The sequence below is a fragment of the Bacillus sp. TE9106W genome, assembly GCF_054062215.1.
Window position 1 is genome coordinate 115,344 of record NZ_JBSSFA010000009.1, and the last position, 57,671, is coordinate 173,014.

58 protein-coding genes, 1 pseudogene and 1 other annotated feature (2 of these 60 cut by a window edge) are annotated in these 57,671 nt (G+C 35.4%); of the genes and pseudogenes, 43 read left to right on the forward strand and 16 right to left on the reverse strand.

The features are described 5' to 3' along the window. The 3 genes in view from ACVWY7_RS17410 to ACVWY7_RS17420 are tightly spaced (at most 56 nt apart) and all read left to right on the forward strand, a layout consistent with a single transcriptional unit that may run on beyond the window. Positions 1 to 761, forward strand: the 3' portion of a protein-coding gene (locus ACVWY7_RS17410; RefSeq protein WP_000992560.1) for an MFS transporter. It extends 472 nt beyond the left edge of the window; only the last 761 of its 1,233 coding nucleotides appear in the window; its start codon lies off the left edge, out of view; its stop codon occupies positions 759 to 761. A 56-nt stretch (positions 762 to 817) separates the two neighbouring features. After that, positions 818 to 1,069 (forward strand): helix-turn-helix transcriptional regulator, encoded by a 252-nt coding sequence (locus tag ACVWY7_RS17415; protein WP_000081044.1) that lies wholly within the window; start codon positions 818 to 820, stop codon positions 1,067 to 1,069. A 12-nt stretch (positions 1,070 to 1,081) separates the two neighbouring features. Next, positions 1,082 to 1,474, forward strand: coding sequence for a hypothetical protein (locus ACVWY7_RS17420; RefSeq protein WP_000514012.1), 393 nt, complete (start codon positions 1,082 to 1,084; stop codon positions 1,472 to 1,474). Between the two features lie 36 nt (positions 1,475 to 1,510). Here the strand turns inward: ACVWY7_RS17420 and ACVWY7_RS17425 are convergent, their stop codons facing one another. Further along, the gene (locus tag ACVWY7_RS17425; protein ID WP_000738818.1) at positions 1,511 to 2,794 is read right to left on the reverse strand and encodes an MFS transporter; all 1,284 of its coding nucleotides are present in this window, start codon (positions 2,792 to 2,794) and stop codon (positions 1,511 to 1,513) included. Between the two features lie 108 nt (positions 2,795 to 2,902). After that, entirely contained in the window at positions 2,903 to 4,216 is a 1,314-nt protein-coding gene (locus ACVWY7_RS17430; protein WP_000356450.1) for an alkaline phosphatase family protein, read from the reverse strand. A gap of 154 nt (positions 4,217 to 4,370) precedes the next feature. On the opposite strand from ACVWY7_RS17430, the gene ACVWY7_RS17435 reads away from it, so the two are divergent. Beyond that, a complete protein-coding gene (locus ACVWY7_RS17435; RefSeq protein ID WP_000383856.1) occupies positions 4,371 to 4,664 on the forward strand; it encodes a YesK-like family protein in 294 nt (97 codons plus the stop codon). 93 nt (positions 4,665 to 4,757) lie between these two features. Beyond that, positions 4,758 to 4,964, forward strand: a binding site (T-box leader). A gap of 47 nt (positions 4,965 to 5,011) precedes the next feature. Further along, positions 5,012 to 6,442 (forward strand): proline--tRNA ligase, encoded by a 1,431-nt coding sequence (proS, locus tag ACVWY7_RS17440; protein ID WP_001040961.1) that lies wholly within the window; start codon positions 5,012 to 5,014, stop codon positions 6,440 to 6,442. A 117-nt stretch (positions 6,443 to 6,559) separates the two neighbouring features. On the opposite strand, the gene ACVWY7_RS17445 is transcribed toward proS, so the two are convergent. Beyond that, the gene (locus ACVWY7_RS17445; RefSeq protein WP_456523877.1) at positions 6,560 to 7,597 is read right to left on the reverse strand and encodes an LPXTG cell wall anchor domain-containing protein; all 1,038 of its coding nucleotides are present in this window, start codon (positions 7,595 to 7,597) and stop codon (positions 6,560 to 6,562) included. 336 nt (positions 7,598 to 7,933) lie between these two features. Between ACVWY7_RS17445 and ACVWY7_RS17450 the strand changes: the two are divergent. Both ACVWY7_RS17450 and ACVWY7_RS17455 read left to right on the forward strand, forming a co-directional pair. Then, positions 7,934 to 8,289 (forward strand): annotated as a pseudogene (locus ACVWY7_RS17450) (hypothetical protein). A gap of 68 nt (positions 8,290 to 8,357) precedes the next feature. Then, positions 8,358 to 8,486, forward strand: coding sequence for a hypothetical protein (locus ACVWY7_RS17455; RefSeq protein ID WP_260857897.1), 129 nt, complete (start codon positions 8,358 to 8,360; stop codon positions 8,484 to 8,486). A gap of 266 nt (positions 8,487 to 8,752) precedes the next feature. Here ACVWY7_RS17455 and ACVWY7_RS17460 read toward each other — a convergent pair whose 3' ends face one another. Further along, complete coding sequence (locus ACVWY7_RS17460) at positions 8,753 to 9,007, reverse strand: hypothetical protein (protein ID WP_001009643.1); 255 nt, start codon at positions 9,005 to 9,007, stop codon at positions 8,753 to 8,755. A 104-nt stretch (positions 9,008 to 9,111) separates the two neighbouring features. Between ACVWY7_RS17460 and ACVWY7_RS17465 the strand changes: the two genes are divergently transcribed. From ACVWY7_RS17465 to ACVWY7_RS17500, 8 genes are all read left to right on the forward strand, one after another. Beyond that, entirely contained in the window at positions 9,112 to 9,765 is a 654-nt protein-coding gene (locus ACVWY7_RS17465; protein ID WP_000517240.1) for a hypothetical protein, read from the forward strand. A gap of 517 nt (positions 9,766 to 10,282) precedes the next feature. Continuing rightward, the gene (locus ACVWY7_RS17470; protein WP_000666132.1) at positions 10,283 to 11,161 is read left to right on the forward strand and encodes an ROK family protein; all 879 of its coding nucleotides are present in this window, start codon (positions 10,283 to 10,285) and stop codon (positions 11,159 to 11,161) included. A 128-nt stretch (positions 11,162 to 11,289) separates the two neighbouring features. Beyond that, positions 11,290 to 11,886, forward strand: coding sequence for a TerD family protein (locus ACVWY7_RS17475; RefSeq protein WP_001121586.1), 597 nt, complete (start codon positions 11,290 to 11,292; stop codon positions 11,884 to 11,886). 23 nt (positions 11,887 to 11,909) lie between these two features. Continuing rightward, positions 11,910 to 12,494, forward strand: a complete 585-nt coding sequence (locus tag ACVWY7_RS17480) for a TerD family protein (RefSeq protein WP_000146731.1) — start codon at positions 11,910 to 11,912, stop codon at positions 12,492 to 12,494. 80 nt (positions 12,495 to 12,574) lie between these two features. Continuing rightward, positions 12,575 to 13,153: a TerD family protein gene (locus ACVWY7_RS17485; protein WP_000236649.1), complete on the forward strand. Its 579-nt coding sequence runs from the start codon at positions 12,575 to 12,577 to the stop codon at positions 13,151 to 13,153. Positions 13,154 to 13,226: 73 nt separating this feature from the next. After that, positions 13,227 to 14,018 carry a TerC family protein gene (locus ACVWY7_RS17490; RefSeq protein WP_000025690.1) on the forward strand — a complete coding sequence of 264 codons (792 nt, stop codon included), beginning with the start codon at positions 13,227 to 13,229 and terminating at the stop codon, positions 14,016 to 14,018. Between the two features lie 109 nt (positions 14,019 to 14,127). Further along, positions 14,128 to 15,759 carry a YceG family protein gene (locus ACVWY7_RS17495; protein ID WP_000492838.1) on the forward strand — a complete coding sequence of 544 codons (1,632 nt, stop codon included), beginning with the start codon at positions 14,128 to 14,130 and terminating at the stop codon, positions 15,757 to 15,759. 18 nt (positions 15,760 to 15,777) lie between these two features. Then, positions 15,778 to 16,860 carry a toxic anion resistance protein gene (locus ACVWY7_RS17500; protein WP_001064413.1) on the forward strand — a complete coding sequence of 361 codons (1,083 nt, stop codon included), beginning with the start codon at positions 15,778 to 15,780 and terminating at the stop codon, positions 16,858 to 16,860. Positions 16,861 to 16,895: 35 nt separating this feature from the next. On the opposite strand, the gene ACVWY7_RS17505 is transcribed toward ACVWY7_RS17500, so the two are convergent. Next, entirely contained in the window at positions 16,896 to 19,562 is a 2,667-nt protein-coding gene (locus tag ACVWY7_RS17505; RefSeq protein WP_000073735.1) for a cation-translocating P-type ATPase, read from the reverse strand. Between the two features lie 193 nt (positions 19,563 to 19,755). Further along, positions 19,756 to 19,980, reverse strand: a complete 225-nt coding sequence (locus tag ACVWY7_RS17510; protein ID WP_000366197.1) for a DUF1128 domain-containing protein — start codon at positions 19,978 to 19,980, stop codon at positions 19,756 to 19,758. A 174-nt stretch (positions 19,981 to 20,154) separates the two neighbouring features. On the opposite strand from ACVWY7_RS17510, the gene ACVWY7_RS17515 reads away from it, so the two are divergent. Genes ACVWY7_RS17515 through ACVWY7_RS17525 form a run of 3 tightly spaced genes read left to right on the forward strand, consistent with a single transcriptional unit; the run spans position 20,155 to position 22,064 of the window. Beyond that, complete coding sequence (locus ACVWY7_RS17515) at positions 20,155 to 20,619, forward strand: low molecular weight protein-tyrosine-phosphatase (protein WP_000250908.1); 465 nt, start codon at positions 20,155 to 20,157, stop codon at positions 20,617 to 20,619. A 53-nt stretch (positions 20,620 to 20,672) separates the two neighbouring features. After that, positions 20,673 to 21,188, forward strand: a complete 516-nt coding sequence (locus tag ACVWY7_RS17520; RefSeq protein ID WP_001085396.1) for a DUF4075 domain-containing protein — start codon at positions 20,673 to 20,675, stop codon at positions 21,186 to 21,188. Positions 21,189 to 21,194: 6 nt separating this feature from the next. After that, positions 21,195 to 22,064: a YihY/virulence factor BrkB family protein gene (locus ACVWY7_RS17525; RefSeq protein WP_001226530.1), complete on the forward strand. Its 870-nt coding sequence runs from the start codon at positions 21,195 to 21,197 to the stop codon at positions 22,062 to 22,064. A gap of 186 nt (positions 22,065 to 22,250) precedes the next feature. On the opposite strand, the gene ACVWY7_RS17530 is transcribed toward ACVWY7_RS17525, so the two are convergent. Continuing rightward, positions 22,251 to 24,176, reverse strand: coding sequence for a heavy metal translocating P-type ATPase (locus tag ACVWY7_RS17530; protein WP_456523878.1), 1,926 nt, complete (start codon positions 24,174 to 24,176; stop codon positions 22,251 to 22,253). A gap of 270 nt (positions 24,177 to 24,446) precedes the next feature. Here ACVWY7_RS17530 and ACVWY7_RS17535 point away from each other — a divergent pair, with 270 nt between their 5' ends. The 3 genes from ACVWY7_RS17535 to lepB all read left to right on the forward strand — a co-directional run bounded on the left by ACVWY7_RS17535 (position 24,447) and on the right by lepB (position 26,980). Then, complete coding sequence (locus ACVWY7_RS17535; RefSeq protein ID WP_000845723.1) at positions 24,447 to 25,397, forward strand: DMT family transporter; 951 nt, start codon at positions 24,447 to 24,449, stop codon at positions 25,395 to 25,397. A 123-nt stretch (positions 25,398 to 25,520) separates the two neighbouring features. Then, positions 25,521 to 26,201, forward strand: coding sequence for a lysoplasmalogenase (locus ACVWY7_RS17540; protein WP_001051042.1), 681 nt, complete (start codon positions 25,521 to 25,523; stop codon positions 26,199 to 26,201). A gap of 242 nt (positions 26,202 to 26,443) precedes the next feature. Beyond that, a complete protein-coding gene (gene lepB / locus ACVWY7_RS17545) occupies positions 26,444 to 26,980 on the forward strand; it encodes a signal peptidase I (RefSeq protein ID WP_456523879.1) in 537 nt (178 codons plus the stop codon). Between the two features lie 43 nt (positions 26,981 to 27,023). Here lepB and ACVWY7_RS17550 read toward each other — a convergent pair whose 3' ends face one another. Then, the gene (locus ACVWY7_RS17550) at positions 27,024 to 29,786 is read right to left on the reverse strand and encodes a tetratricopeptide repeat protein (protein ID WP_105989383.1); all 2,763 of its coding nucleotides are present in this window, start codon (positions 29,784 to 29,786) and stop codon (positions 27,024 to 27,026) included. A gap of 474 nt (positions 29,787 to 30,260) precedes the next feature. Between ACVWY7_RS17550 and ACVWY7_RS17555 the strand changes: the two genes are divergently transcribed. Beyond that, entirely contained in the window at positions 30,261 to 30,857 is a 597-nt protein-coding gene (locus tag ACVWY7_RS17555; protein ID WP_000434861.1) for a DedA family protein, read from the forward strand. A gap of 8 nt (positions 30,858 to 30,865) precedes the next feature. Here ACVWY7_RS17555 and ACVWY7_RS17560 read toward each other — a convergent pair whose 3' ends face one another. From ACVWY7_RS17560 to ACVWY7_RS17570, 3 genes are all read right to left on the reverse strand, one after another. Next, on the reverse strand, positions 30,866 to 31,294 hold the full coding sequence (locus ACVWY7_RS17560) for an EamA family transporter (RefSeq protein WP_000100299.1): 429 nt from the start codon (positions 31,292 to 31,294) through the stop codon (positions 30,866 to 30,868). A gap of 106 nt (positions 31,295 to 31,400) precedes the next feature. Beyond that, positions 31,401 to 31,547 (reverse strand): BH0509 family protein, encoded by a 147-nt coding sequence (locus tag ACVWY7_RS17565; RefSeq protein ID WP_000817786.1) that lies wholly within the window; start codon positions 31,545 to 31,547, stop codon positions 31,401 to 31,403. A gap of 154 nt (positions 31,548 to 31,701) precedes the next feature. After that, a complete protein-coding gene (locus tag ACVWY7_RS17570; protein ID WP_000550210.1) occupies positions 31,702 to 32,118 on the reverse strand; it encodes a pyridoxamine 5'-phosphate oxidase family protein in 417 nt (138 codons plus the stop codon). Between the two features lie 179 nt (positions 32,119 to 32,297). Between ACVWY7_RS17570 and cax the strand changes: the two genes are divergently transcribed. Then, positions 32,298 to 33,353: a calcium/proton exchanger gene (gene cax, locus ACVWY7_RS17575; RefSeq protein WP_000482146.1), complete on the forward strand. Its 1,056-nt coding sequence runs from the start codon at positions 32,298 to 32,300 to the stop codon at positions 33,351 to 33,353. A gap of 81 nt (positions 33,354 to 33,434) precedes the next feature. Beyond that, positions 33,435 to 34,232: a YfkD famly protein gene (locus ACVWY7_RS17580; RefSeq protein WP_002080269.1), complete on the forward strand. Its 798-nt coding sequence runs from the start codon at positions 33,435 to 33,437 to the stop codon at positions 34,230 to 34,232. A gap of 34 nt (positions 34,233 to 34,266) precedes the next feature. Here the strand turns inward: ACVWY7_RS17580 and yfkAB are convergent, their stop codons facing one another. After that, positions 34,267 to 35,394, reverse strand: coding sequence for a radical SAM/CxCxxxxC motif protein YfkAB (gene yfkAB, locus ACVWY7_RS17585; RefSeq protein WP_000156009.1), 1,128 nt, complete (start codon positions 35,392 to 35,394; stop codon positions 34,267 to 34,269). A gap of 213 nt (positions 35,395 to 35,607) precedes the next feature. Between yfkAB and ACVWY7_RS17590 the strand changes: the two genes are divergently transcribed. The 6 genes from ACVWY7_RS17590 to truA all read left to right on the forward strand — a co-directional run bounded on the left by ACVWY7_RS17590 (position 35,608) and on the right by truA (position 41,533). Beyond that, positions 35,608 to 35,790 (forward strand): SE1561 family protein, encoded by a 183-nt coding sequence (locus ACVWY7_RS17590; protein ID WP_000513558.1) that lies wholly within the window; start codon positions 35,608 to 35,610, stop codon positions 35,788 to 35,790. A 206-nt stretch (positions 35,791 to 35,996) separates the two neighbouring features. Beyond that, positions 35,997 to 37,517 (forward strand): class I fumarate hydratase, encoded by a 1,521-nt coding sequence (gene fumA / locus ACVWY7_RS17595; RefSeq protein ID WP_000413509.1) that lies wholly within the window; start codon positions 35,997 to 35,999, stop codon positions 37,515 to 37,517. Positions 37,518 to 37,643: 126 nt separating this feature from the next. After that, on the forward strand, positions 37,644 to 38,426 hold the full coding sequence (pdaA, locus tag ACVWY7_RS17600) for a delta-lactam-biosynthetic de-N-acetylase (RefSeq protein ID WP_456523880.1): 783 nt from the start codon (positions 37,644 to 37,646) through the stop codon (positions 38,424 to 38,426). Positions 38,427 to 38,485: 59 nt separating this feature from the next. Next, positions 38,486 to 39,349 carry a DNA-3-methyladenine glycosylase family protein gene (locus ACVWY7_RS17605; protein WP_000269437.1) on the forward strand — a complete coding sequence of 288 codons (864 nt, stop codon included), beginning with the start codon at positions 38,486 to 38,488 and terminating at the stop codon, positions 39,347 to 39,349. Positions 39,350 to 39,359: 10 nt separating this feature from the next. After that, positions 39,360 to 40,739: a 23S rRNA (uracil(1939)-C(5))-methyltransferase RlmD gene (gene rlmD / locus ACVWY7_RS17610; protein WP_000615206.1), complete on the forward strand. Its 1,380-nt coding sequence runs from the start codon at positions 39,360 to 39,362 to the stop codon at positions 40,737 to 40,739. Positions 40,740 to 40,795: 56 nt separating this feature from the next. After that, positions 40,796 to 41,533: a tRNA pseudouridine(38-40) synthase TruA gene (truA, locus tag ACVWY7_RS17615; RefSeq protein ID WP_105989384.1), complete on the forward strand. Its 738-nt coding sequence runs from the start codon at positions 40,796 to 40,798 to the stop codon at positions 41,531 to 41,533. A 53-nt stretch (positions 41,534 to 41,586) separates the two neighbouring features. Here truA and ACVWY7_RS17620 read toward each other — a convergent pair whose 3' ends face one another. After that, positions 41,587 to 41,790: a hypothetical protein gene (locus tag ACVWY7_RS17620; protein ID WP_000063924.1), complete on the reverse strand. Its 204-nt coding sequence runs from the start codon at positions 41,788 to 41,790 to the stop codon at positions 41,587 to 41,589. 199 nt (positions 41,791 to 41,989) lie between these two features. Here ACVWY7_RS17620 and ACVWY7_RS17625 point away from each other — a divergent pair, with 199 nt between their 5' ends. Next, a complete protein-coding gene (locus ACVWY7_RS17625) occupies positions 41,990 to 43,264 on the forward strand; it encodes an acetylornithine deacetylase (protein WP_078985495.1) in 1,275 nt (424 codons plus the stop codon). A gap of 99 nt (positions 43,265 to 43,363) precedes the next feature. On the opposite strand, the gene ACVWY7_RS17630 is transcribed toward ACVWY7_RS17625, so the two are convergent. Then, positions 43,364 to 44,017 carry a helix-turn-helix domain-containing protein gene (locus ACVWY7_RS17630; RefSeq protein ID WP_001123717.1) on the reverse strand — a complete coding sequence of 218 codons (654 nt, stop codon included), beginning with the start codon at positions 44,015 to 44,017 and terminating at the stop codon, positions 43,364 to 43,366. A gap of 129 nt (positions 44,018 to 44,146) precedes the next feature. Here ACVWY7_RS17630 and ytaF point away from each other — a divergent pair, with 129 nt between their 5' ends. Both ytaF and ACVWY7_RS17640 read left to right on the forward strand, forming a co-directional pair. Then, on the forward strand, positions 44,147 to 44,758 hold the full coding sequence (gene ytaF / locus ACVWY7_RS17635) for a sporulation membrane protein YtaF (protein ID WP_000100719.1): 612 nt from the start codon (positions 44,147 to 44,149) through the stop codon (positions 44,756 to 44,758). A 114-nt stretch (positions 44,759 to 44,872) separates the two neighbouring features. Next, positions 44,873 to 45,031: a hypothetical protein gene (locus tag ACVWY7_RS17640; RefSeq protein WP_000532409.1), complete on the forward strand. Its 159-nt coding sequence runs from the start codon at positions 44,873 to 44,875 to the stop codon at positions 45,029 to 45,031. Between the two features lie 22 nt (positions 45,032 to 45,053). Here ACVWY7_RS17640 and ACVWY7_RS17645 read toward each other — a convergent pair whose 3' ends face one another. Together ACVWY7_RS17645 and glsA are read right to left on the reverse strand one after the other, a co-directional pair. Continuing rightward, positions 45,054 to 45,395, reverse strand: coding sequence for a DUF3969 family protein (locus tag ACVWY7_RS17645; protein ID WP_000766603.1), 342 nt, complete (start codon positions 45,393 to 45,395; stop codon positions 45,054 to 45,056). Between the two features lie 175 nt (positions 45,396 to 45,570). After that, positions 45,571 to 46,500, reverse strand: coding sequence for a glutaminase A (gene glsA / locus ACVWY7_RS17650; protein ID WP_001149853.1), 930 nt, complete (start codon positions 46,498 to 46,500; stop codon positions 45,571 to 45,573). 69 nt (positions 46,501 to 46,569) lie between these two features. Here glsA and ACVWY7_RS17655 point away from each other — a divergent pair, with 69 nt between their 5' ends. The 10 genes from ACVWY7_RS17655 to pflB form a co-directional block, all read left to right on the forward strand. Beyond that, on the forward strand, positions 46,570 to 46,683 hold the full coding sequence (locus tag ACVWY7_RS17655; RefSeq protein WP_001990608.1) for a hypothetical protein: 114 nt from the start codon (positions 46,570 to 46,572) through the stop codon (positions 46,681 to 46,683). A 141-nt stretch (positions 46,684 to 46,824) separates the two neighbouring features. Continuing rightward, positions 46,825 to 48,318, forward strand: coding sequence for an N-acetylglucosamine-specific PTS transporter subunit IIBC (nagE, locus tag ACVWY7_RS17660; RefSeq protein WP_000938883.1), 1,494 nt, complete (start codon positions 46,825 to 46,827; stop codon positions 48,316 to 48,318). Positions 48,319 to 48,572: 254 nt separating this feature from the next. Next, complete coding sequence (locus ACVWY7_RS17665; protein WP_456523881.1) at positions 48,573 to 49,811, forward strand: serine hydrolase domain-containing protein; 1,239 nt, start codon at positions 48,573 to 48,575, stop codon at positions 49,809 to 49,811. A 153-nt stretch (positions 49,812 to 49,964) separates the two neighbouring features. Continuing rightward, positions 49,965 to 50,366: an LSm family protein gene (locus tag ACVWY7_RS17670; RefSeq protein WP_000335518.1), complete on the forward strand. Its 402-nt coding sequence runs from the start codon at positions 49,965 to 49,967 to the stop codon at positions 50,364 to 50,366. 16 nt (positions 50,367 to 50,382) lie between these two features. Next, entirely contained in the window at positions 50,383 to 50,577 is a 195-nt protein-coding gene (locus ACVWY7_RS17675) for an LSm family protein (RefSeq protein WP_000899474.1), read from the forward strand. Beyond that, positions 50,558 to 52,138: a glycosyltransferase family 2 protein gene (locus ACVWY7_RS17680; RefSeq protein ID WP_000458437.1), complete on the forward strand. Its 1,581-nt coding sequence runs from the start codon at positions 50,558 to 50,560 to the stop codon at positions 52,136 to 52,138. Before ACVWY7_RS17675 ends, ACVWY7_RS17680 begins: the two co-directional genes overlap by 20 nt. Beyond that, the gene (locus tag ACVWY7_RS17685) at positions 52,128 to 53,372 is read left to right on the forward strand and encodes a nucleotide sugar dehydrogenase (protein WP_070172133.1); all 1,245 of its coding nucleotides are present in this window, start codon (positions 52,128 to 52,130) and stop codon (positions 53,370 to 53,372) included. Before ACVWY7_RS17680 ends, ACVWY7_RS17685 begins: the two co-directional genes overlap by 11 nt. Continuing rightward, positions 53,369 to 54,334 carry an NAD-dependent epimerase/dehydratase family protein gene (locus tag ACVWY7_RS17690; protein ID WP_073523143.1) on the forward strand — a complete coding sequence of 322 codons (966 nt, stop codon included), beginning with the start codon at positions 53,369 to 53,371 and terminating at the stop codon, positions 54,332 to 54,334. Before ACVWY7_RS17685 ends, ACVWY7_RS17690 begins: the two co-directional genes overlap by 4 nt. Beyond that, positions 54,327 to 55,871 carry a glycosyltransferase family 2 protein gene (locus ACVWY7_RS17695; protein ID WP_073523141.1) on the forward strand — a complete coding sequence of 515 codons (1,545 nt, stop codon included), beginning with the start codon at positions 54,327 to 54,329 and terminating at the stop codon, positions 55,869 to 55,871. The genes ACVWY7_RS17690 and ACVWY7_RS17695 overlap by 8 nt, the downstream gene beginning before the upstream one ends. Before the next feature lie 339 nt (positions 55,872 to 56,210). Then, positions 56,211 to 57,671 carry the 5' portion of a formate C-acetyltransferase gene (gene pflB / locus ACVWY7_RS17700; protein WP_000195481.1) on the forward strand. Its footprint extends 789 nt past the window's final position, so 1,461 of the gene's 2,250 nt are visible here — the first part of the coding sequence; the start codon lies at positions 56,211 to 56,213; its stop codon lies beyond the right edge, outside the window.

Sequence of the window (57,671 nt, forward strand, 5' to 3'; positions counted from 1 at the left end):
TTGTGTATACGCAACTTGGTTTATTTACGTCACTATATAGCTTAATCATTTTATTTTTGTTATCTGCTATCGCTCTTTCATTTTTACCGAAATGGGTTGAACAAGAGCAAGTGGCAAGAGATTCATTAAAAAATGATATAAAAGAGGGTTGGAAATACGTTCTTCATACGAAAAATTTACGTATGATTACAATCACTTTCACCATTATGGGCTTAGCTGTTGGACTAACGAATCCGTTAGAGGTGTTTCTTGTAATAGAACGCCTTGGAATGGAAAAGGAAGCAGTTCAATATTTAGCTGCAGCTGATGGAATAGGTATGTTAATTGGTGGTATTGTTGCTGCAGTGTTTGCTTCAAAGGTGAATCCAAAAAAGATGTTTGTATTCGGTATGAGCATATTAGCGATGTCATTTTTAGTAGAAGGGCTATCTACATCATTTTGGATTACTAGTTTCATGAGATTTGGAACAGGTATTTGTTTAGCTTGCGTTAATATCGTTGTCGGTACGCTTATGATTCAACTTGTACCAGAAAATATGGTTGGAAGAGTAAATGGAACAATTTTACCCCTGTTTATGGGAGCTATGCTAATTGGTACTGCTTTAGCTGGAGGATTAAAGGAAATGACATCACTGATTATTGTATTTTGTATAGCAATGGCACTTATTTTATTAGCAATAGGGCCAGTTCTACGCATGCAAATAAAGAAAGAAGATGTCGCTAATAAAGAGGAACTAACAAATTCGTTAGCGTCGAAATAACTATTGTAAGGGAGCAGAAGTGCTCCCTTTTTCTTTGGGGAACTTTTGACAACTATATGAGCCAATTATATACTGATGATGTAAAACCGATTTTACAGGTTAGGAGAAATGGTGTGAAAAATCAAATCTATGAATTACGCACTGAAAATAATATTTCACAAGGCGCATTAGCTGATAAATGTAAGGTTTCTAGACAAACGATAAATGCAATTGAGAATAATAAATATGATCCAAGCTTAGCGTTAGCTTTTCGTTTAGCGGAAGTATTAGGAACAACTGTTGATAAACTATTTTTGTACAAGCAGTAGGGGGAGTAGTTGTTGGGGAAAGAGAAAATAAGCCTTTTCGTTACTATATTAGTGGCTATAGGTACGTTAGTGTATGCACTTTACTATTGGTTAACTGAACTTCAAGTAAACTGGTATGCACTATTTATTTGCAGCATCGCGTTGCATTATCTATTTAAAAGTTCGGCATCACATAGCGTTGAAGGGGAAACTGAGGAGAACCAGGATTTAGAAAAACATGTATTAAAAACAAGTGCCAATGTTACATATTACGTACTTGTTGTATTCATTTTTGGTCTGTTTTTCGCATCGGTAGGCTTTAATAGATGGATTGATTTTCATAACATACCGTTATTGTTTGCGTTATGTGCTGCGATAGTTGTAAAGCCGGCTGTTGAGTTTTTAATTGTAAGACGTTATAGATAAAAAAGATCCCCTTCTTGCATGAAGAGGATCTTTTTCTTATAGCGTTTTAGTTTTCGGATTAGGTGGTGTAACGGATGTATTATTTTCAGGGACCCTAGTTAATAAGAATCCACCTATAATAAACAATACAATAATACTAAGAACACCAGCATTTGTTTTTCCTGTTAATTGTGTTGTAACACCGACTAATACTGGACCCATAATCGCGGCGAATTTGCCAAATATATTATAAAATCCAAAAAATTCATTTGCAGATTCTTTAGGTACTAGTTTTGCAAAATAGGAACGACTAAGTGCTTGAATACCACCTTGAGAAGTAGCAACTAGCATTGCTAAAATCCAGAAATCGAGTGTCGTTTTTAAGAAATAAGCATATATGCAGATAATGATGTAAATAATAATACCGACATATAGCATTTTTTTACCTGTAAATGTTGTTGATAATTTTCCGTATAATAAAGCAAATGGACAAGCTACAATTTGTGTGACGAATAAGATGATTAATAGATTCGTTGCACTAATGCCGAGATCTGTTCCATAAGCGGTAGACATAGTAATAATTGTATCGACCCCATCAATATAGAAAAAGTAAGCGATTAGAAACATAAAGACCGTTTTATATTCTTTAATATTTTTAAAAGTATCAGCAAGGCGTTTGAAGCTCATTGCAATTGGTTTTGGGTGACGTTCAATATAATGTGTTTGCTCTACGTTCTTCAGCATTGGAATTGTGAATAGTCCCCACCAAAGAGCGGTTATCGCGAATGAAATTTGACTAGCAATGCCGACTGATAAAGGGATAGTTCCTTTTTGAGCAAGAATGATAAGAGCGATACAACCGATAAATGGAATAGTACTCCCAATATAGCCTAAAGCGAAACCTCTCGTAGAAATTCGATCCATTCTATCTTCAGAAGTGACATCTACTAAAAATGCATCATAAAAAATGTTTGCTCCAGCAAAACCGACTAATGCGAGCATATAGCATCCTAGCAATAAGTACCACTGAGATGTTGGGACGACTGCTAACATACTTGTAAATACAATACCGAGTCCAAAGAAGAACGTGAAAAATCGTTTTTTAAATCCTTTATAATCAGCAACTGTGCCGAGAATAGGGGCAAGTATAGAAATTAAAAGTGTAGCGAATGAGTTCGCATATCCCCAATATGCTGTTGACGTTGCACCAGATAGTCCAGCTTCTTTTGCAGCTGCTTTAAAGTAAATTGGGAATAATGCAGTTGTAATGACGAGCGAATATACCGAGTTCGCCCAATCATATAATATCCAGCTTTTTTCTTGTCTGGACATTTTTTTCATATAGTGTTCCCCCTTAAATTAGTTCTACTAACAGTGTACAAAAATAAAAATTATAAAAAGAGAAACAGTGATGATTTTTACATAACTTTTACATATATACACAGTTATTCACAATTGGAGTAAATCCTCTACAATTGATCCGTCTGTTTCACCTAAGTGTAAACCGAGTAGTCTAGCGATAGTTGGGCCTTCATCAATAAGTCTCATATACGGAATGGTAACGCCACTTTTTATCCCTTTCCCAGCAGCTATAAAAATTGTTTCATAGTTAGGTTTTGCTGGAGAGTATCCATGCGTACCAAATGTATATTTTTTACTAGGCGTAACATCTTTTTCAGTAATTTCTTTTATAAAATTTCCTGTATAGTTTTCAGTGAAATAATATCCTTCTCGCGCTTCTAACATAAATAAACAATTACCATCTGCACCGCATTCCTTCGCATCTTCATCATGAAGTATAAATTCAATTCCGTTTTGTTTATGTTGAAGTAGTTCTTCAAGGAGCAGTTGTACCTCCCGAATTGTATCCGTATCATTTTTGTCCTTCACATATACATAGGCAGAGCCGTCACAACTTTGGCAATAGACTTTCCAATCTACTAAATCTCCTTTTGAATTTACAGATATAAGCCCTTTTTGATGAAATAGTACATTTAATTGAATGGCTTTGTTTTCACTTAAAGCGCTATGGTCACCAAGAGCGATAATAGTACTCTCTTCGTATAGGTCACTGTCTTTTAAAGCTTGAATAATTTGCCCTAGCCGCTCATCATGTCTATGAATTGCAGCTATTGTTTCTTTGGATTCAAAGCCATGATAGTGTCTTTGAGTGTCTAAATCAGTGAAATGTACGAACATAACATTAGGCTTTTTCGTCTGGATTGTATGCACAGCAGAAGCAAGTACGAAATCATCGAGTTCAGGTTGTGACAGCCCATTTCGTATATGGCCGAAACGACGATTCAAATCTAATTGATATAGCGGGCTACCGCTAAATAATGAAACTAAAACTTGATTTTGCCACGGCCTATTTGGAAAGATTTCTGGTAAATTGTAATCAATATTTGCTCTGCCGGTAACAGGCCATAGCAGGGCAGCTGTCGTTAAATTTGCTTTATGTGCTTCATCGTATAACGTTGTTCCTTTAATGGATTTTCGGTACCAATGCCAATCTGGTGACTGGCGCCCAGGTTGAAGTAACGTATTGCTAACTACGCCATGTTTATTAGGATAGTTTCCAGTAACGATTGTTGAGTGACTTGGGTATGTTACAGAAGGATAAATTGGTTCTACTTTTTCGACAACCGTGCCCTTTTTTATTAGAGATTGGAAGTGAGGTAATTTTTGTAGTATAGGAAAATCTAAAGCTGATAAACAGTCGAATGACAAAATGATGACACGATTCGTTAATGCTTTATCCATAAAGTAATCCTCCTAATTTATATAAAACCTATTACTATATATTACTATTAATACCTAGTAATAAAAATATGTTTTTGAATAAAATTTATTATTTATTTTCAGAAAAGTTAAACATATAATAAGTATAAGGGAATCTATGGAAGGAGGGAATAGTATGGACTGGTTAGATGGATTTGGTATATTTTACATCATTGGCGGAATCACGATTATCCTTGTATTTGCTATTTCGTATTTACTAAAGAAACGGTTTCCAAACAAGCAGTTTGATATTATATTTGCACTTAGTCTAATACTTCTTTGTTTAGCATCCTTTCCTGTTACAATGATGGTTATTGGTGGATGGGAAGGAATGGGGTATGGGTTTATTGGTTTCTTCGTCCTACTTGGTACACTTATTGGTATGATTGCACATCAACTTTTAAAAATATCACGAAAAAGCTACGTATAAAACTGTAAAAAATGAAAAGAATATATAAAAATAAGAAAATTCACTCTTGTTTTGAAGTGAAATTTATATTATGATATTCAACAAATTTATTTCGTTATAACGATGAAAAAGGACTAGTATATGTTCAACCTTTTTAGCAGAGAGAGAATCCGTCAGGCTGAAAGATTCTTAAAAAGACAACATGGAACCTACCTTTGCGTTCTGCATATGCAGCGGGAATTTCCCGTTATCAAAAAGAGAGCATGCGCAATTTTTGTGCATGAATCAGGGTGGTAACGCCGGCAAAGCTCGGTCCCTATTTTGGGACGCGGGCTTTTTTGTATTTTCTAGAAGGAGGAAGACTAACTATGGCAAAAGAACAAGTACAAGCAATTACGAAGATGGAAGAGGACTTTGCACAGTGGTATACAGATATTGTGAAAAAAGCAGAACTTGTTGATTATTCAAGTGTAAAAGGATGTATGATTCTACGTCCGTACGGTTATGCGTTATGGGAAAATATGCAAAAAGTTATGGATGAGAAGTTAAAAGCAACTGGTCATGAAAATGTGTATATGCCAATGTTTATCCCAGAGAGCTTATTACAAAAAGAGAAGGATCATGTAGAAGGATTCGCTCCTGAAGTAGCATGGGTAACACATGGTGGGGATGAAAAGTTAGCGGAAAGACTTTGTGTACGCCCTACATCTGAAACTTTATTCTGTGAGCATTTTTCAAAAATTGTGCAATCCTATAATGATTTGCCAAAGCTATATAATCAGTGGTGTTCAGTAGTTCGTTGGGAGAAAACAACTAGGCCATTCCTTCGTACAACAGAATTCTTATGGCAAGAGGGACATACAATTCATGAAACAGCAGAAGAATCCCAAGCTGAAACGTTAAATATTTTAAATCTATATGCTTCTTTCTGTGAAGACTACTTAGCGATACCGGTAATTAAAGGACAAAAAACAGAAAAAGAAAAATTTGCGGGTGCAAAGGCAACTTATACGATTGAAAGCTTAATGCATGATGGAAAAGCACTTCAAACAGGAACATCCCATAACTTTGGAACGAATTTCTCTGAAGCATTTGATATTAAATTTTTAGATCGTAACGGTAAGTGGCAATATGTACACCAAACATCTTGGGGCGTATCAACAAGGATGATAGGTGGACTGATTATGGTTCATAGTGATAATAATGGGCTTGTAATGCCTCCTAAAGTCGCACCAGTGCAAGTTGTTATTGTACCGATTGCGCAGCATAAAGAAGGCGTTTTAGCGAAAGCAACAGAGTTACAAGGACATATTCAAAAGGTTGCACGAGTAAAAATAGATGCTAGTAATAAAACACCAGGTTGGAAATTTAATGAGTATGAAATGAAAGGTATTCCAATTCGATTAGAAGTTGGTCCTAAAGATATTGAAAAGAATCAAGTTGTACTCGTAAGAAGAGATACGAAAGAAAAAGAGTTTATATCAATGGATCAATTAGAAGAACGCATTCCAGCACTACTTGAGGAAATTCATAACTCTTTATTTAATAAAGCAAAAGTATTTCGTGATGAAAATACGTATAGTGTGACGAATTTTGAAGAGATGAAAAAATTGGCTGATGAAAAGCAAGGGTTTATTAAAGCAATGTGGTGTGGAGAATTAGCTTGTGAAGAGAAACTAAAAGAAGAAGTTGGAGTATCTTCTCGCTGTATGCCTTTTGAACAAGAACATTTAGCAGATGAATGTGTTTGTTGTGGCAAGGAAGCTAAACAAATGGTGTATTGGGGAAAAGCGTATTAATGCTCTTTTGGATAGGAAGGATGAAAAGGACTTTGGGCTGCATAATAAAATGCAATCCAAAGTCCTTTTTAGTTTTACAATTTATTTCATGTATTTTTAAGATGGAATGATGTATTTTTATTTTGCGTTTTTACGGCGAATAAATAGTAACATACCAATTAGGAATGTTGAAAGTCCCATTAAAATAGATGCAGGATAATGTGTTGCAGTATTCGGTAACTTATCGCCTTGTTTTTTCGCATTATCTTTTACATTACCACCTTGTGAATTGTTACCACTTTGAGAACTGCTATCACCTTTAACACGGTTACCCCCTTGAGAGCCATTTCCTCCCTGAGAACTGCTATCACCTTTAACACGATTTCCGCCTTGAGAGCCACTGCTGCCAGAACCGTTGCCGCCAGAACCGTTGCCGCCAGAACCGTTGCCGCCAGAACCGTTGCCGCCAGAACCGTTGTCACCAGAACCGTTGCCGCCAGAACCGTTGTCACCCGAGCCACTGCCACCAGAACCGTTGCCGCCAGAACCGTTGTCACCAGAACCACTGCCACCCGAGCCACTGCCACCAGAACCATTGTCACCAGAACCGTTGTCACCCGAGCCACTGCCACCCGAGCCACTGCCACCAGAACCGTTGCCACCAGAACCATTGCCACCAGAACCGTTGCCACCAGAACCGTTGTCACCCGAGCCACTGCCACCCGAGCCATTGCCACCAGAACCGTTGCCACCAGAACCACTGCCGCCAGAACCGTTGCCGCCAGAACCATTGCCGCCAGAACCATTGCCGCCAGAACCATTGCCATCAGAACCGTTGCCGCCAGAACCGTTGTCACTCGAGCCGTTGCCGCCAGAACCGTTGCCGCCAGAACCGTTGTCACCGGAACCATTGCCGCCCGAGCCATTGCCACCCGAGCCATTGTCACCAGAATCGCTACCATCGGAGCCATTGCCATCAGAACCACTATCGTCCTGAGAGCCACCGTTTCCTGGTGGTTTATTATTATCTTTTGAGTTACCTTCTGCGAAATAATCGTTATTTTGTACAATCGCGTTTGTTATTGGAGAGAAGTTTTCTGTTGCTGCATTACCGATATTTAATCCACTAAAGAAAGATAAAGAAAGAGTTGATGCTAAAATGAAAATTTTCGTCATTGATTTCCTCCTGAAAAATTAATATTCCATCTAAAATACATCCCTTTGTAATATTTCATAGGAAAAAGAGTTTTATGCAAAAAAAACTATATATAGAAAAAGGGAGGCCACTGAAAAAGTGGTTGATTTGAGAAAATAACACGAATTTTATCAATATGTTGAAATTAAAAAGGATCCCATAACCTTTATATAGTAGGTGTTGGGATTATTTTTCTTATGAAGTGGAGTTTTTCAGTACCCTTAGAAAAAAGTGGTGTATTTTTGAAGAGAGAAAAGAGTTAGGATAAATTCTTTATAGTTGAAAAACGAATTGAAATTTTGGAATGACAACAGTAACTGGATCACGAATTAAATATAGATAAAGAACAAATTGGTATGAGAAGAAAGAGAACTGAAGGATCCGTAAAGATTACATCAGAAAGTAAAGAAGAGCAACGTACTTTCTCTGAAGATGATAAACTCTTTGAAAAACTTAAGAGAAAACTTACTACAAAATAGTTACCAAAATTTTACTGGTTATTATTAGAAACACATACAGCAATTTCAACACTTGCTACAATTGAGGATATGAAAATCTATGAAGTTATAAATATGTTAATTGAAGAAAAAGTTGCTTCATTACTTGCCTAAAACAAAAGTTAGTGAAAAACGTTGTAAAACAAGTGCTTGAACTAAAGGAAAGTGGAGAATAAGTATAAAATTTACTTTTATACCTATCTAGATAAAAACCTTTATAATTTTATAAAATTATAATAGGAGGGTGGTATCTGCGAAAGATATGAATAATTCATTTGTAGTAACTGTTACGCCTATTACTGATAACTTAGATTTAAATACAAATTTAGGCAAGAAAATACAGGCACCTGAGAAAAAGAAATTTAAAAATTAACAATGAAATTTAAAGTGCTGATTGAAGTATCAAAAAAGAAGTATCCCTAATTAGAATTCGGGATACTTCTTTTTTGATGTAAATCTAGTGGGAAATAAATCCTTTAACCAAGTAGACAAAGTATATATTTCTACTTTGGAGTAGTTTATTAAAATTCTTATTATAACTGTAACTACAGTTTTTCCTTATCGTTTTCCACTAAAACTTCCTGAAGGTATATATAGTAACAAGAATTCTTATATATTAAATTTTAATAATGAATTTTATCATTCTTTTCTAAACATTTTTTTTATTATTTTATCTAGTAAATACAAAACAAAGTAGAAGAAAACAACATTAAATATTATACCTAAAATGAAAAAATGAGATTTCATAAAATCAGGTCCTAAGTTATAGCGAATTAGCAAGTCTGCTGGAAATCCATATATATAGTCTCCTTCTTCAACTCTATTTGGGAAAAGAGAAAAAATAACCGTTAAAATCAGACTAATAGAAAAAAACATTGTTTTTTTAAAATTCATATTACAAATCCTCCCTTTTGATACTTTTATATCCTTTTTTAAAATAAAATGTATTATTTTCCATATGTATATGTTATCATAAAGTGGAAATATAATACATAGGGGTGGGAAAACTAAAATTATCAGTTTTATCAACAGCTTTAGTGGTTAGCATGCTTGGTGTGAATACCTCTGCATCTGCTGCTATTTCAGGTTCAACAGATTCTCAAATTTTACAAGAAGAGTTAAGTAACATTGAGTATCAAAGCGATGCTGTAGAAATTATCAATACTGACGAACTTCCGAAAGATACACCTACAATTAACTTTGATACTATAGAAGACTTCGAGAAGTTTGTTAAAGAATATGAATCTTTCCAAACTTATAATGAAAACATAGTGTCAGAATCTTCTAACACATTAGATAACCAGTTTCCTATTGCATATGCAAATGGTTCCAAAACAATACACTGGTATACTGCTGAAGATTGGAGTAGTTTTTACAAATTATATCTCCCATCAAAAATGTGGATAGATTTCACCTATACTTACTCGGGTTCAGGATCAAATAAAACTTTCACTAAGATTACATCAATAAAATCTAATAGTGGTAGTATTCCATCATCTTGGAATCAAACTACAGCTGTTTCTAATATTTCTGGTAACAAAAAGAGTGTTACTATTAAAGTAACAGGCTATTTCTTATTAGGTGTAAATATTGGTGGCCAATCTGTTGGTGCTAAATTCCATGGATCTTTCACTAAGAAGGCTAATGTATAATTCACTAAAATAAATATATATTTAACAAGGTCTTTCGATTGATTCGATAGACCTTGTTATTTTATTATACGTATAAATAACTATATGAAATTATAGTAATATCTTTTAATGAACAAACAAATAGAAAAGGGGGACTTTGAAAAATAGATTAATCAAAATACGCCTTTTTAATGTTATATTTCACCAAAACCTCGCTGCATATACACTTGAAATGATTATTTTCTTCATTATTACTCTCTACTCTTAAATTTAAATTTTGATAATATAATTCTAATAATAATTTATAAGTTTGGTCTCTATAATAATCCATTAATAGGATTATAGAGCTTTTGCAATTTCGATGAGCATCTCATAAACAACGGAATCATTTGAGCTACAATATAGCCAATCCCGCACGGCTTATTAGATAGAATCTCCGTTTCTGGCTACCTACCATAATAAACAAACCACCGAATAGCGCTATAATAGTAGAGTGGTGAGAATTTTACACTCATTACAGTAGAGGAAGTGACAGCAGATGAAAGAATATATTGCATTTGATATTGGTGGTACACAAATTAAATATGGAATTGTTTCAGAAACAGGAATAGTACTAAAGCATAAAACAGTTCCAACAGAAATTCATTTGGGCGGGGAACAAATCATTCAAAAACTCATTCTTTTATCAAAAAAATTAATGAGTGAACATACGATTACGGGAATTGGTATTAGTACTGCGGGAATTGTTGACGTTAATAGAGGGGTTGTGACGGGAGGGGCGGATCATATTCCAGGCTATAGTACGATTCCTATTATTAATAGATTGCAAGAGGTATTAAAAGTTCCCGTATCTATTGAAAATGATGTGAATTGTGCTGCCCTGGGAGAAAAGTGGAATGGTATTGGAAGAGAGAAAGAAAATTTCATTATGCTTACCCTTGGAACTGGTATTGGAGGAGCGATTTTTATAGATGGAGAGTTATATAGAGGGCATTCATTTAGTGCTGGTGAATGGGGAAATATGTTAATAGAAGGAAAAACGTTTGAAGAGGTCGCTTCCATTTCAGGGTTAATTCATCTTGTACGAAATTATAAAGGAGAAGGTAATTGGAATGGGAAAACGATTTTCGAACTGTATGATAAAGGCGACAGGGAAGTTAAGCAAGCAGTTGAGGTTTTCTTTACACATTTAGCAATTGGAATTAGTAACCTTGCTTATATTTTTAATCCAGAGACAATTATTATTGGTGGAGGAATTACTAATAGAGGAAATCAGTTTTTAAAAGAAGTAAAAGAAGAGGTAGAAAAATACTTAAATAAAGAGATCTATAGTAATTGTGAGGTTGAACTTGCGCAAAATGGTAATTGTGCAGGAATGATTGGTGCTATTTACCACTTCTTACATCATCATAAGTAAATTATATGAATGTTTTCATATAACTGAGAATTTATCCTTTTTATCAATAGGTAAATAATGCTACAATATAAGAGAAGAATACAATATTTTCCGCCTTGGAAAATACTTTGTAGAAAGGAAGAAACTGCATGCCTATTATTTTAGAAAAAGGTCAAAAGATCGATTTAACGAAAGGACAACCAAAAGTAGCAAAACTACAGGTTGGCTTAGGCTGGGATCCAATTGGGCAATCAGGTGGGTTTCTGTCTTCATTATTTGGAAGTAAACCAAATGTAGATTGTGATGCATCCGTTGTTATGTTAGAAGGAGATCGTTTTTTAAACAAAAACGATTTAGTTTACTTCGGAAACAAGCTTTCTACTTGTGGTAGTATTATTCATTCAGGAGATAATTTAACAGGCGAAGGCGCTGGTGATGACGAAACAATTTTCGTAGAATTACATAAAGTTCCGAGCCGTATTAATCGTTTAGTATTCGTTGTAAATATTTATGACTGTGTAAATCGTCGTCAAGATTTCGGGATGATTCGTAATGCATATATTCGTATTCAAAACCCGCAAACTGGCGAAGAATTAGCACGCTATAATTTATCGGATAATTATGCTGGCAAAACGACTCTAATTGCAGGTGAAATGTATCGCCACGGAAGTGAATGGAAGTTTTCAGCTGTTGGAGAAGGCACACAAGATAAAAACTTAAGTGAGATTGTATCACGTTATCAATAAAATGAACCGAGGAGGAATTGTATATGGCATCAATTTCATTGAAAAAAGGACAAAAGGTAGACTTAACAAAAACGAATCCAGGTCTTTCAAAAGTTCTTGTAGGACTTGGTTGGGATACGAATCGTTATGACGGACAAAACGATTTCGATTTAGATGTTAGTATTTTCTTAGTAGGTGCTAACGGTAAAGTTTCAGGTGCAGAGGATTTCGTCTTCTATAATAACCCAAAAGGTGCGAATGGTGCTGTAGAGCATTTAGGAGATAACCGAACTGGCGAAGGTGAAGGCGATGACGAATCGATTAAAGTAGATTTGAAAAATGTACCTGCACATATCGAACGTATTTGCTTCACAATCACAATTTACGATGGAGAAGGACGCAGCCAAAACTTTGGACAAGTTTCTAACTCTTTCGTACGTATTTTAGATGAAGAAAAGAATGCAGAATTAATTCGTTACGATTTAGGAGAAGATTTCTCTATTGAAACAGCGGTAGTAGTAGGTGAACTATACCGTCATGCAGGTGAATGGAAGTTCAATGCAATCGGAAGTGGATTCCAAGGTGGATTAGCGTCTCTATGTAATAATTTCGGTTTAGATGTAGAGTAATAGATTGATATATCCATCGGTAAAACAGATGTTTACTGATGGATATATTTTTTAAGATTAAAATATAGAGGTGAATATAAATGGTTATTCAATTGCAAAAAGGACAGAAGATTGATTTAGGTAAGACAAGCCCTGGTTTAACAAAAGCAGTAATTGGTCTTGGATGGGATATTAAATCTTATGACGGTGGATCAGATTTCGATTTAGATGCATCTGCCTTTTTATTAGATGCGAACGGAAAATGTACGAAGGAAACAGATTTTATTTTCTATAACAATTTACAGTCTCCTTGTGGATCTGTTCTACATACAGGAGATAACCGTACAGGTGAAGGTGAAGGCGACGATGAGCAACTTGTTGTAGATTTGAAGAAAGTTCCAGCAGATGTGCACAAAATTGCTATTACAGTTACGATTTATGATGCGGAAGGCCGTAGTCAAAACTTTGGACAAGTAGGAAATGCGTTCGTTCGTTTAGCGAATGAAGAAACGAATGAAGAAGTTCTTCGTTTTGATTTAGGGGAAGATTTCTCCATTGAAACAGCAGTTGTCTTTTGTGAATTATACCGTCATAATGGACAGTGGAAGTTTAATGCAGTAGGAAGCGGATTCCAAGGTGGTTTAGGTGCGCTTGTAAGAGCGTATGGCTTGGATGCATAAGAAGGGAAACGATATTCGTTTCCTTTTTTTGACCTTTCTATAAATCTAGCAAAGAATAGGGGATATAGGTAAGATGAGTATTTTGCAAGGAATCCTTGATACGTATGCTCAGTTTTTCGACTTGGACATGTGGATTAAAGTGTTGCAGGATCCAGTATCTTGGGGATTAATTGGTACACTTGTTGTACTTGAAGGATTATTATCTGCTGATAACGCACTTGTGTTAGCAGTAATGGTAAAACACCTTCCGGAAGAAAAACGTAAAAAAGCATTATTCTATGGACTTATTGGAGCTTATATATTCCGATTTATTGCAATTGGAATTGGAATGTTCTTAATTAAATTATGGTGGGTAAAACTTCTTGGTGCACTTTACCTTGCTTGGTTATCAGTGAAATACTTTATTGATAAGCGTAAAGGTGCAAGCGAAGAAGAAGAAGCTCACGGTATGAATCAAAATAGTATTCTCTTTAGAATGTTCGGCGTTTTCTGGGGAACAGTTGCGATGGTTGAATTAATGGATATCGCGTTCTCTGTAGATAGCGTACTTGCTGCATTTGGTGTATCAAATGAAGTTTGGATTCTATTATTAGGTGGAATGCTTGGTATTTTAATGATGCGTGGTATCGCTGGTGTATTCTTAAAATTGTTAGAACGCATTCCAGAGCTTGAAACGACAGCATATATTTTAATCCTAATTATTGCATCGAAAATGTTACTGTCTTTAATCAAGATTGAGGTTAGTCATACACTATTCTTTATTATTTTAGTTGTAGCATTTGGAGCAACATTTATACTTCACTATGTGAAGAATTCTGGACAAGCTAAAGAAGAAGTTGCAGCTACTAAAAATAACCATAAATAATTGAAATGGGTTTGCTCGTTTTACGAGCGCCCATTTTTTATAACTAAAAATAGTTTATAATGGAAGAAGGACTTAGAAAAAACGTAAATGTTTTTGGAGGTGAACTGTTGTGTTTTCACGTTTTACACTTCAACCATATGCATTAAAAGATGAAGCAGATTTAAAGCACTTTGAAACACTTTTAGAAAAACGTCCACAATATGAGCTGACAGAGAATGAAATGAAATTTAGTTATATAGCATGTCGAATCCTCGGCGTTCCTAATGATGTAGATGAATATTTCAATGAACTATTTGATTATAGTGAAGCGAAAGGAATCGAAGTTTTACACGAACAAAATTTAAATAAAGTAATCGATTCGGAAAAACTTCGTCATATTCAAGAAGTGTTCGGATTACATCAAGAAGCACCAAATGGTCTGACAGTAAATAGGCTAGTGGCACACTTATCTGGGAAACAACTTTTACCGAAAGTAGACAATCCTGATTTACAGCATTATATACATACGACGTTTATTTCAGTATTGAAATTATATGAGAAACAACATAATCAATCTTTAAAGACAGAAGGCTTCCGTCGTTTCTTAATCGATATGATTAAATTAAGTGAAAATTACGTAGCAAAGTGGTTCTCTACGATTAATTATAAGAAACAAATGCCACGTATCATTTGGTATGGTGATGCACAGGAAAGTCGTATATATTTCTTATACTTTCTTATTATGCTCGGTTGTGATGTGCTTTATTATCACCCAGAAGGAAAAGATGGATTTGAGAATATTGATGAAGAGGCAAGAACTTTTGTTGTGTCTCATTCTAGTCGTATTTCTCTCGAGCCATTTCCAGATCGTCGCCGCGAGCGTGTTGCAACAGTAGCATATCAAGCTTCAAAAGAAATTGAACAAGTACTTCACCACGATAATTCACTATTATACAAGCCATGGCAATTCCGTTCCTATACACCTGTAGCTCGTACATTAAAAACAACATATGATGAACTCTTTTTAATTACGAAAGAAAAGGCATTTGTACGCCCGACATTCTTTGTTGAGAATAAACACATTTATATCCCTTCTTTATTTGCGAAAATATCAGGTGTTTCAAAGAATGATAAAGAATATTTTCAGCGATTAAAGGCGGTTACATCATTTGATAACAGTTTATTAATTAATACATTCCCGTTTACGAAAGAACAAAAAGCAAATTTCCAATATCATTATCGAGATGCATTAGACCGCGGGGGGAAATTACATCCAGATTTAATTATGAACAGCCATTGGTGGCCACATAAGCGATTGCCAGAAGGATTACAACATGGTATTGCAGAGGCGATTATCCATACGTGTGAAAGTGAAATGTGTAAACCAATTGCAAAAGAGACGAAACAAGATGTAGCGCTATATGTTTTCGCACAACTTTCTCAAATACCGCCTAATATTTTAGAACAACTTGAGAAATTTGATTATTCACAAGATGTACCGAAAATTGTTATATTTAATAATGAGAAAAGTGGAGAATTAACTCGTTCTGATGCTGTTTTATTACTATTTTTAAATCAAATTGGAGTAGATGTATTTCATTTCAATCCAACGGGAAGAAACGATATTGAACCGTATATTGAAGCAGGGGCATTTGATTCACATTGGCTTGAAGAAGTTAATTTCGATCTTGAGTTTCATGGTTCATCAGCCTATAAAAATTTATCACAAACAATAAAAGGACTATTTCGTCCATTTTTATAAGGAAAGGGAGAATACCATATGAATAACCCAGTCGTACTAGATTCGAAAACAGAATTAAATGAGCAAACAGCACAAGATGTGCGCTTGCAACTTAGACAAGATGCGGATGTACAACGTATTTATAATGCAGTAGATATTAAAGATCAATTAGAATTAATTGAACTTGGAAAAGAACCTTCTATGGAAATTTCACGTTTTGCTGATCAAATTTTACATACGATGTCATTATCAAAAATAGAAGACTCTGGTGAATTATTAAAACAACTTGGTAAAATTATGGACCGATTCGATAGCAAAGACTTTGCGGAAGAGAAAAGTGGTTTCTTCTCACGTATGTTCAAAAAAGCGGATAAAATGATTGAACAAATCTTTAGCAAGTATCAAACGATGGGCCGTGAAATTGATAAAGTGTATGTGGAAATTACGAAGTATCAAGATGAAATGAAAAAATCAATTGGTACGTTAGATGGTTTATATGAGCAAAACTTAAAATATTATTTAGACTTAGAAAAATACGTAGTAGCAGGAGAAATGTTATTAGAGCGTTTAAATACAGAGTTGGTTCCGATGTATGAAGAGCGTGTACGTAATAATGATCAATTAGCAGGTATTGAATTAGAATCGCTTAAAAACTCTGTTGAAATTCTAGAACAACGTATCGATGATTTAGAAAAGGCACGTATGGTTGCTTTACTTACAGCACCACAAATTCGTATGATTCAACGTGGTAACAATAAATTAATTGGTAAAATCAATACAGCATTTATTACGACGATTCCGATCTTTAAAAATGGTATTATTCAGGCGGTAAATGCGAAGCGCCAAAAGCTTGTTGCAGATTCTATGGCTGAACTGGATCGCCGCACAAATGAATTACTTAAGAAAAATGCACAAAATATCGCAACGCAAAGTGTGGAAGTAGCCAGATTATCAGGCTCTTCTAGTATTAAGATGGAAACACTTGAGGAAACTTGGAACATTATTTCAAGAGGTATGCAAGAAACACAACAAATTGAAGAGCAAAACAAGCGTGAGCGTGAAGAAAGTCGTAAGCGTATGGCTACATTAACAGAGAACATAAAAAAAGAATTGCAAGGATAAATGAAAAGGCAATGAGGATTAATCCTCATTGCCTTTTAGTTTCGCTTCACTAATTTAATGAACTCATTCACAACAAGCGGAATGATACTTAATAAAAGAACAAATCCCCAATCTCGCATCGTTAATGCATGCACACCGAATATATTTGCAAGGGGCGGGATGGAGATGATACAAACTTGCATAAGAACACCGATAAGAAGGGAGAAGACTAAATATTTATTTGTAAAAATCCCAATTGAAAAAATCGATTTCGTTCTTGAGCGCAAGTTAAATGAATGAACAAGCTGAGAAAAACTAAGAACAACAAATGCCATCGTTTGAGCATGTAATAGAGCATCTTCATCAATTCGCTCTGGGAAAAGAGGAAATAAATTTGTATCTCCAGTATAGAACTTTGCTCCGGCGATAAAGGCTATTAGCGTTAAAAGTCCAATGACAAACCCATTGAAAATAAGAAAAGGAACGCTACCGCTAAATAAGCTTTCTTTCGCATGTCGTGGTTTTTCCTTCATCACGTCAGGATCTTCAGGATCAACGCCAAGTGACAATGCAGGTAGTGTATCTGTAATTAAATTCACCCACAAAATGTGAATTGGTCGTAATGGTGTCGCCCAGCCAAGTAAAATTGCTAAAAATAAAGCGATAATTTCTCCAAAGTTACAAGAGAGTAGGAAGAGGATTGATTTTTTTATGTTACGATAAATGTTTCTACCTTCCTCAACAGCTTTCACGATAGATGAGAAATTATCGTCTGTTAATACGACATCCGCTGCCCCTTTTGCAACGTCTGTTCCTGTAATGCCCATCGCTACACCAACATCGGCTTGCTTTAAAGAGGGAGCATCATTGACACCATCACCAGTCATAGAAACGATATTTCCTTTCGCGCGTAATGCTTTTACAATCTTTACTTTATGTTCTGGAGAGACCCTAGCGAATACATGTAAGTGATTAATTTTGTTTGCTAGTTCTGTATCTGAAATGTTATCTAATTCAGTTCCAATCATAATTTCAGATATTTCTTCAGCAATGCCAAGTTCTTTGGCAATGGCAAAGGCAGTATCTTTATGGTCACCAGTAATCATAACTGTACGAATACCAGCTTTTTTACATTCTGAAATTGAGTCTTTTACTTCAGTTCGCGGTGGATCAATCATACCGACAAGACCAATAAAGATGAGGTTTTCTTCAAGATGATCTATATCCACATCGCTTGAGTTGTACTGTTTAAATGCGAATGAAAGTACTCTTAAAGCTTCTTGAGACATTACCTCAGCAGCTTCTAATATTTGATTTTTATCATCCTCTGTTAGACCCTCGATTTTACCGTTTTTAAATATGTGGGTACATAGAGGTAACAGTTTATCGATAGCACCTTTCGTCATGCTATAGTAGCTTTCATCGTATGTATGCACGGTTGACATCATTTTACGATCTGAATCGAAAGGTAGCTCATTAACACGTTCATGTATTTTTTCTAAATGATCTTTTTGCATGTTAAAAGTGCTTCCGGCAACAAGAAGGGCAATTTCAGTCGGGTCCCCCGTTTGTGATTCATTGTTGTAAGACGCATCATTACATAGCACCATATTTTCTAACAATAGACGTTGTGTATCATTATTTACATTTAAACGTTCTAATTGATCGTATGTGTTATCACTATAAAAGTGAGTAACGGTCATTTTATTTTGTGTTAACGTACCTGTTTTATCTGAACAAATAATTGTAACAGAACCGAGAGCTTCAACAGCTGGTAGCTTCCGAATGATAACATTTTGTTTAATCATGCGCTGCACACCAATTGCAAGAACGATGGAAACGATAGCTGGCAAACCTTCTGGAATAGCTGCAACAGCTAAACTAATAGCAGTCATAAACATTTCTAGTGTATCTCGTCCTTGTAAAAAGCCGATGAGAAACATAACGATACAAATAGCTACAGCAACAAATCCTAAATACTTTCCGACTTGTGCTAAGCTTTTTTGAAGTGGTGTCATATCATCGTCTGCTTCATGTAACAGGGTAGCAATCTTACCAATTTGTGAGTTCATTCCAGTTTCAACAGCAACACCGACGCCTCTTCCGTATGTTACAAGAGTAGACATAAAGGCCATATTTTTTTGATCGCCGAGTGGTACTTGTTCATCACTTTGCATGGAAGGGTGGTAGATTGCATCTTTATCAACAGGGACAGATTCACCAGTTAGAGCAGATTCTTCAACTTTTAAATTTGCGGTTTCGATAAGGCGTAAATCGCATGGGATATATCGTCCGGCGTCGAGCATAACGATATCACCTGGAACGACGTGTTCAGATGGAATTTCTTTTAGTTCACCATCTCGCTTGACGATAGCTTTAGGTGTCGCCATCTTTTTCAATGCCTCTAAGGCTTGTTCTGCTTTCGATTCTTGGACGACGCCGATAACAGCATTTAAAACTACAACAAGCGCAATAATACTTGCATCAGCCCATTCACCTACAAAGGCAGAAATAAGGGCAGCAATAATAAGGACATATACGAGGACGTCATTAATTTGGGCAAAAATACGCTGCCATAAAGAGCGTTTTTGTTTTGTAGCTAATTCATTAGCACCGTATTGCTTTAAACGTTCATTTACAATTTCTTCTGTTAAACCGTGTTGTTCGTTTGTTTCTAAGTCGATTAATGTTTGATTTTTCGTCTTACTGTACCAATTGCTCATAAGTAAGCACCTCCAGTAAAAACAGTTAGCAATGGTAGTGTTGCTATTATTTGTGAGTAGTATGTATGGAGAAAAAATCTAAGATGAGGTTCTACTTCTATTGTACAATATTTTACAGTTGGTTGAGGGAAAGAGAAGAGTTGTCATGAATTTGTTGGAAATAAAAAAGAGCCTCATATAAGAGAGGCTTTTTTTACTTTTTAATTAATGTACCTAATTCTTCTGTAATAGCTTGCATTTCACTAATGCTGAATGTTTCACGTTTCATAACATGCTCATAAATGTCACGTAAGTCTTCGTACATTTCTTCATTAAAGCTAGCAGCTCTCATTGCTCCAGCATTAACCATACGTAATTTTTCTTTAATAGCTTCGACCATATATTCAACGTTTTCTTCTGACTTTACGGATAAATCCACCGAAGTGTCCCCCTTTAAAATAACATAAGGTTATCTTAACATTTTTTATCATTTTCGTTAACGAATCTTTTCAATCCTATTAAATTAGTAGGGATTTCCTTTATATTTAATAATTGGTTGTTTATACTATAAGTATATATTAAGAAATGCACCAAGAAGGGAAGAAACAAAAATATGGTTCAAGTATTGTTTGTTTGTCTTGGGAACATTTGCCGTTCTCCAATGGCAGAAGCGATTTTTCGAGATCTTGTCGTAAAAGAGGGGCTAGAAGAGAAAATTGTCATTGATTCTGCAGGAACTGGAGATTGGCATGTTGGCCATCCGCCACATAAAGGAACACAAAAAATTTTAAAAGAAAATGCAGTCACTTTTGAAGGAATTAAAGCAAGGCAAGTAGAAAAAGAAGACTTAACAAAGTTTGATTATATTATTGCCATGGACAACAAGAATATAGCAGATTTAAAAAGTTTAGGTAAAACTGGAGGCTATATTGGTAGGCTGTCCGATTTTGTTCCAGACGGTGGCTGGGCAGACGTTCCCGACCCTTACTATACAGGGAATTTCCAAGAAGTATATGACCTTGTAACAGAAGGGTGTGCAAAGCTATTAGCTTTCATTCGAAATGAACAAGGAATATGAGGAAGCTTAGAAAGAAATACTTTCTAACATAAGAAATGAAAGGGTGAAGGAATATGGCAAAGAAAAATAATATTGCTCGAAACATTGCGATTGGTGTAGCTGCAGGTGTAGCTGTATCTATGTTGAAGAAAGAAAACCGTGAAAAAGTAAAAAATACTGCAGAAAAAGCAAAAACAAAGATGATTGAAATCGGTGAAAATGCAAAGATCAAAGAAAAAGTGCAAACTGTTACAGATAAAGGACGCGAACTTGCTGATTTAAATGTAGTGAAAGCGAAAGTAGCAGAAATTAAAAAATTGACGCCTTCTGTTGTAGAAACGTTAAAAGAAACGAAAGAAATTTTTAGTAAGAAAAAAGTTGAGCCAGCAGAGAAGCCAGAAACGATTGAAATTCAAGCTGTATCTCCAAAAGTAGATGAACTGAAAGTAGAAGAAGAGCCAGTAGTTGCTGAAGATGGCGGTATGAAAGAAGCGCGTGAACTATTTATGAAAGACTCTAATGTTGAGGAAAAAAAAACTGAAGCGTACATTGAGTTGAAGCAAGATAAAGAAGAGAAGAAAAGCGTTTAAACATATATGAGAAAAATTTTAGAAAAGGTAAGAAGAAATCGTACGTATTCGTTTGGTAAAGATTTGTATGACCGGACGATGCGCGATGATGTAGCGGGCTTGGCAGCACAGCTCGCTTATTTCTTCTTGCTTGCGATTTTTCCTGGGCTTGTTTTCTTAATTACGCTTCTTGGATTCATTGACCTTCAAACAGAAAGTGTGCTCAATTTATTAGAACCGTACGTACCCGAAGATGCAATGTCCTTAATTGAAGTAAACGTGGATAAAGTTGTAAATGAGCAAAATGGTGGTTTATTATCATTTGGTTTATTGTCAATGTTATGGTTTGCTTCAAATGGGGTAAATGCGGTTATGAATGCTTTTAACCGTGCGTATGATGTAACAGAAACGCGTTCTTTTATTAAAACGAGAGCTTTATCAATTGTATTTACATTAGCGATTATTTTTATGATTGTGTTTGCGCTAATTGTTCCAGTGTTTGGACAAGTCATTGGAGCAGCGGTATTTAAAGCAATTGGTTTATCGGATAGTTTTTCATACGTGTGGAGCATTACAAGGTTAGTAGCGAGTTTCTTCGTACTATTTGCGTTGTTTAGTTTTTTATATACATTTGCACCAGATCGAAAGTTAAAAAGAAGAGAAGTCATTTCAGGAGCAACATTTGCTACTGTAGGATGGATTGTGGTATCGTACTCATTTGCTTATTATGTAGATAAGTTTGCAAATTACGCGAATACATATGGTGGTCTCGGTGGTATCATTATTTTAATGTTATGGTTTTATTTAACTGGATGGGTAATTTTACTTGGCGGCGAAATTAATGGTTTACTCCATCATTATAGGACGGGTGACAATAATTCCCGTAATGAAAAGTGACTTCTTGTTCCATAATAATAAGGAACAGGGGGGATAGTTCATGAGTAATAATAAAAAGAATCACAACAATAAAAATAACAATAAACAAAAGAGCAGTTCGCATCCAAAGCATAAAACGAGTGGTAGTGCGAACGGACATAATAGCTACCATTAAAAAAAAAGCGGGTCCTTTATGAGGGACCCGTTTTAATTGTTTCCTTTTAATAATCGTAACCCGTTTAAAATAACAAGAATCGTACTTCCTTCATGCCCAATAACACCGAATGGAAGAGCTAAAAATTGCAAGAAGTTGGAACAAATTAGCATTGCAATTACAGCTAGTGAAAAGATTACGTTTTGCTTTACAATACGGTTCATTCGTTTTGATAAACGGATTGCTTGGGAAAGGCGATATAATTCGTTCTTCATAAGTACAACGTCTGCAGTTTCTAAAGCTACGTCTGTTCCTTCACCCATTGCTACACCAATGCTAGCAGTAGCGAGTGCAGGGGCATCATTTATACCATCTCCGACCATTGCTACTGTCCCGTATTTTTCTTTTAGCTTTTTAATCGTTTCCACTTTTGTTTCTGGTAAGCATGATGCGTAATATTCCTTTATATTACTTTCAGAGGCAATTGCTTTTGCTGTTTCTTCATTATCACCAGTAATCATAATTGCTTCGACACCGATGCTTTGTAATTCGCGAATCGCAGCTATCGTTTCTTGGCGAAGTGTATCTTTTAAAGCGATAAGTCCAAGGATGCCATCCTCGTCACTAATATAAACGACAGTTTTACCTTCTTTTTCAAGGGAAGCAGAAATACCATTATGAAATGTCTTTGTTTCTTCACCGATAAAATCAGCTTTACCTATTTTATAAGCTTTGTTTTCGAATGTTCCTTTTAGCCCAAAACCAGTTACATCTTCAACGTTTTCTGGTTTTTTTAATGTAATGTCATACGCATGTTGTGCATACTTCACAATAGATTCAGCTAAAGGATGTGTAGAGTGACTTTCAATTGCTGCTGTAATAGAAAGTACTTCTTTTTCTGTCATATTTTCTCGAACATATACATCTGTTACGGTAGGTTTACCTTCTGTTAATGTCCCTGTTTTATCAAAGGCAATTGCTTTTACTGAAGCGAGGCGCTCTAAATGTATGCCACCTTTAAAGAGAATTCCATTTCTTGCTCCGTTAGAAATTGCAGATAATGTTGCTGGTGTAATGGCAGCAACGAGTGCACAAGGAGATGCGACTACAAGTAAGATCATAGCGCGATAAAACGTTTCATTCCAGCTCCAATCCAGTAAGAAATGAGGGACGAACATCATAAGCGCAACAACGAGTAGTACACCTTTTACATATGTGCCTTCAAACTTTTCGATGAATAGTTGTGATGGTGATTTTTCACTTTGTGCACTTTGAACGAGACGGATAATCTTTTGGAATAATGTTTGATCACTTGGCTTCGTAATTTTAACTTCGATAGCACCACGTAAATTTACAGTACCAGCAAATACTTCATCGCCATGTTTTTTCTCATTTGGAATAGGTTCACCAGTAATCGCTGCCTCATCGATATTTGTTTCACCGTTATGAATCGTACCGTCAGCGGGAACGCGCTCACCTGGCTTAATTAAAATAATGTCGTTAATTTGTAATCGTCCAACAGGAATACGTTCTTCCGTTCCATTTGAAATACGTAATGCTTCTTCAGGTTGTAAATCAAGAAGGGCTGAAATTTCTTTTTGGCTTTTACTTAATGTATAAGATTCCATTGCACCGCTTAGTGCGAAGATAAAGATTAAAATGGCACCTTCTGCCCAATAGCCGATAATTGCAGCACCGATAGCAGCAAAGAGCATGAGCATTTCGACATTTAGCTCTTTCTCTTCAATTGTATCTTCAATACCTTCTTTCGCTTTTGCATATCCACCAACTATATAAGCAAGGATATAGCAAGTAATGCCTACATTCATTGCATCGTTCTTTGTGAATAACCAACCAGCTAAAATGAAAATACCAGATGCGATTGCAAATATAAGTTCATGATGTTTCTTTAATGTATCCCATAAAGAGGGATGAGAAATAGACTTTTGTACTTGTAATGTTTTTACTTCTGAGTTCATTACTACTCGCTCCTTCCAAATTCTTATTGAGAAAAAGAATCAAAATCGAAACCCCTATAAAACGACGAAAGCTGCCATCCATAATGGATAGCAGCATTTCTGTTGAATCTGATTTTAATAGTTATTATGTTGTAATTATTCTATAGTATAGCATATGTTTTCGTTAGATGGTATGTTTTTGTTTGCGTATAAACTGAAAACTTGTGTTTTCACACTTCCTTTGGTATATATGAATATTGTTCATAAAAAGATCGGAAAGGAAGACAACAAGTGAAGACAGAGAAATTTTTTACCCATCCGATTGGCGTACTAATTGCTGCAATAGTAGCGACTTTTTTATGGGGGAGCGCATTCCCTTTTATTAAATTAAGTTATGCTGAACTTGGAATTCAGCCACAAGAAGTTGGAGAGCAAATATTATTTGCTGGTTATCGTTTCTTTTTATCTGGAGTCATGCTCTTATTATTCTTTAAAGTGTTAGGAAAAGATATGAGCTTCAAAAAAGGAACGGGTAAGCAGTTAGTACAAATTGGTTTATTTCAAACATTTCTTCAATATATATGTTTTTATATTGGAATGAGTTATAGTTCTGGTATTGAAGGAGCTATCATTTCAGGAACATCATCATTCTTTCAAATTTTACTTGCTCACTTTTTATATAAAGATGATGCTCTCAATATGAGGAAAATAATTGGAGTTTCTATCGGCTTTTGTGGTGTTGTTTTGGTAAATGTACCGAGTGATGTTAGTTTGTCATTCCATTTCGGAATCGGTAGCTTATTACTTCTTAGTGCAGCAATGCTATATTCATATGGGAACATATTGGCGAAAGAAGGTAGTAAAACGTTAGATGTCGGCTATATGACAGCATACCAAATGATTTTTGGTTCTATCGGACTATTATGTATAGGTGCTTTGCAAGTTGGAATTATGCCTTTTACATTTAGTGTACATGCAATATTTATGCTGATCTACTTATCTTTCTTATCTGCAGCAGGATTTTGCATTTGGAATACAATTATGAAGTATAACAAGGTTGGAAAAGTATCCATGTACATGTTCTTTATACCCGTATTTGGTGTGTTATTATCGAGCATGATTTTAGGCGAAGCAATTCATTCATTTGTACTATTCGGTTTAGCATGTGTAGCCGCGGGAATTATCGTGGTGAATCGGACGCCAGCTAAGCAAAAAATAGAGCAAGAAAAACAAGTAGCATAGATAATGGGAAAACGATTACAATGGAAGAACAGTACTGTTCTTCTATTTTTTTTTTAGAAAAAGGATAATAGACTAGGTGTCACGAAAAAAGATACAAAAAGTATTTATTGAGGAGAACATATTATGAATCTACTTTACATGGTGTTAATTGCACAAATCATTCTTTTTCTAATTGGTGCAATGTACGCAATAGGGCAGACGAAAAAAACAAGAAATAATATGCCGTTACCTTTAGCGGTGCGTCTTATTCTTAGTTTTTCTTTAACAGCAAGTGCAATTTGGATATGGTTACAAGATCCATCAGTAGCGTATAGTACGTGGGTTGCACTAGGTATGACGTTATCAACTGTAGGAGATTTATTTATGGCAGGTTTGATTCCAATTGGTCACAGGTTAATTGGAGGGATGATTACTTTCGCTCTTGCTCATTGTTTTTATGTAAAAGCATTTTTGCAAACGGGCATTTCATGGAATGGTTTTTGGATTGGTTTACTCGTATACGGGCTCTTTCTCATTATAGGATGGTTCTTCTTTATCCGAAATGAGAAACAAGATAAATTATTTACGATAGGAGCGCTAATTTACGGATTGTGGGTTGGAGGAATGGCTTGCTTTGCATTCGCCTTATACTATGAGAATACAGGAATATGGTGGATACCAGCTTTTGGTGGTTTACTATTTGTAATTTCTGATTTTATTATTGGCGTGACAGATATTGGAGGGCGCAAATTAAAGTATGAACCACTTTGGATTTGGTTTACATATGTAGCGGCTCAAATGTGTATTGTATATGTGGGAATATAAAAAGATACTCTCCAAATAGTAGATAGACTATTTGGAGAGTATCTTTTTTACTATTTTGCTTCAACCAAATTTTACTGTCTATAAATAGTGAGGTAAATATAAAATATGGTATATAAAAATAAGGATTTTATGAGGATGTTATTTTAAAGTTTTTAATATTTTAATTTTACAATTCAGAATTTTATAGAAATTAAGTAGTTGAAGTCTTTATAATAAAAGTAAAAAGATGATGAGATGGTGGAATGATGCAAAAGAAAAAACGTTGGCGTGAATTCTTTGGAACAATTGCAATTGCATGTTTGTTGGTGTTTTTGGCAAAAATTTTCGTGTTTTTTCCTACGACTGTAAAAGGAGCGTCCATGAAGCCAACGTTACAAGATGGGGATAAGGTAATTGTGAATAAGTTGGCAAAGCAATTTGAAAGTTATGGAAGAGAAGATATTATTGTTGTGAAGACGGATAACTTTTATGTAAAAAGGGTTATTGGTTTGCCTGGCGATGTCATTGAGGTGAGAAATGATCAATTATATGTGAATCATGAAGTAATAGAGGAAGCGTATTTGCAAAGTAATAAAAAACAAGCTGAAAAGAAACTTATGAATTTAACAGAAGACTTTGGACCGATTACAGTTCCTAAAAATAAGATTTTTGTTATGGGAGATAATCGCTTAATAAGCAGAGATAGTAGAAATGGTTTAGGACTCATTGATGAGGCTGATGTATTAGGAGAATTAGCGGCAATTTATTATCCATTTGAACATATGGAAATAATAAATTAAAGTAAAAAAACCAAGCAAATTTCAGTTTGCTTGGTTTTTTCTGTTAAATCGTAGGAGACTCATTAAATTCATAGACGTCTTCATTGTTTTTGTGCGTACTTAAAATGAATTTGTGCTGCAATAGTTGCAGTTTAAAGAATGCTAACGGATCGTGATAAGTTTCTGGGTTGCTTCTTAACGTTGCTAATGTTTGCTCGTCTTCCTGTATTTCAAGTTGAGCGGCTTCTACATTTTGTTTCAATATGCTAAGTGGATCTTTAAAGAACATCATGATATCTCGTTCTAATGCGCCTTCAAATACTTCAAATTGAAGGAAGAATTGTTTTGAGATTGTTTGAGCAATTTCCGTATAGTCTTCCGTTTCAATGTATTGTTTATATTTGTTTGCAAGCATAGATTGATTTTTTTGCATGTTACCAAATAGTTTTCCTGCACTCTTTAAGAAAAATTGTGTCGGTGTAAAACGTAATAAAATATTGATATTCGATACTGTAATTCTATTGGTCATGCGTACAACATCTCGATGCCAATCATCTAGTAATTTGAAATCGCAAGGAAGTTTCATGCGTTCTTCTTTATATAATTTATTAAACGTTTCACTCATTTCATCTAAATAAGATTGAGCTTGAATAAATTCATTATGCGCTGTTTCAATCCACTCTTGAATAAACCCAGTAAATTTAGGGAGAAGCACTTGCTGTACATGTTTTTGAATTCGTTCGTTCATCGCAGTATTTAATTCTTCATGAACTAATTTGAAATCACTATCTTCTTGAACAAGGTCAGAGCAACTCTGTAATAATTCAGGAATTTGAGAATGGATATCTCGTGTGATTTCTTCTTTCGTTAAAAGATAAGATTCTGTAATAGAACGAATTTTATCTTTTTCAAGAGCGGTAAGATTGTTAATAAATCCATTTAGTTTTACTGAGATATGTTTATTCCAGCGTACTGATTTCACTAATGTATTTTCTAATTCCACACGTTCATTTACAAGGTATGCGATTGTCTTTTGAGTAAACCATATTAGTTTTTTTATACGTTCTTGTTCTATATCGCGTGTTGCTAGATTAGAAAGAATAGACTCTGTCACGTCCCCAAGTTGCTGGCTACTCTCTTGTGAAGGAGAGTATGGGAAGAATTGTGCATTTGGGAAATGGACTTTAATCTTACTCATTAGTTTTTCATTCTTGTCCGCACTATTTGTGTGTAGTACGAAATGAATTTGTAAGTTTGGTACTTGTTCACGTAAATAAAGTAATGTATCAAGCTCTTCACCGTGTAACGATGAAGCAGAATTTAATACGTAAATAAGGCTATCTGCCGCTTGTAAGTATTCAAAATATGAGCTGTTTTTATCCACTTGTCCTTGAACAGATGGCGTAACAAGGAATGAAAACTTATTTTTTCTTAAAAATCTACTTGGTAATTTAATTTCTATACATTTATTCTCAAGTTCTGACTGGTCAGATGTAGCCATTATTTGATGGAATTCATCAAAGTTCGGTATATTGTGTACATCTAACGCAGTAAATTCTGTTATTTCAGTTTGGCTATCATCTTTAAATAGAATAGGAGTTGTTATAGTCTCAGTTAAGATGTTCTCTCCTAATATTGAATTGACGAATGATAATTTATCGTGGTCACTAGTTCCCGCTATTAGTAATTGTGTAACATTTAAATCACATAGTTCATGAACGAGTAACGTAAATTGATGACTTAAATCCACATCATTTTTTTCAGCCCATACAGCAATTGTTTCGAATAAATGAGAAACAGTTTCCATATTTACATTTGTTTCAGCTGTTGAATTAGAAAGTAGGGCTCCCGCACTTTTTACGAGTAAGGACTCTAAAGTTGTAGGTGAAACTTCATTCCACGCTAACACTGCAGCAGAGACAAATAGGGCGTCTTTTGCTTTCGTTAAACTAAACCAATTTGTTAATAAATCGGGTACAAGTCCCTGCATTTCATGCATGAAATGCTCACCAGTAATTAATTCAAAGTACGTATCTTGATAACGTTCAACAATTTCATGCCAATCGTCATTGTTGTCTGTTTCAATATGTAAGAATAAATGATTGATTGTTTCAATCCAAGGTAGATGCGATTTTTCATTTTGATAGCTGTTCCAAAGAGCAATAACAAGTTCCTTAAATTGGACTTGATCAATTGCATATAGAGCTTTTAAAGATTCATAGAAATATTCTGGTTTGATTTGTTTCGTAAATCCTTGATTTACATAATTGATTAAAGTATCGAACCAGTGTAATGATTTTGTTCGAATTCCTTCTTGAACGGCAAGTTCGATGGCGTTATTCCAATCTTTTTGTTTTTCATAGAATGAGCGAGCAATTGAAGTAATATTTGGATAGTCAGGTTGAAATGCAACAGCCTCACTAATCGTCTTAAAAGCTAGACCTAAACGATCTTGCTCGATATAAAGAGAAAGGAGTTGTAAGGAAACTTCCATTGTAAGAGTTGTATCTTCCGTTTGGATAGATTGATACATTTCTTCTGCTTTTGGTAAGAATCCTAGTTCAAAATAAGCATCTGCAATATTTTTGGTTGCCCAAAGTGCAAGCTCGTTATTTACTTTCTCCCATTTAAATATCGCTGCTTCAAAGTCTTTATTTTGGTAATACAATTCGCCTTGAGCAAAGCGGATATTAGAAATGTTGGAGAATTCATTTGTAGATTCATTTATATATGCTTCACCGAGTACTTCTGATACTGGAGTAGAAGTTTCTTCTGTTAAAAATGTTTTATAGTAAACCTTTTGGATAAATTGATTTTCAATGGTCATGTTCGTTCCCCCTGTATAATTTAGAAAAATGATGTTGTATGTAAAGGGTGCATGTTCTTTTAATAGGTAGAAGTTGCATTATATCGACCAAACTATGTTTTTGCTAGGTATATCATTTTTCCTGAGAGTTAAACCGTTGCGAAAAGTAACTTTCCTTTATTGTAACAAAAAAATAGGCATATGAATTTTTATTTTTTAATCCCGGTATTTGTAGATAGTAAGATTAGCACTTCAAAAAGAGGTGAATATAAGGGAAGGTGGCGGGAGTCTAGCGCACGATTGATGTGTACTAAAAATGAGCAAGGATGAACAAACCCTCACTGATTGATGGTTCAATTTCTTTCTGCTAAAGGAATGGATAGAAGTAGAGTTCATTATAAAAACAATGTATAGTGAATATGTATACCATGTTTGTCTGAAAGATAGAAAGGGCACAATGTGGAATAACGATCGTGCATAGGATGTGTCTTCCGAATGGAACAACATATTGGCGAGTTAATCGCACATTATGGGTATTTTGGAATTATTATAGCTTTGGCCGGTGGGATTGTTGGATTACCGATACCAGACGAGTTTTTATTGACCTTCGTTGGTTATAACGTTTCAAAAGGAGTTATGTCAGGAACTGCCGCTTTTTTAAGTGGGATGGCTGGTGCGATGTTAGGGATTACATTAAGCTACATATTAGGTTTAAAACTTGGACTCCCTGTTTTAAAAAAATATGGGCCGAAAATTAGAATTAAGGAACATCACATTGAAAAAACACATATTTTATTTGAAAAATATGGACCATTTCTTTTAATGATTGGTTACTTTATCCCAGGAGTACGTCATTTAACAGCATATTTTGCTGGGATGTCGAATTTAACACTTTGGCGTTTTTGTTTGTACGCTTACGGTGGTGCGCTTATTTGGATCAGTGTTTTTATTGGACTTGGCTGGAAGTTAGGAGAGAAGTGGCGTTTCGTTGAGTATAGTTTACATCATTATGGAATATGGATTATATCCATTTCAATAGTTGTTACATGTGTCGTATGGCTTTACATAAAGAAAAAGAAAAACCGCGAGTAGCGGTTTTTTTAGCTGAAGGCAATAAATAGTACACCAGCTGTAATAAAGACAACACCAATACCAGTCATAAAGTTTAACTTTTCGCCGAGTATAATCATAGCGAGAATGATAGAAAATACAACGCTTAGTTTATCGACAGGAGCCACTTGTGAAACTTTCCCTGTTTTGAGGGCAAGAAAATAAAATAGCCATGACGAAGCACCTGCAACACCACTTAATGTGATAAAGAGCAGTGCTTTTTTATTTAGCAGTACGTCGCCAATATTTTGAAATTTACCTTGTATAATAATAACGCCTACCATAAATAATGCCATAATAATAGAACGAACTGCCGTAGCGACATTGGCATCGATTCCATCTAAACCAATTTTACCGAAAATAGATACAAGAGCAGCAGCAATTGCTGATAATAGTGCGAATAAGAGCCATGAACTCATAGTAAAATTCCTCCAATCTTACATTATTATACATGAAAATCATTCTCATGTATTAATAACGAAATAATCCCCACCTTATATTTTTAATAAGGTGGGGATTATTATACTACTCTGCAATTTCCTCATATAAAAAGTACGTTACATTATAAATATGTTCTACTTCATCATCTGTCATAAATAATAATTCGTCACGCTCAATCCCTTTTTTCTTTTCGATAAACTCAATCATGTTTTTGCGTTCTTCTCTTTTCATCAATTTTATTTCTCCTCTCAATCTGTTTTAATACAGTTTATTTAAGTTACTTCTATTATATAACAGAATCTTTAGAAAGTTCCACCTATTTTATTGTTTTTTTTAGAAGAACTTTTCGACAAAACAAGCCCACCTAAAGGGGGCTTGTTTTATTTTATAGTCGTAAAAACTCGGGCTCAGTCGTACCGGCACCATCGATGTAATAAATTGTATCGGGATTGATTTTAATTAGTACATAATTGGGATCTTCAGGACCGAGTAACCAGCGTTTTAGGCTATTATTCCAAAACTTGTTTTTTAATGTGGAGTCTTCCTCGATGGAGGCTAAGCCTTCTACTTCAATATAATCTTCATCTAATTTTTTTCCTTCACGCCCAAGTAGTACATGTACATTTGGATTGTTTTCGATATCTGTTATCTTTTTGGATTGTCGATCTGTTGCAACATACAGTACAAAATCTTCGTGGAAAAACATCATAAAGGCACTGTGCGGCTTATCATTGCGTACAGTGGATAACACACCGGTTCTTTGTCCTTGAATAATTGTTGCGATTTTTTCTTTTAAGTGCATATTTTTTTCCCTCTTTTCTTAATTTACATTTCCTCTATTTAAACAAGATGATTTAAACATCTTTCATACTGTTTTCTTCAATTCAATTTTTTAAACGTAATTGTGATGAAATCGGACAAGTTAGGAGAAGAATAATAATAATATTGAGGAGAAATACATACGATGGAAGGATGGAAAGCATGTTTAATAAAATATTTCTTATAGTGGCGCTTATAGGTGTACCACTGTCTGTACTTGGGAAAACACTTCATTGGCCTCAAACAATTATGTTTGCTGTGTATTGTATTACGATTATCGCATTAGCGGGTTTTATGGGGAGAGCGACAGAAAGTTTGGCAATTGTATCTGGTCCTAGAATAGGTGGATTATTAAATGCTACTTTCGGTAATGCTGTTGAACTAATCATTTCAATTTTTGCACTTCAGGCAGGATTAATTGAGGTGGTATTAGCTTCTTTAACGGGTTCTGTACTTGGAAATTTATTATTAGTAGGAGGGCTCTCGTTCTTTGTGGGAGGGCTTAAATACAAAAGACAAAGTTTTAATGTGTATGATGCAAGGCATAATTCAGCTTTATTAATCTTTGCTGTAGTAGTAGCATTTGTTATTCCAGAGATTTTTTCAATGAAGATGGACGCTGGAAAGACGTATCAATTAAGTATTGGTGTCTCGATCATTATGATTATTATGTACCTTGCTGCATTGCTATTTAAGTTAGTTACGCACCGCGGTGTATATCAACATAAAAGTGATGAAGTAGCTCATGAAGAAGAACCAGAGTGGTCGAAAGGTAAAGCGCTACTCATTTTAGCGATAGCGACAATTGCGGTAGCTTATGTATCAGAGGCGCTCGTGCATACATTTGAGACGGTCGCAAAATCATTTGGTTGGTCAGAGTTATTTATAGGGGTTATTATCGTTGCGATTGTCGGAAATGCGGCGGAACATGCATCTGCAATTATTATGGCTTATAAAAATAAAGTAAATATTGCAGTAGAAATTGCAGTAGGTTCTACATTGCAAATTGCTATGTTTGTTGCGCCTGTATTAGTACTGCTTTCTATGTTCTTCGCGCAAAGGATGCCTTTAGTATTTACAATACCAGAACTTGTTTCTATGATTACAGCTGTTTTCTTAACGATTGCGATTTCAAATGATGGAGATACAAACTGGTTTGAAGGCGGCACTTTATTAGCAGCGTATGTCATTATGGGAATTGGTTTTTATTTATTATGAAAAATAGGCATAACAATTGTGCCCAGAGAAAACAATAAACGAAGTAGTATATATACCTTTACGTAGGAAGGAGCCAGACAGGTGAAACGAGTATACAGCATATGTCTTTCAACTATGGTCTCGTTTATTCTATTATTTCCTAACATGAGTTTTGCAAAGACAACGGTAGAAACAAAAATGCCTTCATCTGTTTTAAATATTTCTAAAGACAATACGTTTCCAAATGATGCGCAAGATTTGCCGCGCTTACAACCGAGTAAGTTTGCTCAAGAACTATTGAAAACAGCAAATATTAAAATTGAAAATCCGGACTTAATTCGAATGTTTAATGAAACGACAATTTCGAATGCGCCGCTTGCGGTAGGGTACCGAGCGAAGATTTATTTAGGTCAATGGGCTTTGCACTATGAATCGATTGATACATCGATTAATTGGGAATATAAACAAGTAAATCGCAATGTGTATGATAATCGAGGGGGAGATCGCCTATATCCGCTACGCTATAAGCAAGAAACGCAAAAGACGGTTGAAGGTGATTTAACAGCAGATATGAAAGATGCTACAGATGTGAAAAAAATGATGCTTCTCAAAGCACTTGAAAAAGTACAATTACCACTTTCATTTAAAACCACCATTGGTTATGGTACTGGACATGAGAGAGTGTATAATATTAGCCCGAGTCAACTCGGATATTTATACGCTTATACACCAGCGGTAAATGAAAAAGGAAAAGTGACATTTGGAGAAGTATACCTTGTATTAAAGGGAAATCAAAAAAGGCTTGTTGTAAAAAATATTACCTCTCAAGGAATTGGAGCGGCAATTCCAATTCATGATCATTTATTCTTTAAATTCATTTCTTCTTCTCACTCACAATAACATGAAAAACGTCAGCTTATAAGCTGACGTTTTTTTATAATGTAATGTTTGCCGTTTTTGATAAGAAATCTTCTGTCGGATAGTAGCTGTTTTTTACAAGAACATTCGGTCCAAGGCATTTTACTGCAGGACAGTGACAGCTTAATGATTTTGCTGTTTTTGAAGCACTCCATTTGTCATAAGCTTCTTGTAATGTGTTTGTTTGTATGTTTCCTAGAAGGGGAACGTCACCGAAATCAGTTACGATAATATTTCCATCGAAAATATTTACATTTAAACGAGAACGGCCATCTGGATCATTACGAACTGTTACGTTTTTGCTTTTTTGTAATTTCTTAAATGTGGCAATGTCTCGTTCGTCATCGCTACAAGCATAGAAAGGTAAAGTTCCAAATAACATCCATACATTTTCATCGCGAATTTCTAGTAAATGCTCAATTGCATCACGAATTTCAGCTTTTGTTAAAATTTCTAGATTGCTCGCGAAGTCACTTGGATACATTGGGTGAACCTCATGACGTTTACATCCCATTTCGTCAACGATTTGACGATGAATATGTTCAATGTGTGGTAGAGTTCGTTTATTCAGCATCGTTTCGGCAGATACAAGTACACCTGCATCTGATAGAGCCTTACTATTTGTAATCATGCGTTCAAATAATTTAGCACGTTGTTCATACGTAGGTTTACGCTCCATCATTGCAAATCCACCTTCAACGAAATCGTCAATTGTTCCCCAGTTATGAGATATATGCAATACGTCTAAGTAAGGAATAATTTGTTCGTAACGTGCTAAATCTATAGTTAAGTTTGAGTTGATTTGAGTGCGAACACCTCGTTCATGGGCATATTTTAAGAGTGGTGTTACATAGTTGTCGACGGATTTTTTTGAAAGCATAGGTTCTCCGCCAGTAATACTTAAAGAACGTAAATGAGGAATCTCATCTAATCGTTTTAATAAAAGATCCATCGGAAGCGGATTCGGGTCTTTCGGCTGTAACGTGTAACCAACAGCGCAATGCTCACAGCGCATATTGCATAACGTCGTCGTTGTAAACTCAACATTTGTTAATAGTAGTTTGCCGTACTCTTCAAGGTCCATATACGCTTCCCATGGATCGTAAGAAGGAGTAATCGGCTTCATTTTTTGTGATATCGTCATATGAAATACTCCTTTGACTATTGAAATAACAATTTGTCCATTCTCTATAATAGAAGAATATGTGCTTTTTATAAAGCGAAACTTTTTAGAGGAAAAAGAGAGAGGGCTTACATTATAGTGAATAACCGTGACAAAATTGATGAAATTACATACCCATTGTAATCATTTTTGCGGTATAATAAAAGCAACTCGAATTAAAAGGAGAGTGCCTTCATGGGAAAAGCAATTCAAGATAAAGATACACAATTAGTATATTTAAAAGAACGTTTAAATATGTTCATTGAAGTAATTGATACAATTGAACCTGAAGAAGTAGAGTTAGAAGATGTAGATCGTCTACTTGCGATGTTAGATGAATTAGAATTAAAATGTGAGCAATTTAAAAAAGACGAATAATATATTAAAAAGGCTGCCAATTCCAATTTGGTAGCCTTTTTCTGTGCGGATAATAGAAGGACGATAGAAAAAGAGGTATAATCAAGTTGTGAAAAATTTCATTTATGCTTTAATAGCGTGAAACAAATAAAAAGCGAAAGAGCATAACGATGGAATTTTCAGCTCATAACGTTTTGGTAGCGTTCACAATTGAGGGGGAAGTAACAATGGAAAAGCTTCAAGAAAGCATGTATCAACTAATTGTTGAAACGTCAACGAACTTACCGAAAGATGTTCGTCGTGCGATTCAACAAGCGAAAGAGCGAGAAAATGCAGGGACTCGTTCTGCGATGGCACTTGGCACAATTACAAATAATATTAAAATGGCTGATGATAACATCTCGCCAATCTGCCAAGATACAGGGATGCCAACGTTTAAAATTTATACACCAGTTGGTGTGAATCAATTAAAGTTGAAGGAAGCTATCTATAATGCGCTTGAGCGGGCGACAAAAGATGGTAAACTTCGTCCAAATTCTGTTGATTCTCTTTTTGGAGACAATAGTGGAAATAATTTAGGACCAGGTACACCGGTTATTAAGTTTGAACAATGGGAAAAAGATTATATTGATGCACGTTTAATTCTAAAGGGTGGTGGCTGTGAGAATAAAAATATTCAGTATAGCTTACCATGTGAATTAGAAGGACTTGGACGTGCAGGCCGTGATTTAGAAGGGATTCGTAAATGCCTTCTTCACGCAGTATATCAAGCACAAGGTCAAGGATGTAGTGCAGGTGTAATTGGTGTTGGTATCGGGGGAGACCGCACATCAGGTTACGAATTAGCAAAAAATCAATTATTCCGTACATTAGATGATGTTAATCCAATTCCAGAATTACAAAAACTTGAAGAATATGTCTTAGAAAATGCGAATAAGCTTGGCATTGGTACGATGGGATTTGGCGGAGAAACAACTTTACTTGGCTGTAAAATTGGCGTGTATAATCGTCTGCCGGCTAGCTTCTACGTATCTGTGGCGTATAATTGCTGGGCATATCGCCGCCTTGGCGTAACAATCCATCCTGAAACAGGAGAAATTATGGATTGGCTATATCAAGAAGGTGACGATACACTGGAGCAAGAGGCGCAAGAAAAAACAGAGCAACGTGAGATTGTATTACAAGCACCAATTACAGAAGAGCAAATTCGTGAACTTCGCGTTGGTGATGTTGTAACAATTAATGGCATGATGTATACAGGTCGTGACGCAATCCATAAGCATTTAATGGATAATGATTGTCCAGTAGATTTAAATGGACAAGTTATTTATCACTGTGGTCCAGTTGTCGTGAAAGATGAAAAGGACAATTGGCAAATTAAAGCGGCAGGTCCAACGACAAGTATTCGTGAAGAACCGTACCAAGGTGATATTATGAAGAAATTCGGTATTCGCGCTGTCATTGGAAAAGGCGGTATGGGTGCGAAAACATTAGCGGCTTTAGAAGAACACGGCGGTGTATATTTAAACGCAATCGGTGGTGCAGCGCAATATTATGCTGAATGTATTAAAGAAGTGAAAGATGTTGATTTCTTACAATTTGGTATTCCAGAGGCAATGTGGCACTTACGTATTGAAGGGTTTAAAGCAGTTGTAACGATGGATTCTCATGGTAATAGCTTACATGCAGATGTTGATAAAACATCACTTGAAAAATTAGCGAGCTTTAAAGAGCCAGTATTTAAGTAAACAAAAATGCATCTCGAATGATTCGAGATGCATTTTTTTGGTATATATAGAAAAACATGTTCAGCATGAAAGAATGTGCGGTAACAAAAACTACAAGTACGATTATATATGGAAAGGAGACTATTTATGAAACATAAATGGTTATATATCGGTCTCATTTTTTCAATTATGATGGCACTTGTTCCAGTTTCTGCACTAGCTTATACAAATACTCCACATAACTGGGGAATCCCGCGCCCTAAAAATGAAACAGTACCAGACGCAGGAAAGCTATATACAGATTTACTACAAAAAAATGGTGGGTTTTATTTAGGAGATACGAAGAAAAAGGATATTTATTTAACATTTGATAATGGATATGAGAATGGATACACAGGGAAAATCTTAGATGTATTAAAAGAGAAAAAAGTACCGGCAACTTTCTTTGTAACGGGGCATTACATTAAAACACAAAAAGATTTGTTATTAAGAATGAAGAATGAAGGACATATTATTGGAAACCATTCGTGGAGTCATCCTGATTTCACAGCGGTAAATGATGAGAAACTTCGTGAAGAATTAACGAGTGTAACGGAAAAAATTAAAAAAGTAACTGGGCAAAAAGAAGTGAAATATGTACGTCCTCCGCGCGGCGTATTTAGTGAAAGAACGTTAGCTCTTACGAAAGAAATGGGCTACTATAATGTATTTTGGTCACTTGCATTTTTAGATTGGAAAGTGGATGAGCAAAGAGGATGGCAATATGCGCATAATAATGTTATGACGATGATTCATCCAGGATCTATTTTATTACTTCATGCAATATCAAAAGATAATGCAGAAGCACTTGCAAAAATCATTGATGATTTGCGCGAGAAAGGGTATCATTTTAAAAGTCTAGATGACTTAGTAAAAAGCAATCAACCGTAAGCATGTATGCTTGCGGTTTTCTCATGCTATAATGATGTGTAAAAAGGATGGGGAAACGTATGTGGAGCGAACATGTTACGTTAGAGTATCCGTATCATTTTGAAGAAGTATTAAAACGTTTATCTTTTGATCCTCTTAACGTCATTCAATTAGATGAGAAAGTTATTTATGTCCCGCTTTGTATAGACGAGGAACAGATTGTTGTTCGCCTGCAAGGGATTGGTACTGTTCAAAATCCACAGTTTTGGATTTCTAGTCAGACAGGAGATCCAGAGAAAGTTATGAAACGAATGAGGGCCATTTTTCATTGGAATGAACCGTTTCAAGATATACAAAATCATTTTTTAAACACATCATTGCGTCCACTATTTGAAACATATGCTTATACTCCAATTATTTTAGAATTTGATTATTTTGCTTGTCTTCTTCGCTGTATCATTCATCAACAAATAAATTTGAAATTTGCTACTGTGTTAACAGAACAGTTTGTGAAACGATATGGAACAGAGAAGAACGGTGTATTCTTTTTCCCCACTCCAGAAATAGTAGCAAATATTTCAATAGAGGAATTGAGAGAGCAGAAGTTTAGTCAGCGAAAAGCTGAATATATAGTAGGATTAGGTCAAAGTATTGCCAGCGGTACATTAAATTTAGCGAGTATAGAAACCAGGGCGGAAGAAGAGGTTTCAGCACGATTGTTACCAATTAGGGGGATTGGTACATGGACAGTGCAAAATTTTTTAATGTTTGGGCTTGGACGGAAAAATATGTTTCCGAAAGCGGACATTGGGATTCAGCGTGCAGTACAAGGTGTATTTCAATTAGATGATAAACCTGATGATGCATTTTTAGAAAAAGTGAAACAAGAGTGTGAACCATACTGCAGTTATGCAGCGTTATATTTATGGAAAAGTATAGAGTAGAGGTGTAATAATGATACAAAAGCAACATGAGAGTAAGTTGGAAGTTGGTCAAACATTTCCTGTGACAATTAAGCGTCTTGGGATTAACGGAGAAGGCGTTGGTTATTTTAAGAGACAAGTTGTTTTCATTCCAGGGGCATTACCAGGAGAAGAAGTTGTTGCTGAAACAACGAAAATTCAGCGTGGCTTCGCAGAAGCGAAAGTGAAAAAAGTTCGTAAAGCTTCACCGCATCGTGTGAAAGCACCGTGTCCAGTATATGAGGAGTGTGGCGGTTGCCAATTGCAACATTTAGATTATAAAGAACAATTGAATCAAAAGCGTGATATCGTTGTACAAGCATTTGAGAAGTACATGAAAAACAGTATGGAAGAGAAAATTCGTCCAACGCTTGGCATGGAAAATCCATGGCATTATCGTAATAAGAGTCAATTACAAGTGGGGCGTAAAGACGAAAAGGTTATTACAGGGCTGTATAAACAAAACTCACATCAGTTAATTGATATTGCTCATTGTATGATTCAACATAAAGCAACGAATGAAGCGACAAAAGTTGTAAGACGTATTTTAGAAAAATTAAATGTTTCTATTTACAATGAGAAAAAACAAAAAGGTTTAGTACGTACAATTGTGACACGTACTGCAGTTCAAACAGGGGAAGTACAAGTTACACTTATTACAACAAAAGAAGAGTTGCCAAATAAAGAGCAATTTATTGCAGAAGTACAAAAACAGATGCCAGCTGTTAAATCAATTATGCAAAATGTAAACTGGCGTAAAACATCGGTTATTTTCGGTGATAAAACATTTAAATTAGCTGGAAAAGAAGTAATTCAAGAAACATTGGGTGATTTATCATTTGAATTATCAGCACGTGCATTCTTCCAGTTGAATCCAGAACAAACGGTTGTTTTATACAATGAAGCGAAAAAAGCGGCTGCTTTAACAGGCAATGAAAAAATTGTAGATGCATATTGTGGTGTTGGTACAATCGGTCTTTGGCTTGCAAATGATGCAGCGGAAGTACGTGGTATGGATGTAATTCCAGAAGCAATTGCAGATGCAAGAAAAAATGCGAAGCGTCACGGATTTACAAATACGAAATATGAAGCAGGTAAAGCTGAACAATGGCTACCTAAATGGGTAAAAGAAGGATGGCGTCCAGATGTAATTGTTGTCGATCCACCACGTACAGGTTGCGACGATAAATTACTGGAAACAATTTTAAAAGTGAAGCCAAAACAAGTTGTTTACGTATCTTGTAACCCTTCTTCATTAGCACGTGATGTACAAGCGTTAATGAAGAGCTATGAAGTGGAATATGTACAACCAGTTGATATGTTCCCGCACACAGCTCATGTAGAAAATGTAGTGAAGCTTGTTAGAAAGTAAAGTTTATTCATATTCCCTCATGATATGAGGGAATATTTTCTGTGAAGGAGAATAAGATGAACAATTATAAATTAACAATTCAGTACGACGGTGCACGTTTTAAAGGGTGGCAACGTCTCGGCAATAACGATAATACGATTCAAGGGAAAATCGAAAGTGTCATATCTGAAATGATCGGAAAAGAAACTGAAATTATCGGTTGCAGTAGAACAGACGCTGGTGTACATGCTTTGAATCAAGTTGCTAACTTTCAAAGTGATGAGAAGTTAGTAGAACATAAAGTGAAAAAATATTTGAATCAATATTTGCCAAATGATATTAGCATTACGAATGTAGAAGAAGTACATGATCGCTTCCATGCTCGTTACAATTCTAAAGCAAAAACATATCTGTATAAAATTTGGAATGAAGAGCATACGAATCCATTTATGCGTAAATACAGCATGCATGTGAATAAAAAATTAAATGTGAAAAGCATGAAAGAAGCTGCGAAACATTTAGTTGGTTCACATGACTTTACTGCTTTTTCAAATGCGAAATCAAAGAAAAAGTCTATGGTACGAGAAGTATATTCACTTGAAGTAATGGAAGAGGCAGGATTTGTACAAATTAGAGTAAGTGGCAACGGATTTCTTCATAACATGGTACGAAAAATTGTTGGAGCATTAATTGAAGTTGGATTAGGACAATTAGTTGCAGAGGCGATTCCACAAATTCTAGAGGCGAAACAACGTAATCAGATTAATTGCCTTGCTGAGGCGAGTGGTTTGTATTTGGAGAATGTTGAGTTTTAATAATCAGTAAAAAAAATCGAGCTGTGTAGGCTCGATTTTTTTATGTTTTGGCGTTAAGAAGATTTCTCTCTCTTCATACGTATCTTCAAATTCCAAAAAGCAGCAAGCATAATAGCTGCAAAGGAGCCGCTAATTGTTCCTAATAGTTTTGCGTAGGGAAAACTGCTCGTATCAGTATTAATGAATAACATCATACATAGAATGGCAGGGAAAAAGTATAAGTATTGTAATAGCTTTAATTTGTTATCATTACTCATATATATCGTTCCTTTCTAGTATGTTATATGTTTATTGTAGCATGTTTTACCAATTTATAACATCAAGAGAAAGGTTTGTTTTAAGGGAAGTAGAAAGTTTATAATATGTAGTAATTTGGAGACTGTAAAATTGTAAACAGTCTCTTTTTTTGTAAAAATAAAGCTGGAAACATACTACGTATGCAAAGGGGAATTAGCGATGAATCCAGAAGTTTCACAGCTATTAGAACAGATTGAACTACGAAAAGATGAGTTACTAGAGCTTACAAAAACTTTAATTCGTTTTGAAACACCAGCACCGCCGGCGAGAAATACAAATGAGGCACAACAATTTGTTGCAGATTTTCTAAGAAAAAGAAATTTTAGTGTTGATAAATGGGATGTATATCCGAATGATCCGAATGTTGTTGGGGTGAGAAAAGGGATAGAAAGTGACACACATAAAAGTCTTATTATTAATGGACATATGGATGTAGCTGAAGTGTCAACAGATGAGGCGTGGGAAACAAATCCGTTTGAGCCATTTATAAAAGATGGTTGGTTAGTTGGACGTGGTGCAGCTGATATGAAAGGGGGACTAGCTGGAGCGTTATTCGCTATTCAGCTTTTACAAGAAGCTGGCATTGAGTTACCTGGAGATTTAATCTTTCAATCCGTAATTGGGGAAGAAGTTGGAGAAGCTGGTACACTTCAATGCTGCAGGCGAGGTTATGATGCTGATTTTGCAGTCGTAGTGGATACGAGTGATTTACATATGCAAGGACAGGGCGGCGTAATTACTGGGTGGATTACTGTGAAAAGCCCCCAAACGTTTCATGATGCAACGCGCAGACAAATGATCCATGCTGGAGGACGTTTATTCGGAGCGAGTGCAATTGAAAAAATGTTGAAAATTGTAAAAAGTTTACAAGAATTAGAGCGGCATTGGGCAGTTATGAAAACATATGAAGGCTATCCATATGGAACGACAACAATTAATCCAGCTGTTATTGAGGGCGGACGACATGCAGCGTTTATTGCGGATGAGTGCCGTTTGTGGATAACAGTGCACTTTTATCCGAATGAAACACATGAACAAATAATAAAAGAAATTGAAGAGTATATCGGGAAAGTAGCAGCTGCTGACCCATGGTTAAGTGAAAATCCACCACAATTTAAGTGGGGCGGAGAATCAATGATTGTGGATCGTGGCGAAATTTTCCCTTCTTTAGAAATAGATAGTGAACATGCAGCTGTAAAAACGCTTAGCTCAGTACACGAATTAGTTCTTTCTAAACATGCAATTTTAGATATGTCTGCAACGGTAACGGATGGTGGTTGGTTTAGTGAATTTCATATTCCGGCTGTTATTTACGGACCAGGTACATTAGAAGAAGCTCATTCAATAAATGAGAAAGTTGAAGTAGAACAGTTAATTGAATTTACAAAAGTAATAACAGCATTTATATATGAATGGTGTCATACAAAAAAATAGATTAGTATGTTGAAATCGTACAGGTATGTATACTTGTACAATTTTTTAGTGAACTATTTCAGAGTTGAATAGAAACAACTGAAATAGTTCTTTATTTTTCTATGTCTTTCGTTTGAGTTCGATTAATTTCTCTTTTGCTAATTCAACAGCAATTGCATCATCTAAATAGCCAATTGGAAAGAGGTAGTCAGGAATAATATCTGTCGATAAAATGAAATACAGTAATGCGCCGCCAAGAACTGCACGCTCTTCTTTTGGAATCGTTTCATTGCAAAATTGTTGATACATATCCGTTAATTGTTCAATGAAAGGACCAGCACTATCAATTTGTTCTAACTTGCTTGCGAAACTTTCATGAATACGCTTTTCACCCTCTGTTGTTTGAGCATATCGTTCATAGTTTTCAAGTTCTTGTTTTACGCGGGTTGTTGTGTAGTCGAAATCGAATAAGTTAGAGGATTGCAGCGTTTGCTGAATTGTATCAAGAGATGTGTACATATCCGTCTTTTCTTTATTAATGTGAGGAGAATCCGGATACATTTCATCAAATAACAATTGGGGTGGGACTTGCAGACATTCTGCGAATTTTTGTAGGTGTTTTTGTTTTGGCGGTTGTTTACCATTCATAATTCTTGAGATTGTTGCGGGATCAATATTTGTAAGCATTCCGAGTTGGCGCATAGATAAGGCACGTTCTTTTAAAAGTTTTTTTATTAATCTACTAAGCCGCTCATTTGGATTTTCTTTAGGCATAGAGAAGGCACTCCTTTTTATTGTTGAAAAAATGTTGAGCATTTATTACATGTATATGAAACAGACAGGCACAGTTGCTCAACATTTTCATAAGATGCATTGAAAAGTGAGAAAAAGGGGTGGCTGTTTATGAGTACGGCAGGTCTATTTTCAATTTTTTTAATTGGGATTGCTTCTAATTTAGATAATGCAGGTGTTGGAATTGCATATGGCATTCGTAAAATCCGAATTTCGTGGTTCAACAATTTTATCATCGCATTTTTTGGGTTTTTATTTACTTTATTAGCTGGATTTTTTGGAAACTGGATTGCGTTATTTATTTCAGAGTTTACAGCAAACTTGATTGGAGCAATCGTTTTAGGGATAATTGGCGTGTTTATTTTGTGCCAGCCTTTCTTGGGGCAAAAAAATACCGTAGGCTCTAAAGATGGTAATGTACTGATGGGAATTTTACGTGATCCAGAAAAAGCAGATTTTGATGGTTCAAAAACAATTAGTTTTTCAGAAGCAATTGTTTTAGGGGTTGCGTTGTCTATTAATAATATTGCAGGTGGATTTGATGCTGGGGTAACAAACTTGAACCTGTGGCTTACAGCAACTATTTCTGGGGTGTTTAGTTTTATTTGTATTAGTGGTTTTGCGTATGTAGGGAAACGATTTTTAGCAGAGTACTTAGGGAAATGGGCAACAGTTATTGCAGGATTGTTATTAATTTTTATTGGGATCGATCAGTTGTTGTAAGGAGAGTAGAAAACAAGATTCGAGTATTTCCTTGGAAATACAGCAAGGGATTGCATATATCGACGTACTTTTCTCCATACTAATACGGATTTCTTTTAAGAAAGGGGGATTTGTATGGGACGCGGGAAAGCATTTGATCATAAGAAAAAAGGGCACGATCATCAACCACCTAAAGGTGCGTTCATTCATAAAGATGTAAATGAACATACTTTGGAAGAGGAAGAGCTACCAGTAAATATTGAGGCGTATAAAAATAGTTTGAAAAAACATTAAAAGCACCTACATAGGTGCTTTTTTAACGTATATCCTCAATTAATTGTTCCGATTCTTCATGCATACTGTACTCACTTAATACTTGAATACAAAGCCACTTTAATTCTTCAATCGTATGTTCAAGTTCTTCAGGAAGCACATGATGAATGTCTTCAAGTCCCATTCCGAAATGAATAAGTTCAAGTACTTGATCATCGATATTCCGATCCATTAACAGTTCAAGTACTTCTAAATTGAATATGTATCGGTGAGCTTCATCGAGTGAAACAACTTTTAACTTCAAGCTTTCTACAATACTCAATATAAAAAGAAGAATGGTTTTTTCAAGAACAGGCTGTTTTCCCATTTGAAATATTAGTTTCATCTTTCACACCTCCACATATAGCGCTAGGTTGTACTATATTATTCAGGAGGGGGGAGCAAATATGCATGATATAGAGAAACTTTCAGTACGGTTTCTGTACGGTCATGGATAGCTGATAAAATTGAGATTTTTATGAAATGAAAAAATCCTGCTAGTATAGCAGGATAGCTCTGAATTAAAAAATGCTCCAACCTTCTTGAGCAGAAAGAAGTTCAAGAATTTTAAAACCAGCGATACTATTTCCGTTTGCATCTAAAGCTGGTCCGAAAATACCAATTCCCATTTCTCCTTTTACGCAGCCGAAAATGCCACCAGCTACACCACTTTTTGCTGGGATACCAACACGAATCGCAAATTCACCAGACTCGTTATACATGCCACATGTAACCATAAATGTTTTACAAATCTTTGTAATATGCTTAGGGATAATTTGTTTTTTCTTATATGGATCATATCCATCCATCGCAAAAATTAAACCGATACGTGCTAAATCAATACAGTTTACCTCAACTGCACATTGGCGAGTGTATAAATCCATCAGTTCTTCGATATCACAATCGATAATTCCGTTTTGTTTCATATAGTAACAAAGTGAACGATTTAAGTAAGCTGTCTCTAATTCTGAATTGGCAACTTTAGAAGAATAATTAATAGTAGGATTATCTGTTATTTCACGTACGAAATGAAGAATGCGCTCCATTTTTTCTTCGTTATCTTTTCCTGCTAACATACTTGTAATAGCTAGTGCCCCTGCATTAATCATTGGATTAAGTGGTTTAGAAGGACTCGTCGTTTCTAACTTAATAATAGAATTAAATGGATCACCAGTTGGCTCCATTCCAACTTTAGAAAATACATATTCTTCACCACGATCTAAAAGTGCAAGTGCAAGTGTAATTACTTTTGAAATACTTTGAAGAGTGAATAGTGTTTGTGAGTTGCCAGCATGGATGTATTCTGTTTCTTTATGAAAAATGGCAATCCCTAAATCATCTGGATTGGCATTTCCTAGTTCGGGGATATAAGTAGCAAGCTTTCCTTTTTTCGTATATGGTTTTACTTGTTCTAACAACTGTTGTAAGTTGTTTGTTTCAATGCACTGCATAGTACCAACGCTCCTATTTCGAATTAACTAAGTTTACTTTTCCCGATATGCTCGGAAATAAATAATAACATGAAAAAGTGGAATGATAAAACGAAAGTTACAAGTTCTATATTAGGCCTTTCGTTTCGAGTATTCTGTAGTGAAAAAGGAGAATTTTCCTTTTATATAACAGTTTGGAAATAGGAGATTTATCCATGAAAAATTCAAAAATAAAAACTACACATCTATACAACTATATGTTATTATGGTTATGTAAATAGAAAGCGTTTTCTAAGGCGTACTTATAATGATAACGATTTCATAAATTTGATAGGGGGAATTAAAATGTTGCAGTTTCTACAACGTATTGGTAAAGCGTTAATGCTTCCAATCGCCGTACTACCAGCAGCAGGATTATTGCTTCGTTTAGGACAAGAAGACGTATTTAACATTCCTGTTATGGCACAGGCCGGTGCAGCAATTTTTGATAATTTAGCACTTATTTTTGCAATTGGTGTTGCAATCGGTTTGTCTGTTGACGGTAGTGGAGCAGCTGGACTTGCCGGAGCAATCGGATATCTTGTTTTACAAAATACAACGAATGCTCTAAGTAAGACGTATTCAGCAGCAGAGTTAAATGATAAATTAAAAAGTGTTCAAGATTTAGTCGGTTCAGTAGATCCAACTAAATTAGCAGATACGATGACAAAGGTTTCAAAAGCAGCGGCGTTAACGCCAAAAATAAATATGGCCATACTCGGTGGTATTATTGCAGGGGTTGTTGCGGGATTATTATACAACAAATTCCATAAGATTAAACTACCAGAATGGTTAGGATTCTTTGCAGGAAAACGCTTCGTACCAATCATTACTTCAATCGTAATGTTACTTTTAGGATTGGTATTCGGTCAAATTTGGCCAACAATTCAAAGTGGTATTGATGCAGTGGCACATGGTATCGTGAACTTAGGTTCAATTGGTGCTGGTTTATTTGGATTATTAAACCGTTTATTAATTCCAATTGGTTTACACCACGTAATGAACACATACTTCTGGTTCGTACTTGGTGACTTTACAAATGCAGCTGGCGATATTGTTCATGGTGATATTGCACGTTTCTTTGCAAAAGATCCATCAGCAGGTATGTTTATGACTGGTTTCTTCCCAGTTATGATGTTCGGTTTACCAGCAGCATGTTTCGCAATGATTGCAGCTGCTAAACCAGAAAAACGTAAAATGGTTACAGGTATGTTAGGTGGTCTAGCATTAACTTCATTCTTAACTGGTATTACAGAGCCAATTGAATTCTCATTCATGTTCTTATCGCCAGTACTATATGGAATTCATGCTGTATTAACAGGTCTATCTCTATTCATTACAACAACACTTGGCATTCATGATGGTTTCTCATTTAGTGCCGGGGCAATCGATTACGTCTTAAACTTCGGTATTGCAACAAAACCATTGTTACTAGCAGGAATCGGTTTAATTTACGCAGCAATTTACTTTGTAGTATTCTACTTCTTAATTAAGAAGTTCGACCTAAAAACTCCTGGTCGTGAAGATGAAGAGGAAATGGCTGAAGGCGAAGAAGCTCCAGTTGCAGGTTCAATTGGTGAAACTTACGTAGCAGCTTTAGGTGGAAAAGAAAACTTAACAGTTATTGATAACTGTGCAACACGTCTACGCTTACAAGTGAAAGATGCTGGTCAAGTAAACGAAGCAGCATTAAAACGTGCTGGTGCAAAAGGTGTTATGAAATTAAGTAACACGAGTGTCCAAGTTATCGTAGGTACAAATGTTGAATCTGTTGCCGATGATATGAAAAAACACGTATAAATAATTAGATAAGAGGATATCCAAAAAGATTGATAACATCAATTTTTTAGAGGGTATCCTCTTTTTTTATGTTAAAAAATTAATGGGAATCTTACTTTTGTAAATTTTCTTTTTCTTTTTTATGCATATAGGTTGGTAATATGTGCAGTGCGTGATAAAGTAGGGATGACATAGAATGGATTATCCATAATCTACTAAAATGAGTCTTTAGTAAAGGTAGTAAATTATTGGTGAATAAGGGGAAAAAAGCAATCATGGATCAGGAAAAAAATAATGCGAATGGGAAATCACGTCGGCCGATTGTATACATAAAAAGAACAATCATTCTCGTCTTACTATTTTCACTTGTATATTTCATGTATACAAAAATTGTTACGCATAATAAGAAAGAAGAAATTTTAAAAGCGGCAGAAATGAAGAAGCAAGAAGAGCTAAAAAAGAAAGAAGAAAAAAAGAAGCAAGAAGCACAAAAACAAAAAGAGCAGGAAGAACAAGTGAAGCAAGCACAAGCTGCAGAACAGCCTGCTGAGGGACCACCTCAAGAAATTAATGAAAACGCTCAATTAGATCAATATTTACAAAACATAGGATTTAGCGGGACAGCGGTTATTGTGAAGAACGGAAAAGTTCTTGTGAATAAAGGATATGGTATGGCGAATAAAGAGAAACAAGTACCGAATAATTCAGAGACAACTTTTTATATTGGTTCTATTTCAAAGGCGTTTGTAGCGACTGCTATTATGCAATTAAAAGATCAACATAAATTAAATGTAGAGGATACGATTGCGAAGTATATTCCAGATTTCCCTCAAGGTAATAGTATTCAGTTAAAACATTTATTAACACATACATCAGGAATTCCGGAGTACGAGCAGGGAACAGAGGATATTTCTCATGAAGAATTGATAAAACGAATAGGAAAGCAAAAGCGCATTGGAAGTCCAGGAGAGAAATGGAAGTATTCCGATTCTAACTATTCGATACTTGCCTATATTGCTGAGAAGGTAAGCGGACAACCGTTAGAAGAGTATATTAAACAACATATTTTTGCACCTGCTGGTATGAAACATTCTGGTTTTGGTAGAGAGCTAGAACAAACAAGATTTCCATCGACAGGTTATAAAATAGTAAATAACAATATGACAACACCTAATATTCCAAGTATGTCACAACTTTATGGTTGTGGTGATATATATACAAGTGCACATGATTTGTATTTATTTAATGAAGCGCTCTTCTCTGAAAAGTTAATTTCAAAAGAAAGCTACGATCAAATGTTTACAGGCGGAAAAAAAGATTACGGGTTTGGATGGTACGTAGACCCGGGAAGTTATTCGAATCACGGTGTAATGCCAGGCTGGAATTGCTTGAATGGATTTAGTAAAAATGGAAGTGTATATGTCGTTTTATTATCTAACATTCAAAACAATATTAAATCGTTTGGTAAAGTGAACAACGACATTTATACGATGTTGCGAAATATTGAAGTGTAAGAGACTATCCTTTTGGATAGTCTTTTTTGTGCTTAGAACAGATTGTTTCGATGAAAAATGTATGTCTTACCTATCACAAAAAGAGTCTGATTTGTGTACATTAAGATGTATGGATATGTTTTTATAATTTAAAAATAATAGGAGGAGAAGTGTATGTGTCTGTTCGGTAAGTATTGGAAAAAATTATCAAGATTGTTTAATAGGCAATTAGATTATTTTTTAGATAATAAGTTATTGCCTGCTGTGGAACGACTTTTATTTTCACAAAACTTCGCGAGATTTATTCAAAGAAACTCTAAGCAAGCTACGGAAGAATTTATTGAATCAAGTAGATTTCAATCTATTATTTGTAACATTTTAAAAGAATGTAATACATCACCTTTTAAAGAAATTGCAGAGCAGTATTTAGGTAAAAACGTAGAAATTACAGTGACAGTTGGACAGTTAACGGGTGTTATTGTAGCAGTTGGTGATGATTTCTTAATACTACAAGAAGGAATAGGAACAGAAGTTTTATTACCGTTTGCAAGTATTATATCAATTAAAGAAGCGTAAGAAAGGAGACTTATATATGTTATTTACTGATGAATTGCGTAACCATGTTGGTGAGTTAGTGCAAGTGGTGACTGCTGTTGAAATCGTTTCAGGTGTGCTTTTATCTGTGACAGATGGAGCAGTAAGCGTTCGTACTTCTCCTTCCTATGGACCACCGGAAGATGTAATTGTACGTATTCCTGTTATTGCCTATGTTCGCTTGGAAGGGTAAGCGTGATAAAAGTATGAAAGTATCAGTTGTTATTCCAGTGCATAATGAGGCAAGTACTTTATCAAAAGTTTTAGCAGAAGTAAAAAAGTTAGAACCATATGAAATTATCATAGTAGATAATGGATCGACCGATGGGACAAAAGAAATAGCATTACAACATCATTGCCGTGTGATTTATTATAATCATTCTCTTGGTAATGATGTGGGACGGGCAATTGGCGCTAGAGAAGCAAAAGGTGAAATTGTCTTATTTTTAGACGGTGATATCGTCATGAAAAGTGAAGAATTATATCCTTTTATTAAAGGAATACAGCAAGGACATCAAATTGTTTTGAATAACTTAACATGGTCTGTTTATTTAAAAGTACGACCGCATTATACGACGGTTGGAAAATATATGTTAAATCGTTATTTGAACAAGAAAGAGTTTGTTGTAGGGTCTTTAATTGCGATACCACATGCAATCAGTCGTGAAGTGATTGAAAAACTGGGGTGGTGGAATTTAGCAGATCCAGCATTATTTCAAGCGATGGCGATGTCTAGAGGAGTAGATATTTCAGATATGGCTTCAGTTGATGTAATATACACAAATAAAGTTCGTCCTGTTCATACGGGCACATCACCTGATTCCCCTTATCCTAAAGCGACTAGTCGTATTATGGGCGATCATTTACGTGCTTTGCAATATATAACCGAAACATATGGTAAACGCGGTGGTTTTTTGGAGGGAAATAGAGATAGAGAGTTTATAGGGAAATATAAACCAGTTGTATTAAAAAAGGAAAAAGCGAAATACAGTGCGATTATACCAGTGTCAGAAGAAAAAACGACTATAAGATCTGTTATACAAGAAGTAAAAAAAGCAGGGGTAGATGAAATTATTATTGTTGCGAATGGAGCAGATATTGAGACTATTAAACAAGTAAACCTAGAGAATGTTATTGTTGTTGAAGTTACGAAGACGCTTGGAAACAATGTAGCACGAGCGATAGGTGCCATGCATGCTACAGCAGAGATTTGTTTATTTGTTGATGGAGATTTTGCTATTCCGGCAAAAAAACTAGTTCCATTTTTGCGTGCTATTGAAGATGGAAGTGATATGGCATTAAATGATTTGCAGTGTTTATTAGATATATTTCATCCAGCAGATCCAATTAGTATGGGAAAATACTTTGTGAATTTGGTAGCGAAACGACCAGATTTATGGAATAACTCACTAACAGCAGTACCACATGCCATCCATAAGAAGGTAATAGAGAAAATAGGATATGACTCTCTTATCATTCCGCCATTAGCACAAATGAAAGCTATTTTAGAAGGGTTCTCTATTACAGCCGTTGAGTTTGTAGATGTTATAAAAACAAATCGAGTACGTCCAGAGCAACATGAATTTGTAAATGGGCGCATTTCAGCATTTGACCGTATTTTCGGTGACCAACTTGAGGCGATTGCATATTTATTACAACATACAGACGAACGCGGAGGTTTTACAGATGGAGATAGAGATAGAGAAATAATTCAACAATTGAGAAGGGAAGAAGAGAATACAAATGAATACTAGTCGTAAAGTAGCTATCATTGGATTAGGGTATGTTGGTCTTCCTTTAGCAGTCCATCTTGCAGAAAGGGGCCATACTGTACTTGGACTAGATAAAGATACTAGAAAAATAGAATCAATTATAAAAGGAGAAAGTTATATTCCGGATGTTTCTTCTAAGGAGTTACAAAGTTTATTGACGAAAAAAAAATTAATAGTAAATACACCGGATCAAGGTATTGCTGAGTTTCAAAATAGTGATTACGTTATTGTCACTGTCCCGACTCCAATTAATGAACAAAGAGAACCAGACTTAAGTGCCCTCATTTCAGCTTCACATTATATACAACAAAACCTTCAAAAAGGACAAACCTTCATTTTTGAAAGCTCCACATATCCAGGTACACTCGAGGAAGTTATCATTCCTATTATTTCTCAAACAGGTAAAAAGGCAGGAGAAGATTTCTATATCGGATATTCCCCTGAGAGAATTGATCCAGCAAATAGTCAATATTCAGTTCAAACGATTCCAAAAGTTATTAGTGGACAAACAGAAAAGTGTAAACAAAAAGTACAGGCTTTGTATAGCACTATTTTTGATGTAGTTGTTCCAGTTAGTTCTCCGAAAGTAGCGGAGATGTGTAAGCTATTCGAAAACATTCAGCGCCTAGTTAATATTTCGTTAGTCAATGAGCTAAACACACTATGTGAAAGTTTAGGAATTGATTTTTATGAGGCGCTTGAAGCGGCATCTACAAAACCATTTGGATTTACTCCATATTGGCCAGGTCCAGGGATAGGAGGACACTGTATTCCAGTAGACCCTTTATATTTTCAATGGAGAATAAAAAAGAATGGTGCAATGAGTCAATTGATTGAAGCAGCGCATGTAATTAATGAAGAAATGCCAGAGAAAATGGTCCAGAAAGTAAAAGGTGTGGTGCAACCACCTGCAACGGTTTTAATTGTAGGGATTGCATATAAGAAAGATGTAAATGACTTAAGAGAATCACCAGCGTTGCCAATTATTGAATTGTTAATAAAAGAAGGATACGAGATAGAATATCACGATCCATATATTTCTTCGGCAAAATTTGGAGATAAGGTGTACCAATCTGTTTCTTTGAATGAACAAGCCGTTAACCAAGCGAGTTGTATTTTAATTTTAACGGATCATTCTAATATTGATTGGAAGCTTTTTAAAGGAATAAAGCGAGTAGTAGATACACGTGGGATTGTAAAGAAGGTGAGTAAATGAGTAAGAAATGTTTAATTACAGGCGGAGCAGGATTTATTGGATCCCATTTAGCTGAAGAGTTGGTGGGAAGAGGTTATAATGTCACGATTGTTGATAACTTCTATAAAGGGAAAAATAAATATCATGATGAGTTAATGAAAAAAATTCGGGGTATTCCAATAAGTGTCTTAGACAAAAATTCTATTTATGAACTCGTAAACCAACATGATGTTGTGTTTCATTTAGCAGCAATTTTAGGTGTGAAAACGACAATGGAAAAGAGTATAGAGCTAATTGAAACGAATTTTGATGGAACGAGAAACATTTTACAAGCAGCGCTAAAAGGAAAAAAGAAAGTAGTTTTTGCGTCTACTTCAGAAGTATATGGTAAGGCAGAGCCACCCTTCTCTGAAGAAGGAGATCGATTATACGGTGCAACTTCTAAAATACGTTGGAGTTATGCAATTTGTAAAACGTTAGAAGAAACATTATGTTTAGGATACGCTTTAGAAGGTTTACCTGTAACGATTGTTCGTTATTTTAATATTTATGGCCCACGAGCGAAAGGTGGTCCGTATGCAGGGGTAATCCCGCGATTTATTAGTGCGGCCCTGCAGGGAGAAGACATTCTCGTATATGGAGATGGAGAGCAAACACGTTGCTTTACGTATGTAAGTGATGCGGTAGAGGCAACGATTCGGGCAATGGATGAGAAGGTAAATGGTGAGATTATTAATATAGGTTCTGAGAATGAAAAAAGTATAAAAGAAGTAGCAGAGGTCATTAAAAAATTAACGGATTCTTCTTCAAAGATTGTGCAAGTACCTTTTGAAGAAGTATATCCACATGGTTTTGAAGAAATTCCAAATAGAAGACCAGACGTAACAAAATTAAAAGATCTTGTTCAATTTCAGGCGAAAGTAACGTGGGAAGACGGATTGAAGGAAACCATTAAGTGGTTTCGTGAAGAAGACAATGGCTAAGTCATTATCTGTTATTATTCCTGCATGTAATGAAATCGATACGATTTCAGACGTTATTCAATCGGTAAAAGGATTAAATCCATTAGAGATTATTGTAGTAGCAAATGGTTGTACTGATGGTACAGAAGAGGTTGCTGATCGTTTAGGGTGTAAAGTAATCAAGTATACAGAGCTACTTGGAAACGACGTTGGCCGTGCAGTTGGCGCAAAACAGGCGATAGGTGATGTATTACTATTTATAGATGGAGATTTTGCTATTCAAACTTCAAAATTACAATTATTCCTAAATCCAATTTTACATGATCAGGCCGACATCGTTTTAAATAATTTGGACACGTTATTTTTAAAGAAACAAAAACCGCACTCAGTGACAGTATGGCGCCAAATATTAAATGCAATGTTAGAGCGTGAAGAGTTAAAAATTGATTCTTTATTATCTGTACCTCACGCGTTGACGAAAGAAGTTGTTCAAAGTATTGGATATGAATGTTTTGTTAATCCTATTGTCGCTCATTTACGCCTTGTTCAAAGCAAATGGAGAATTAGTCGACATTGTGCAATTGACGTTATTACACCAAATAAATTTCGGCCGACTGAGCATGCTGCGTATGGAACGGGTCTTTCTCATTCTGAAAAACGGATGATAGGTGACCATATAGAAGCTGTAGCGGAGCGAATAGTAGGTAGCGATGAGCGCGGAGGGTATTGTGATGGAAATAGGAAAAGAGATAGTGTCTATCATACTTTAGATTTTGAAGATTTTTATCAAGGATGGGGTGTTACATCTAATTTGTATAAGGGAAAGCAATTATCGGTCATTATTCCTGTACAAGATGAAGAGAAAACAATTGGAAACGTTATAGAAGAGCTTCGCAAGATTGAACCTTTTGAAATTATCGTTGTTGTAAATGGTTCGTCCGATCAAACGGCGACGATTGCAAAAGACAAGGGAGCAACGACAATTGTATATAAAGAAGCACTTGGAAATGATGTGGGGCGCTCACTTGGAACGTATTTTGCAAAAGGAGAAATTGTGTTATTTATAGACGGCGATTTTGTTATTCCAGCGAGCGAGCTATATCCTTTTGCGAAAGCTATTGCAGATGGGACAGATGTTGCATTAAATGATCTAAATCATTATTTAGATTTAAGAGTACCGCTTCATCTTGTAAATGCATTTAAATATGCATTAAATTTAGCTTGTGATAGAAAAGATCTAGGCGTAGGCTCACTTGTCGCTGTACCGAATGCGTTTAGCCGTAAGTGTTTGAAACAAATTGGGTATAGATCTTTATTGGCGCCGTGTGTAGCCCAAGTGAAAGCTATTCTTTCAGGATTTGAAGTTGCATGTGTAAGTCGTGTTGAGGTCGATAAGATGAACCGTATTCGTCCCAGTGAACATTTTGCTAAAATAGGTCATCCACCAGCTGTACTTCGAATTATAGGTGACCATATAGAAGGATTAGAGCAATTAATTGGATTAACAGGCAGTCGTGGTGGATTCCATGATGGAAATAGAAAAAGAGATATTTTATAGGTAACAAAAAAGTGTACAACATATGTACACTTTTTTGTTCTGTTATAAAAACTATAACAGATTAGGAGATAAGAGTATTACAGCTCTACAATGGGTATTGTTTTTATATTACAAAATAGGACTCGTATATAAGAATACCAAAAAAATACAATTAAGGAAAGGGTTAATTTTAAAGACTTTAAAATGAAGTTAACACTATGTATATAGTAGTTTGCTCAATATTTCACAAACATGTCACAACTATTTCGTTCACTTTCGTAAAAAAGTAGTATTCTAAGTGTGTAAGCTGTTATATAAAAAATCTTAGTCCTGTACTAATCAAAAATGGAGGAGATTAGGATGACTCAAGTATTAGAAAATGTTAAAAACGCATGGGAAAACTTTAAAGGTGAAAAATGGAAAGCAGAGATTGATGTTCGCGATTTCATTTTAAATAATGTAAACGTTTACGAAGGAGACGAATCTTTCTTAGCGGGAGCAACTGAAGCAACGAAAAAACTTTGGGATCAAGTAATGGATTTAACAACGAAAGAACGTGAAAACGGTGGCGTTCTTGATATGGATACAAAAATTGTTTCTTCTATTACATCACATGAACCAGGATATTTAAATAAAGAGACTGAAAAAGTAGTCGGTTTCCAAACTGATAAACCATTTAAACGTTCTTTACAACCATATGGTGGTATTCGTATGGCGGAACAAGCTTGTGAATCTTATGGATACGAAATGGATAAAGAGCTTAGTCGTATTTTTAGAGATTGGAGAAAAACTCATAACCAAGGTGTATTTGATGCTTATACACCAGAAATGAGAGCTGCTCGTAAATCAGGTGTTATTACGGGTCTTCCGGATGCATACGGACGTGGACGTATTATCGGTGACTACCGCCGCGTAGCATTATATGGAGTAGATCATTTAATTGAAGCGAAGAAAACAGATTTAAATTTAACTGGTGGTGTAATGAGTGAAGATACAATGCGTTTACGCGAAGAGTTATCTGAGCAAATACGTGCACTTCAAGAGTTAAAACAAATGGCTGCTTCTCATGGCTTTGATATTTCTAAGCCAGCAACAACTGCTCAAGAAGCATTCCAATGGTTATACTTTGCATATCTTGCAGCAATTAAAGAGCAAAACGGAGCTGCAATGAGTCTTGGACGTACTTCTACATTCTTAGATATTTATATTGAAAGAGATTTAGCAAATGGTACTTTAACAGAAGAAGACGTACAAGAAATTGTGGATCACTTCATTATGAAATTACGTCTTGTGAAATTTGCCAGAACACCTGATTATAATGAGTTATTCTCTGGTGACCCAACTTGGGTAACTGAGTCTATCGGTGGTATGGCATTAGATGGTCGTCCATTAGTAACAAAGAACTCATTCCGTTTCTTGCATACATTAGATAATTTAGGACCAGCTCCAGAACCAAACTTAACAGTTCTTTGGTCTAAACAATTACCACAGAACTTTAAAAACTACTGTGCGAAAATGTCTATTAAAACATCAGCAATTCAATATGAAAATGATGACATTATGCGTGCTGACTACGGCGATGACTACGGAATTGCTTGTTGTGTATCTGCAATGAGAATCGGTAAACAAATGCAATTCTTTGGCGCACGTGCAAACTTAGCAAAAGCATTACTATATGCGATTAACGGTGGTAAAGATGAAAAATCTAAAGCGCAAGTTGGTCCTGAGTATGCACCGATTACTTCTGAAGTATTAGATTATGAAGAAGTTATGCATAAGTTTGATATGACAATGGAATGGTTAGCGGGTCTATATTTAAAT

Coding starts and splice junctions, on each gene's coding strand:
- ACVWY7_RS17415 (WP_000081044.1), top strand. CDS start 818: ATGAGCCAATTATATACTGATGATGTAAAACCGATTTTACAGGTTAGG.
- ACVWY7_RS17425 (WP_000738818.1), bottom strand. CDS start 2,794: ATGAAAAAAATGTCCAGACAAGAAAAAAGCTGGATATTATATGATTGG.
- ACVWY7_RS17430 (WP_000356450.1), bottom strand. CDS start 4,216: ATGGATAAAGCATTAACGAATCGTGTCATCATTTTGTCATTCGACTGT.
- ACVWY7_RS17435 (WP_000383856.1), top strand. CDS start 4,371: ATGGACTGGTTAGATGGATTTGGTATATTTTACATCATTGGCGGAATC.
- proS (WP_001040961.1), top strand. CDS start 5,012: ATGGCAAAAGAACAAGTACAAGCAATTACGAAGATGGAAGAGGACTTT.
- ACVWY7_RS17445 (WP_456523877.1), bottom strand. CDS start 7,597: ATGACGAAAATTTTCATTTTAGCATCAACTCTTTCTTTATCTTTCTTT.
- ACVWY7_RS17460 (WP_001009643.1), bottom strand. CDS start 9,007: ATGAATTTTAAAAAAACAATGTTTTTTTCTATTAGTCTGATTTTAACG.
- ACVWY7_RS17470 (WP_000666132.1), top strand. CDS start 10,283: ATGAAAGAATATATTGCATTTGATATTGGTGGTACACAAATTAAATAT.
- ACVWY7_RS17475 (WP_001121586.1), top strand. CDS start 11,290: ATGCCTATTATTTTAGAAAAAGGTCAAAAGATCGATTTAACGAAAGGA.
- ACVWY7_RS17480 (WP_000146731.1), top strand. CDS start 11,910: ATGGCATCAATTTCATTGAAAAAAGGACAAAAGGTAGACTTAACAAAA.
- ACVWY7_RS17485 (WP_000236649.1), top strand. CDS start 12,575: ATGGTTATTCAATTGCAAAAAGGACAGAAGATTGATTTAGGTAAGACA.
- ACVWY7_RS17490 (WP_000025690.1), top strand. CDS start 13,227: ATGAGTATTTTGCAAGGAATCCTTGATACGTATGCTCAGTTTTTCGAC.
- ACVWY7_RS17500 (WP_001064413.1), top strand. CDS start 15,778: ATGAATAACCCAGTCGTACTAGATTCGAAAACAGAATTAAATGAGCAA.
- ACVWY7_RS17505 (WP_000073735.1), bottom strand. CDS start 19,562: ATGAGCAATTGGTACAGTAAGACGAAAAATCAAACATTAATCGACTTA.
- ACVWY7_RS17515 (WP_000250908.1), top strand. CDS start 20,155: ATGGTTCAAGTATTGTTTGTTTGTCTTGGGAACATTTGCCGTTCTCCA.
- ACVWY7_RS17520 (WP_001085396.1), top strand. CDS start 20,673: ATGGCAAAGAAAAATAATATTGCTCGAAACATTGCGATTGGTGTAGCT.
- ACVWY7_RS17525 (WP_001226530.1), top strand. CDS start 21,195: ATGAGAAAAATTTTAGAAAAGGTAAGAAGAAATCGTACGTATTCGTTT.
- ACVWY7_RS17530 (WP_456523878.1), bottom strand. CDS start 24,176: ATGAACTCAGAAGTAAAAACATTACAAGTACAAAAGTCTATTTCTCAT.
- ACVWY7_RS17540 (WP_001051042.1), top strand. CDS start 25,521: ATGAATCTACTTTACATGGTGTTAATTGCACAAATCATTCTTTTTCTA.
- lepB (WP_456523879.1), top strand. CDS start 26,444: ATGATGCAAAAGAAAAAACGTTGGCGTGAATTCTTTGGAACAATTGCA.
- ACVWY7_RS17550 (WP_105989383.1), bottom strand. CDS start 29,786: ATGACCATTGAAAATCAATTTATCCAAAAGGTTTACTATAAAACATTT.
- ACVWY7_RS17555 (WP_000434861.1), top strand. CDS start 30,261: ATGGAACAACATATTGGCGAGTTAATCGCACATTATGGGTATTTTGGA.
- ACVWY7_RS17560 (WP_000100299.1), bottom strand. CDS start 31,294: ATGAGTTCATGGCTCTTATTCGCACTATTATCAGCAATTGCTGCTGCT.
- ACVWY7_RS17565 (WP_000817786.1), bottom strand. CDS start 31,547: ATGAAAAGAGAAGAACGCAAAAACATGATTGAGTTTATCGAAAAGAAA.
- ACVWY7_RS17570 (WP_000550210.1), bottom strand. CDS start 32,118: ATGCACTTAAAAGAAAAAATCGCAACAATTATTCAAGGACAAAGAACC.
- cax (WP_000482146.1), top strand. CDS start 32,298: ATGTTTAATAAAATATTTCTTATAGTGGCGCTTATAGGTGTACCACTG.
- yfkAB (WP_000156009.1), bottom strand. CDS start 35,394: ATGACGATATCACAAAAAATGAAGCCGATTACTCCTTCTTACGATCCA.
- ACVWY7_RS17590 (WP_000513558.1), top strand. CDS start 35,608: ATGGGAAAAGCAATTCAAGATAAAGATACACAATTAGTATATTTAAAA.
- fumA (WP_000413509.1), top strand. CDS start 35,997: ATGGAAAAGCTTCAAGAAAGCATGTATCAACTAATTGTTGAAACGTCA.
- pdaA (WP_456523880.1), top strand. CDS start 37,644: ATGAAACATAAATGGTTATATATCGGTCTCATTTTTTCAATTATGATG.
- ACVWY7_RS17605 (WP_000269437.1), top strand. CDS start 38,486: ATGTGGAGCGAACATGTTACGTTAGAGTATCCGTATCATTTTGAAGAA.
- rlmD (WP_000615206.1), top strand. CDS start 39,360: ATGATACAAAAGCAACATGAGAGTAAGTTGGAAGTTGGTCAAACATTT.
- truA (WP_105989384.1), top strand. CDS start 40,796: ATGAACAATTATAAATTAACAATTCAGTACGACGGTGCACGTTTTAAA.
- ACVWY7_RS17620 (WP_000063924.1), bottom strand. CDS start 41,790: ATGAGTAATGATAACAAATTAAAGCTATTACAATACTTATACTTTTTC.
- ACVWY7_RS17625 (WP_078985495.1), top strand. CDS start 41,990: ATGAATCCAGAAGTTTCACAGCTATTAGAACAGATTGAACTACGAAAA.
- ACVWY7_RS17630 (WP_001123717.1), bottom strand. CDS start 44,017: ATGCCTAAAGAAAATCCAAATGAGCGGCTTAGTAGATTAATAAAAAAA.
- ytaF (WP_000100719.1), top strand. CDS start 44,147: ATGAGTACGGCAGGTCTATTTTCAATTTTTTTAATTGGGATTGCTTCT.
- ACVWY7_RS17640 (WP_000532409.1), top strand. CDS start 44,873: ATGGGACGCGGGAAAGCATTTGATCATAAGAAAAAAGGGCACGATCAT.
- ACVWY7_RS17645 (WP_000766603.1), bottom strand. CDS start 45,395: ATGAAACTAATATTTCAAATGGGAAAACAGCCTGTTCTTGAAAAAACC.
- glsA (WP_001149853.1), bottom strand. CDS start 46,500: ATGCAGTGCATTGAAACAAACAACTTACAACAGTTGTTAGAACAAGTA.
- ACVWY7_RS17655 (WP_001990608.1), top strand. CDS start 46,570: ATGAAAAAGTGGAATGATAAAACGAAAGTTACAAGTTCTATATTAGGC.
- nagE (WP_000938883.1), top strand. CDS start 46,825: ATGTTGCAGTTTCTACAACGTATTGGTAAAGCGTTAATGCTTCCAATC.
- ACVWY7_RS17665 (WP_456523881.1), top strand. CDS start 48,573: ATGGATCAGGAAAAAAATAATGCGAATGGGAAATCACGTCGGCCGATT.
- ACVWY7_RS17670 (WP_000335518.1), top strand. CDS start 49,965: ATGTGTCTGTTCGGTAAGTATTGGAAAAAATTATCAAGATTGTTTAAT.
- ACVWY7_RS17675 (WP_000899474.1), top strand. CDS start 50,383: ATGTTATTTACTGATGAATTGCGTAACCATGTTGGTGAGTTAGTGCAA.
- ACVWY7_RS17680 (WP_000458437.1), top strand. CDS start 50,558: ATGTTCGCTTGGAAGGGTAAGCGTGATAAAAGTATGAAAGTATCAGTT.
- ACVWY7_RS17685 (WP_070172133.1), top strand. CDS start 52,128: ATGAATACTAGTCGTAAAGTAGCTATCATTGGATTAGGGTATGTTGGT.
- ACVWY7_RS17690 (WP_073523143.1), top strand. CDS start 53,369: ATGAGTAAGAAATGTTTAATTACAGGCGGAGCAGGATTTATTGGATCC.
- ACVWY7_RS17695 (WP_073523141.1), top strand. CDS start 54,327: ATGGCTAAGTCATTATCTGTTATTATTCCTGCATGTAATGAAATCGAT.